The organism is Staphylococcus cohnii subsp. cohnii, assembly GCF_002902365.1.
Classification (GTDB): domain Bacteria; phylum Bacillota; class Bacilli; order Staphylococcales; family Staphylococcaceae; genus Staphylococcus; species Staphylococcus cohnii.
The window spans coordinates 1-56664 of sequence record NZ_PPQC01000039.1 but is presented as its reverse complement, the minus strand read 5'-3'; the positions used below and the strand labels follow the sequence as shown (position 1 = coordinate 56664).

Annotated in this window: 52 protein-coding genes, 2 pseudogenes and 1 riboswitch; of the genes and pseudogenes, 34 read left to right on the top strand and 20 right to left on the bottom strand. The window is 31.6% G+C overall.

Features of this window, described 5'->3' with window-relative positions; translation table 11 throughout:
• Window positions 1-386 precede the first annotated feature (386 nt).
• The 5 genes from CD032_RS07230 to CD032_RS07210 are packed head-to-tail and all read left to right on the top strand — an operon-like array spanning window position 387 to window position 5194.
• Window positions 387-1394, top strand: a complete 1008-nt coding sequence (locus CD032_RS07230) for a LacI family DNA-binding transcriptional regulator (protein ID WP_019468742.1) — start codon at window positions 387-389, stop codon at window positions 1392-1394.
• 46 nt (window positions 1395-1440) lie between these two features.
• Window positions 1441-1830, top strand: a complete 390-nt coding sequence (gene rbsD / locus CD032_RS07225; protein WP_019468743.1) for a D-ribose pyranase — start codon at window positions 1441-1443, stop codon at window positions 1828-1830.
• Between the two features lie 12 nt (window positions 1831-1842).
• Window positions 1843-3333 (top strand): sugar ABC transporter ATP-binding protein, encoded by a 1491-nt coding sequence (locus CD032_RS07220; RefSeq protein WP_019468744.1) that lies wholly within the window; start codon window positions 1843-1845, stop codon window positions 3331-3333.
• The gene (locus tag CD032_RS07215; protein ID WP_019468745.1) at window positions 3320-4267 is read left to right on the top strand and encodes an ABC transporter permease subunit; all 948 of its coding nucleotides are present in this window, start codon (window positions 3320-3322) and stop codon (window positions 4265-4267) included. Before CD032_RS07220 ends, CD032_RS07215 begins: the two co-directional genes overlap by 14 nt.
• A 15-nt stretch (window positions 4268-4282) precedes the next feature.
• Window positions 4283-5194, top strand: coding sequence for a D-ribose ABC transporter substrate-binding protein (locus CD032_RS07210; RefSeq protein ID WP_019468746.1), 912 nt, complete (start codon window positions 4283-4285; stop codon window positions 5192-5194).
• 65 nt (window positions 5195-5259) lie between these two features.
• Here the strand turns inward: CD032_RS07210 and msrA are convergent, their stop codons facing one another.
• Window positions 5260-5760 (bottom strand): peptide-methionine (S)-S-oxide reductase MsrA, encoded by a 501-nt coding sequence (msrA, locus tag CD032_RS07205; protein ID WP_026034773.1) that lies wholly within the window; start codon window positions 5758-5760, stop codon window positions 5260-5262.
• Between the two features lie 140 nt (window positions 5761-5900).
• Here msrA and CD032_RS07200 point away from each other — a divergent pair, with 140 nt between their 5' ends.
• Window positions 5901-6878: an LCP family protein gene (locus CD032_RS07200; protein WP_019468748.1), complete on the top strand. Its 978-nt coding sequence runs from the start codon at window positions 5901-5903 to the stop codon at window positions 6876-6878.
• A 645-nt stretch (window positions 6879-7523) separates the two neighbouring features.
• Here the strand turns inward: CD032_RS07200 and thmT are convergent.
• Window positions 7524-7712 (bottom strand): 2-hydroxymuconate tautomerase, encoded by a 189-nt coding sequence (gene thmT / locus CD032_RS07195; RefSeq protein WP_040029848.1) that lies wholly within the window; start codon window positions 7710-7712, stop codon window positions 7524-7526.
• 148 nt (window positions 7713-7860) lie between these two features.
• On the opposite strand from thmT, the gene CD032_RS07190 reads away from it, so the two are divergent.
• Entirely contained in the window at window positions 7861-9132 is a 1272-nt protein-coding gene (locus tag CD032_RS07190) for a Y-family DNA polymerase (RefSeq protein WP_019468750.1), read from the top strand.
• A 288-nt stretch (window positions 9133-9420) separates the two neighbouring features.
• On the opposite strand, the gene CD032_RS07185 is transcribed toward CD032_RS07190, so the two are convergent.
• The gene (locus CD032_RS07185; RefSeq protein ID WP_019468751.1) at window positions 9421-10293 is read right to left on the bottom strand and encodes an oxidoreductase; all 873 of its coding nucleotides are present in this window, start codon (window positions 10291-10293) and stop codon (window positions 9421-9423) included.
• A 125-nt stretch (window positions 10294-10418) separates the two neighbouring features.
• Between CD032_RS07185 and panD the strand changes: the two genes are divergently transcribed.
• Window positions 10419-10802, top strand: coding sequence for an aspartate 1-decarboxylase (panD, locus tag CD032_RS07180; protein WP_019468752.1), 384 nt, complete (start codon window positions 10419-10421; stop codon window positions 10800-10802).
• Between the two features lie 291 nt (window positions 10803-11093).
• Here the strand turns inward: panD and CD032_RS07175 are convergent, their stop codons facing one another.
• On the bottom strand, window positions 11094-12185 hold the full coding sequence (locus CD032_RS07175) for a prephenate dehydrogenase (RefSeq protein WP_103211339.1): 1092 nt from the start codon (window positions 12183-12185) through the stop codon (window positions 11094-11096).
• A gap of 688 nt (window positions 12186-12873) precedes the next feature.
• On the opposite strand from CD032_RS07175, the gene CD032_RS07170 reads away from it, so the two are divergent.
• From CD032_RS07170 to CD032_RS07125, 10 genes are all read left to right on the top strand, one after another.
• A complete protein-coding gene (locus CD032_RS07170; protein ID WP_019468754.1) occupies window positions 12874-14283 on the top strand; it encodes an anthranilate synthase component I in 1410 nt (469 codons plus the stop codon).
• On the top strand, window positions 14280-14876 hold the full coding sequence (locus tag CD032_RS07165; protein WP_040029849.1) for an anthranilate synthase component II: 597 nt from the start codon (window positions 14280-14282) through the stop codon (window positions 14874-14876). The genes CD032_RS07170 and CD032_RS07165 overlap by 4 nt, the downstream gene beginning before the upstream one ends.
• Window positions 14845-15861 (top strand): anthranilate phosphoribosyltransferase, encoded by a 1017-nt coding sequence (trpD, locus tag CD032_RS07160; RefSeq protein WP_019468756.1) that lies wholly within the window; start codon window positions 14845-14847, stop codon window positions 15859-15861. Before CD032_RS07165 ends, trpD begins: the two co-directional genes overlap by 32 nt.
• On the top strand, window positions 15845-16627 hold the full coding sequence (gene trpC, locus CD032_RS07155) for an indole-3-glycerol phosphate synthase TrpC (RefSeq protein WP_040029850.1): 783 nt from the start codon (window positions 15845-15847) through the stop codon (window positions 16625-16627). Before trpD ends, trpC begins: the two co-directional genes overlap by 17 nt.
• On the top strand, window positions 16624-17253 hold the full coding sequence (locus tag CD032_RS07150) for a phosphoribosylanthranilate isomerase (RefSeq protein ID WP_019468758.1): 630 nt from the start codon (window positions 16624-16626) through the stop codon (window positions 17251-17253). Before trpC ends, CD032_RS07150 begins: the two co-directional genes overlap by 4 nt.
• Window positions 17254-17255: 2 nt before the next feature.
• On the top strand, window positions 17256-18470 hold the full coding sequence (gene trpB, locus CD032_RS07145; protein ID WP_019468759.1) for a tryptophan synthase subunit beta: 1215 nt from the start codon (window positions 17256-17258) through the stop codon (window positions 18468-18470).
• Entirely contained in the window at window positions 18463-19206 is a 744-nt protein-coding gene (gene trpA, locus CD032_RS07140) for a tryptophan synthase subunit alpha (protein WP_019468760.1), read from the top strand. Before trpB ends, trpA begins: the two co-directional genes overlap by 8 nt.
• 120 nt (window positions 19207-19326) lie before the next feature.
• A complete protein-coding gene (locus tag CD032_RS07135) occupies window positions 19327-19986 on the top strand; it encodes a type 1 glutamine amidotransferase domain-containing protein (RefSeq protein WP_040029852.1) in 660 nt (219 codons plus the stop codon).
• Between the two features lie 292 nt (window positions 19987-20278).
• On the top strand, window positions 20279-21538 hold the full coding sequence (locus tag CD032_RS07130) for an aminoacyltransferase (RefSeq protein ID WP_019468762.1): 1260 nt from the start codon (window positions 20279-20281) through the stop codon (window positions 21536-21538).
• Window positions 21539-21570: 32 nt separating this feature from the next.
• Window positions 21571-22830 (top strand): aminoacyltransferase, encoded by a 1260-nt coding sequence (locus CD032_RS07125; protein WP_019468763.1) that lies wholly within the window; start codon window positions 21571-21573, stop codon window positions 22828-22830.
• Window positions 22831-23156: 326 nt separating this feature from the next.
• Here CD032_RS07125 and CD032_RS07120 read toward each other — a convergent pair whose 3' ends face one another.
• On the bottom strand, window positions 23157-23678 hold the full coding sequence (locus CD032_RS07120) for a DUF308 domain-containing protein (protein WP_019468764.1): 522 nt from the start codon (window positions 23676-23678) through the stop codon (window positions 23157-23159).
• Between the two features lie 204 nt (window positions 23679-23882).
• Here CD032_RS07120 and CD032_RS07115 point away from each other — a divergent pair.
• A pseudogene (locus CD032_RS07115) lies at window positions 23883-25083 on the top strand (class I SAM-dependent methyltransferase).
• Window positions 25084-26018: 935 nt separating this feature from the next.
• Here the strand turns inward: CD032_RS07115 and CD032_RS07110 are convergent.
• Window positions 26019-26774 carry a MerR family transcriptional regulator gene (locus CD032_RS07110; protein WP_019468767.1) on the bottom strand — a complete coding sequence of 252 codons (756 nt, stop codon included), beginning with the start codon at window positions 26772-26774 and terminating at the stop codon, window positions 26019-26021.
• 182 nt (window positions 26775-26956) lie between these two features.
• On the bottom strand, window positions 26957-27307 hold the full coding sequence (locus tag CD032_RS07105) for a hypothetical protein (RefSeq protein ID WP_019468768.1): 351 nt from the start codon (window positions 27305-27307) through the stop codon (window positions 26957-26959).
• A 258-nt stretch (window positions 27308-27565) separates the two neighbouring features.
• Between CD032_RS07105 and pepF the strand changes: the two genes are divergently transcribed.
• Window positions 27566-29386 carry an oligoendopeptidase F gene (gene pepF / locus CD032_RS07100; protein WP_040029854.1) on the top strand — a complete coding sequence of 607 codons (1821 nt, stop codon included), beginning with the start codon at window positions 27566-27568 and terminating at the stop codon, window positions 29384-29386.
• 108 nt (window positions 29387-29494) lie between these two features.
• On the opposite strand, the gene phoU is transcribed toward pepF, so the two are convergent.
• The 6 genes from phoU to CD032_RS07070 form a co-directional block, all read right to left on the bottom strand.
• Window positions 29495-30139, bottom strand: coding sequence for a phosphate signaling complex protein PhoU (phoU, locus tag CD032_RS07095; RefSeq protein ID WP_019468770.1), 645 nt, complete (start codon window positions 30137-30139; stop codon window positions 29495-29497).
• Between the two features lie 3 nt (window positions 30140-30142).
• Window positions 30143-31024: a phosphate ABC transporter ATP-binding protein PstB gene (pstB, locus tag CD032_RS07090; protein ID WP_019468771.1), complete on the bottom strand. Its 882-nt coding sequence runs from the start codon at window positions 31022-31024 to the stop codon at window positions 30143-30145.
• Window positions 31025-31116: 92 nt separating this feature from the next.
• The gene (gene pstA, locus CD032_RS07085) at window positions 31117-32028 is read right to left on the bottom strand and encodes a phosphate ABC transporter permease PstA (RefSeq protein WP_019468772.1); all 912 of its coding nucleotides are present in this window, start codon (window positions 32026-32028) and stop codon (window positions 31117-31119) included.
• Between the two features lies 1 nt (window position 32029).
• Window positions 32030-32959 (bottom strand): phosphate ABC transporter permease subunit PstC, encoded by a 930-nt coding sequence (gene pstC, locus CD032_RS07080; RefSeq protein ID WP_103211337.1) that lies wholly within the window; start codon window positions 32957-32959, stop codon window positions 32030-32032.
• Window positions 32960-33159: 200 nt separating this feature from the next.
• The gene (locus tag CD032_RS07075; protein WP_019468774.1) at window positions 33160-34119 is read right to left on the bottom strand and encodes a PstS family phosphate ABC transporter substrate-binding protein; all 960 of its coding nucleotides are present in this window, start codon (window positions 34117-34119) and stop codon (window positions 33160-33162) included.
• Between the two features lie 327 nt (window positions 34120-34446).
• A complete protein-coding gene (locus CD032_RS07070) occupies window positions 34447-35346 on the bottom strand; it encodes a CvfB family protein (RefSeq protein ID WP_019468775.1) in 900 nt (299 codons plus the stop codon).
• Window positions 35347-35489: 143 nt separating this feature from the next.
• Here CD032_RS07070 and CD032_RS07065 point away from each other — a divergent pair, with 143 nt between their 5' ends.
• The 10 genes and pseudogenes from CD032_RS07065 to lysA all read left to right on the top strand — a co-directional run bounded on the left by CD032_RS07065 (window position 35490) and on the right by lysA (window position 47234).
• Window positions 35490-37094 (top strand): ABC-F family ATP-binding cassette domain-containing protein, encoded by a 1605-nt coding sequence (locus tag CD032_RS07065; RefSeq protein WP_019468776.1) that lies wholly within the window; start codon window positions 35490-35492, stop codon window positions 37092-37094.
• 529 nt (window positions 37095-37623) lie between these two features.
• A pseudogene (locus CD032_RS07060) lies at window positions 37624-38464 on the top strand (aldo/keto reductase).
• 180 nt (window positions 38465-38644) lie between these two features.
• Window positions 38645-38823: riboswitch (Lysine riboswitch) on the top strand.
• 82 nt (window positions 38824-38905) lie between these two features.
• On the top strand, window positions 38906-40114 hold the full coding sequence (locus CD032_RS07055; RefSeq protein WP_172459300.1) for an aspartate kinase: 1209 nt from the start codon (window positions 38906-38908) through the stop codon (window positions 40112-40114).
• Window positions 40115-40174: 60 nt separating this feature from the next.
• Window positions 40175-41164: an aspartate-semialdehyde dehydrogenase gene (locus CD032_RS07050; protein ID WP_019468779.1), complete on the top strand. Its 990-nt coding sequence runs from the start codon at window positions 40175-40177 to the stop codon at window positions 41162-41164.
• 1 nt (window position 41165) lies between these two features.
• A complete protein-coding gene (gene dapA, locus CD032_RS07045; protein ID WP_103211336.1) occupies window positions 41166-42053 on the top strand; it encodes a 4-hydroxy-tetrahydrodipicolinate synthase in 888 nt (295 codons plus the stop codon).
• Window positions 42050-42772 carry a 4-hydroxy-tetrahydrodipicolinate reductase gene (gene dapB / locus CD032_RS07040; protein WP_019468781.1) on the top strand — a complete coding sequence of 241 codons (723 nt, stop codon included), beginning with the start codon at window positions 42050-42052 and terminating at the stop codon, window positions 42770-42772. The genes dapA and dapB overlap by 4 nt, the downstream gene beginning before the upstream one ends.
• A 22-nt stretch (window positions 42773-42794) precedes the next feature.
• Window positions 42795-43514: a 2,3,4,5-tetrahydropyridine-2,6-dicarboxylate N-acetyltransferase gene (gene dapD / locus CD032_RS07035; protein ID WP_019468782.1), complete on the top strand. Its 720-nt coding sequence runs from the start codon at window positions 42795-42797 to the stop codon at window positions 43512-43514.
• Window positions 43515-43737: 223 nt separating this feature from the next.
• A complete protein-coding gene (locus CD032_RS07030; RefSeq protein WP_019468783.1) occupies window positions 43738-44895 on the top strand; it encodes an amidohydrolase in 1158 nt (385 codons plus the stop codon).
• Window positions 44892-45965, top strand: a complete 1074-nt coding sequence (locus tag CD032_RS07025; RefSeq protein ID WP_019468784.1) for an alanine racemase — start codon at window positions 44892-44894, stop codon at window positions 45963-45965. Before CD032_RS07030 ends, CD032_RS07025 begins: the two co-directional genes overlap by 4 nt.
• A 3-nt stretch (window positions 45966-45968) precedes the next feature.
• Window positions 45969-47234 (top strand): diaminopimelate decarboxylase, encoded by a 1266-nt coding sequence (gene lysA / locus CD032_RS07020; protein ID WP_019468785.1) that lies wholly within the window; start codon window positions 45969-45971, stop codon window positions 47232-47234.
• 166 nt (window positions 47235-47400) lie between these two features.
• On the opposite strand, the gene cspA is transcribed toward lysA, so the two are convergent.
• Together cspA and msaA are read right to left on the bottom strand one after the other, a co-directional pair.
• Window positions 47401-47601, bottom strand: coding sequence for a cold shock protein CspA (gene cspA / locus CD032_RS07015; RefSeq protein WP_001831260.1), 201 nt, complete (start codon window positions 47599-47601; stop codon window positions 47401-47403).
• 184 nt (window positions 47602-47785) lie between these two features.
• Complete coding sequence (gene msaA, locus CD032_RS07010; protein WP_019468786.1) at window positions 47786-48091, bottom strand: regulatory protein MsaA; 306 nt, start codon at window positions 48089-48091, stop codon at window positions 47786-47788.
• A gap of 331 nt (window positions 48092-48422) precedes the next feature.
• Between msaA and CD032_RS07005 the strand changes: the two genes are divergently transcribed.
• From CD032_RS07005 to CD032_RS06995, 3 genes are read left to right on the top strand one after another with little or no spacing between them, the layout of a single operon-like run.
• On the top strand, window positions 48423-48692 hold the full coding sequence (locus CD032_RS07005) for an acylphosphatase (RefSeq protein ID WP_019468787.1): 270 nt from the start codon (window positions 48423-48425) through the stop codon (window positions 48690-48692).
• A gap of 13 nt (window positions 48693-48705) precedes the next feature.
• Window positions 48706-49326, top strand: coding sequence for a 5-bromo-4-chloroindolyl phosphate hydrolysis family protein (locus tag CD032_RS07000; protein WP_019468788.1), 621 nt, complete (start codon window positions 48706-48708; stop codon window positions 49324-49326).
• Window positions 49327-49354: 28 nt separating this feature from the next.
• Window positions 49355-50488, top strand: a complete 1134-nt coding sequence (locus tag CD032_RS06995) for a toxic anion resistance protein (RefSeq protein WP_019468789.1) — start codon at window positions 49355-49357, stop codon at window positions 50486-50488.
• Between the two features lie 268 nt (window positions 50489-50756).
• Here CD032_RS06995 and brnQ3 read toward each other — a convergent pair whose 3' ends face one another.
• The 5 genes from brnQ3 to CD032_RS06970 all read right to left on the bottom strand — a co-directional run bounded on the left by brnQ3 (window position 50757) and on the right by CD032_RS06970 (window position 56111).
• Window positions 50757-52100, bottom strand: a complete 1344-nt coding sequence (gene brnQ3, locus CD032_RS06990) for a branched-chain amino acid-like transporter carrier protein BrnQ3 (RefSeq protein ID WP_019468790.1) — start codon at window positions 52098-52100, stop codon at window positions 50757-50759.
• A 121-nt stretch (window positions 52101-52221) separates the two neighbouring features.
• Window positions 52222-54111, bottom strand: a complete 1890-nt coding sequence (locus tag CD032_RS06985) for a vWA domain-containing protein (protein WP_019468791.1) — start codon at window positions 54109-54111, stop codon at window positions 52222-52224.
• Window positions 54112-54123: 12 nt separating this feature from the next.
• Window positions 54124-54915, bottom strand: coding sequence for an ATP-binding protein (locus CD032_RS06980; RefSeq protein ID WP_019468792.1), 792 nt, complete (start codon window positions 54913-54915; stop codon window positions 54124-54126).
• A 159-nt stretch (window positions 54916-55074) separates the two neighbouring features.
• On the bottom strand, window positions 55075-55278 hold the full coding sequence (locus CD032_RS06975; protein ID WP_019468793.1) for a DUF6501 family protein: 204 nt from the start codon (window positions 55276-55278) through the stop codon (window positions 55075-55077).
• Between the two features lie 23 nt (window positions 55279-55301).
• Complete coding sequence (locus tag CD032_RS06970) at window positions 55302-56111, bottom strand: VOC family protein (protein ID WP_019468794.1); 810 nt, start codon at window positions 56109-56111, stop codon at window positions 55302-55304.
• Between the two features lie 213 nt (window positions 56112-56324).
• Here CD032_RS06970 and CD032_RS06965 point away from each other — a divergent pair, with 213 nt between their 5' ends.
• The gene (locus CD032_RS06965) at window positions 56325-56525 is read left to right on the top strand and encodes a hypothetical protein (protein WP_019468795.1); all 201 of its coding nucleotides are present in this window, start codon (window positions 56325-56327) and stop codon (window positions 56523-56525) included.
• Window positions 56526-56664 lie beyond the last annotated feature (139 nt).

Genomic DNA, 56664 nt, shown 5'->3' with positions numbered 1-56664 from the left:
CCATAAACATTTTGTTTTTTTCACTGTCTACTTGACAGGGTGCAGTTCATTAACAGGATGAGTCTTTTTTATTTATATTTATATGTGGTGAAAGAAATGTGGTTTTCAAGAAAATGATGAAATTATAACTTAATAAAAGTAAATGAAAATTTGAATATATTTTTATTTAGTATAACTATTAGCGCAATAGTTTATAAAATACGTTTAAAGTAAGCAATACGTCAGTTTTTTAGTAATAAAATGGTAAGATATTTATATTTTTGGTCCGATTAGTATAAACCAACGTTTTTGAGCTATATAAATAAATTAATAAAAACATGGAATATAAAGTAATATAAAAATTAAAATTTCAAATAAACTACCAAAAGAGAAATTATTATGATATTATGAAAACGGTTACAAAAATAGAGGTGATTTTTATAGTAACAATAAAAGAGGTAGCTAAGTTAGCTGGTTGTTCTGTAGCAACGGTATCTAGAGTTATAAATAATAATGGATATGTAAAAGCTCAAACAAAAATACAAATTGAACGTGCGATTCATGAGCTTAACTATCAACCTAATGAAGCAGCACGTACATTATATAAACGAAAGTCAAAAATGATTGGTTTATTATTGCCAGATATCAGTAATCCTTTTTTTACATTGATAGCGAGAGGTGTTGAAGATATAGCGCTTGCGCATGGTTTTCAAGTTTTAATTGGAAATAGTGACAACGATGTTGATAAGGCTAAAGATTATCTTTCTACTTTCAATGCTTATAATTGTGTAGGCGCGATTACTACAGCATTTGCTGATGATCAAATCGAAAAGTTATTAGTATCGCAAGGTATTCATTATGTATTTGTAGATCGTGTTAAAGATGAAGGTAATGGTATTTCTATGAATCATTTTGAAGGCGGACAATTACAAGCTCGACTTGTGTTAGAAGGTAAACCAAAAAATATTTTAATCCTTCATTTAGATTTGAATATTGAGGCATTTAAATTGAGAATAGATGGCATTAAACAAGCATTGAACAATTATGATGTAAGTTATTACGATTGTTCAGCAGAGACTTTAAAAAATAAAAGTGCATTTATTTCATTAGTTAAAGATTTACATATTGATAGCATTATATGTAGCAACGATGTACTTGCAATTGAAACAATGGGACTTATTCAGCAATTTCAATTGAGAGTTCCTGAAGAGATTCAAATTGTGGGTTATGACAATATACCTTTCTCTACAATGACATTTCCTCAAATTGCAACTATTGATCAGTCCGCATATTTTTTAGGACAACAAGCGGTATCAATTTTATTAAAATTAAATAAAAACTGTGTAGTAAATCAACAAGAAAATACGCTAAAGTTATCTACTAAACGTAGAGGTAGTGTTAGATTTGAGCAATAATATGTAACGGGTTACATAAAATATGATTTAACGAAAGGGGAATTAAATGTATAAAACAGGTATTTTGAACAGTGAAATTTCTAAGGTATTAAGTGATTTAGGGCATACAGATACAATTATCATTGCTGATTGTGGATTACCAATACCAGATGGTGTTAAAAAAATTGATTTAGCATTAACTTTTGGGCACCCTTCATTTGAAGAAGTATTTAATTTAGTTAAAGCACATATGAAAATTGAACAGCTTACCATTGCAAATGAAATGATAAAACAAAATAGTGCGTTATATGTGAAATTATTAGCTGAAAATATTGATATGGTCACGGAATCCCATGAAAAATTAAAAATGTATAGTAAGGATGTTAAAGCAATTATAAGAACAGGTGAAGCGACACCTTACGCAAATGCAATTTTATCAAGCGGTGTTTTATTTTAAGGGGTGAAAAATATGATAACGATGAATCAAATTCATAAATCATTTGGTCAAAATGATGTCTTAAGAGGTGTTGATTTTGAAATCAATGATGCAGAAATACATGCATTAATGGGTGAAAATGGTGCAGGTAAGAGTACACTCATGAAAATATTAACAGGTGTATATAACGCTGATAGCGGTAATGTTTTAGAAGATGGTCAACCTATTCATTTTAAAAATACGATGGATGCTGAACAAAACGGTGTGTCATTTATACAACAAGAATTAAATATTTGGCCAAACCTTACAGTGCTTGAAAATTTATTTTTAGGAAAAGAAGAAACAAAAATTTTTGGCATTGTTGATAATAAAAAAATGAAACAACGTGCTTTGGCTATTTTTAAAAAATTAAATATTGATATCGATTTAAATCGCATGGCAGGTACTTTATCAGTCGGCATGCAACAGATGCTCGAGATCAGTAAAGCATTAATGGAAAAATCGAAAATCATTATTATGGACGAGCCTACTGCTGCTCTGACAAATAATGAAATAAATACATTGTTTGAACAAATCAAAAATTTAAAAAAAGAAGGCGTTTCTTTTATATATATATCACATAGAATGGAAGAAATTTTTGCAATCTCAGATCGTATTACAGTAATGAGGGATGGTCGTTCGATATTAACTAAAGAAACTCAAAATACTACGCATGCTGAGATAGTAAAATCTATGATTGGTAGAGATTTAGATAATCAATACCCTGTTAGACAATATCATCAAGGTGATGTTGTGCTCTCTGTTGAAAATTTAGATTCGGCTGAACATCATTTAAAACATATTAATTTTGATTTACATAAAGGTGAAATACTTGGTTTTAGTGGTTTGATGGGGGCCGGTCGTTCAGAAATTATGAGAGTACTTTTTGGCTTAGATAAAGGGAATAAATCAGTGAAACTTAACAATCAGCAATTACAGATTCAAAATCCCAATCAATCCATTTCACAAGGCCTGGCTTTTATCACTGAAAATAGAAAAGAAGAAGGCTTAGTTTTACAAGATTCAATTTTAGAAAATATTACACTACCTGCTTTGAAAAGTTTTTCTAGTTCTGGTTTTTTAACGCAACATGCTATGGAACAATATTCAGAACAAATGGTTCAGCGTTTAAATATTAAAGGCAAAATAGGAGATACTTGTGGCAACTTATCAGGTGGTAATCAACAGAAAGTAGTTTTAGCTAAATGGATTGCGACCGCACCGCACGTGTTAATACTAGATGAACCAACACGAGGCATTGATGTAGGTGCTAAACGTGAGATATACCAATTGATGCATGAATTAACTGACCGAGGTATGTCTATTATTATGATTTCATCAGAACTACCAGAGATTATAGGTATGAGTGATAGAGTTGCGGTTGTACATGAAGGATCCATTGTAGGAACATTAGAGGGTTCAGCTATCACAGAAGAACGTATTATGACTTTGGCTACAGGGGGAAAAATAAATGAAACAGTCTAAATTATCATTTTCTTATTCGTATTTGGAAAAAATTATACCTTTTATTGGGTTAATACTATTAGTTGTTATTATTAGTGTCTTAAATAGTGCTTTTTTAGAACCTTCTAACTTATTTAATTTATTAAGACAAGTTTCTATTAATGGTTTGATTGCATTTGGCATGACTTTCGTAATATTGACTGGAGGCATTGATTTATCAGTAGGTTCAACGTTAGCGTTATCTAGTGCTTTTGTAGCGATTTTAATGGTTTCAGGTATGGATTCTATTGTAGCTCTATTCATGGGGTGTATATTTGGTGCGATTTTGGGAGCTGCGAACGGCTTACTCATCACAATAGGTAAAATGGCACCTTTCATTGCAACGCTAGCTACAATGACTGTGTTTAGAGGATTAACACTTGTCATTACAGATGGAAATCCTATTACAAATTTAAATGGCAGTTACGCATTTCAATTATTTGGTAGGGGTTATTTTTTAGGGATTCCAGTACCAGCTGTCACAATGTTTATTACATTTATCATATTATATATTGTGCTACATAAAACCGTATTTGGTAGACAAACCTATGCTATGGGTGGTAATGAAAAAGCAGCATTTATTTCAGGAATTAAAGTTAATAAAATTAAAATAATGATTTATAGTTTAGCCGGCTTAATGTCAGCTATGGCAGGATCAATTTTAACTTCACGTTTAAATTCAGCACAACCAACAGCAGGGATGTCCTATGAATTGGATGCCATTGCAGCAGTTGTACTAGGAGGAACTTCTTTAACTGGTGGTAAAGGTCGTATAGTTGGAACATTAATTGGTGTGTTAATTATTGGTGTTTTGAACAATGGTTTGAATTTACTAGGTGTATCTTCATTTTACCAACAAGTGGTTAAAGGTGTCGTTATTATTATTGCAGTACTGATAGACAGAAAAAATAAATAATTGGAGGTGTTGATATTGAAAAAACTTTTTATAACTACAATAGCTATTTTATTATTTTTAACAGGTTGTTCCCTAGAATCACCCATAGAAAAAAATGATAATGGTAAAGTAGATAAGAAAAAATCTGATGTTGTTATTGGTGTGAGTATTTCTACTTTAAATAACCCTTTCTTTGTGAAAATTAAAGATGGTATTGAGAAAGAGGCAAAGAAACAAGGTGTCAAAGTTAAGTTTGCAGATGCTCAAGATGATGCAGCGAAACAAGCTAACGATATTGATGATTTAATCCAACAAAAAGTGGATTATCTGATTGTAAATCCAACAGATTCTGATGCGATATCAGGTAGTATCCAAATCGCGAATGATGAGGCAATACCAGTTATTACGTTAGACCGAGATGTAGCTAAAGGGGATGTTGCTTCATTTATTGCTTCCGATAATATCAAAGGCGGTGAAATGGGTGGTGAACTCATTGTCGATGAATTGGGTGAAGATGCGAAAGTAGCGGAACTTGAGGGCGTTCCTGGTGCCAGTGCTACACGTGAACGTGGTAAAGGTTTTCATAACGTCGCAGATAAATCACTTGATGTAGTTTCCAAACAAAGTGCTAAGTTTAATAGAACAGAAGGTTTAAATGTAACGCAAAATATTATTCAAGCTCATCCTGACATCAAAGCTATTTTTTCTCAAAATGATGAAATGGCTTTAGGAGCAGTAGAAGCGATAGGAAATAAGGATATTAAAGTCATTGGTTTTGATGGTAATGAAGATGCGATAAAATCTGTTGAAAAGGGTAAGTTGTTTGCTACAGTTGCGCAACAACCTAATTTGATGGGAGAAGAAAGTATTAAAACAATAATGAATTTATATAATGGTAAAAAGGTTGAGAAAAAGAATAAAATACCTTTAGAAATGAAACGACAATAAATCATTTTGAAGCTTGAGTAATAAATAAAAAACCGGATGCATAAGGCACCGGTTTTTTTATGTGTTTACTTAAATTTTTGTCGTTCTTGTTGTTCTTGAGCATATCGTTCAGGGTTTTTCTTATAAAAATTTTGATGCTCCGCTTCAGCTTCATAAAATGTAGAAGCGGGTAATATTTTTGTAGCAATAGCTTTTTCTTTATCTATACTTTGTTTTAATTGTTCTACATAATCTTCAGCTACCGCTTTTTGGTCTTCATTTGTATAAAAAATTGCTGTTTTATATTGTGACCCTCTGTCTTGGAATTGTCCACCTTCATCAGTTGGATCTATTACAGAAAAGAATATTTCTAATAATTTATTGTAGGAAAATAGAGCGACATCATACTCTATTTCAACTGTTTCGTAATGCCCGGTGTCACCCGTTTTAACTTCTTCATACGACGGATTATCTGTATGACCTCCCATGTAACCAGAAGTCACTTTCTCAATCCCTTCAAATGTGTCGAAAGGCTTGACCATACACCAAAAGCAACCTCCAGCGAAGTATGCCTTGTTTATATTCATGTTTAACATCCTTTCCATATTAGACCTTAGTACCATATATTAAGATATCACTTGATTTTTATTCAGTTTTTATATAACTTTAATATATGTTAATTATAGTACATAGCAGTGCAATTTTGAAGATATAAGGTTGATTACATATGAATGAACACAAACACAGTAGTAAAGAAAGTGCAAACACAGAAGAACAACCGACGATGCGTAGGACAAAAAAGAAGAAATTAAAAAAATTTCCGATTGTCATATTAATCATTGTAATTATTTTAGCCATTATTGTTGGTTATTCTGTTCATGGTTATAAATCAGGTATTGAATACGCAAAAGATCATGGCAAAACGCTCAAGCAACATAAATTTAATGGTGCTAAAAAAAATGATGGAAAAATTACGATTATGGTCTTAGGTGCAGATAAAGAGCAAGGCGGTATTTCTAGAACCGACTCGATTATGATTGCACAATATGATTATATTCATAAAAAGATGAAGATGATGTCTGTAATGCGGGATATTTATGCAGATATACCAGGCAATGGGCAACATAAAATTAATTCAGCTTATTCTATCGGTGGACCTGAATTATTACGACAAACATTAAAGAAAAACTTAGGTATAGACCCTGAGTATTATGCAATACTTGATTTTACCGGTTTTGAAAAAATGATTGATGAACTGGAACCTAACGGTGTACCGATTGATGTTGAAAAAGATATGTCTAAAAATATAGGTGTATCGCTTAAAAAAGGTCACCATCGATTAAATGGTAAAGAATTATTGGGTTATGCTAGATTTAGACATGACGAGGAAGGCGATTTTGGACGTGTAAGACGTCAACAACAAGTCATGCAATCACTTAAACAAGAATTGGCTAGTTTAGATACGCTACCTAAATTGCCTAGAGTTGCAGGTATTTTAAGAGGTTATTTAAATACGAATATGCCAGATTCTGCGCTCATTCAAACTGGTTTGAATTTTGGAATACGTGGTGATAAAAAAGTAGACTCTATCACTTTACCTGTACCAAACACTTATCAAGATATTCAGTCACCAATGGATGGTAGCGCGCTAGAAATCGATAAAGCAAAAAACAAAGAAGAAGTACAGAAATTTTTGAATGAATGATGAATAAAAGCATTCATTTAAATGTGAATGAAATATAAATCTCATACTTAAAAAGGGCTAATCCTTTTTGATATGCTCCCTTCAAAGTAGACACTTAAAAATGTAAACTTTGAAGGGAGCTTTTTTTATTTGAAAATTTACGATTTTGATCGTGCATGCTTGCCTGGGGATATGGTTCGAGCCTGTAGTCTCTCACTCATATCATTACCCCGGGCGTCCGCACGATTGCAAAATCGCTATAAGTGTTGTGTTTTAATGCAAAAGAAATAGCTTCGTATTATTTAACTTATACAACTAATAGCAAGTCATATTTTTAATTAACCAAAAGATATAACTTAATATGAGTACACATGATGGAAGCGTCCATTTTATATAAAAAACTTACGATTTTGATCGTGCATGCTTGTCTAGGGATATGGCTTGAGCCTGTAGTCTCTCACTCATATCATTACCCCGGGCGTCCGCACGATTGCAAAATCGCTATAAGTGATGTTGTTGAAAATAGTTTGATATGTCTATACGCATCATTCGTTTCTTTGGTCATATCATTGATCAATGAATAAACCTTTGAAAAGTAAAAAACATCAATCTCTATATGTTTATAATAGAAATTGATGCTTATGTTCTAGTTTTTTGATGTGTAATTTATTGTTGATCTGATTTTCTAATTCCAGCAACACCATAATGAGAAGCTTTCATTTCTTCTATTACAACTTGTATAGCGTTTTTGTTAGCACCTGTTGTTTTCTCTACTGCATTAGTAACTTCTGTGACTAAATTTTTTAGTTGTTCATCAGAACGACCTTCTAACAGTTTTACATTTACTATTGGCATTTAAATTCCTCCTAAAGCTATTTTTATACATTATAGCATGAAAATTCACAAAATTATAAAAAATACAAAAAAGAACATTTGTTCTTATTTGTATTGAAATAGAACGTATGTTCTTATATAATGTAAGTGATTAAGGGAGGAATGTTATATGTATGAATTTTATGATTACAATCTGTTAGAGGAAAGAGATATATTATGTATTGATCAAAAAAGTTTTTTTGCAAGTGTCTCTTGTATACAAAAAGGATTAGACCCAATGAAAGAAAAGTTAGCAGTTGTTGCGGATACTAAGAGACAGGGATCGGTTGTATTGGCTGCTACGGGTCCACTAAAAGCTATAGGCATTAAAACAGGGTCAAGATTATTCGAAATCCCTCATAGAAATGATATATATATTATCAATCCAAGCATGAGAAAATATTTGGAAGTTTCAGTAGCAATCTCTAAAATCGCTTTACGTTATGTTGCTCCAGAAGATTTACACCAATATAGTATTGATGAATTTTTTATGGATGTAACAAATAGTTATCACAGATTTAGTAGTACAATTCAATCTTTTTGTAAAAAATTACAATATGAAATTCTAGAAGAAACAGGTATACAGTGTTCAATAGGTATTGGATCAAATATGTTATTGAGTAAAGTTGCAATGGATATAGAAGCAAAACATACTGATGATTTCATTGCTGAATGGAGATATCAAGATGTGTCGCACAAACTTTGGCCTATTTCACCATTGAGTAAATTTTGGGGTATTAGTAGAAAAACAGAAGCAAAAATGAATAAAAGAGGTATCTTTACTATAGGTGATTTGGCTCATTATCCATATCAATATTTAAAAAGGGATTTTGGTACTGTAGGTGTGGACTTACATTTGCATGCAAATGGTATTGACCAAAGTAGAATAAGAGACAAATATAGTGTAGTTAATCCTTCAATTTGTAAGAGTCAAATATTGATGCGTGATTACCATTATGATGAAGCTAAAATAGTGATGCAGGAATTAATTGAAGACGTCGCGAGTCGTGTTAGAGCAAGAAATAAATTAGCTAAGACGATACACTTTTCATTTGGTTATAGTGACCAAGGAGGGGTGCAGAAACAATACACATTAGAAGACCCAACAAATTTAGATGGTACTATTTTTAAGGTGGTTGAATATTTAGCAGATAAATTATGTGATCCAACAATGTTGTACAGAACGGTGAGCATTTCACTCACGCAGTTTATAGATGAGCGAAATACACAGTTGAATTTATTTATAGATGAATACGAAAGAAAAAGGAATGAAAAATTGGCCAAAACGATTGATGCACTACATCAAAAATTTGGTAAAGGTATCGTATCTAAAGCAATTTCCTATACAGATGCAGGAACAAAACATGGGCGTTTAGGACTTATGGCAGGGCATAAAATGTAAAAATTAAAATGATAAACTGAACGTTTAATATAGTCATAAATCAATTTCATTAGTAATATATGGAACGGGGATAATTTTAAGTAAGTTTATACGGTGTAGCCCGTCCCTAAAGTAGCTGTTGAATCAAACTTAGTTAGCTTTTTAACAAATACAATTTATATAACGTATCTATAACAAATAGATGATTTGTCTATGCTAGGTAAGTAAAAAAACTAACGCACATCTATTAAATATTTAAATATAATATTGGCATGATAAGAAGAATATATCATAGACTTTACATTACTATTATGAGTTATTTAAAAAAGTATGATGTCTAGATAGTAATAAAGCGTAAATTGTATCTAGATGAGGTGTTGTTAATTTACACTTTCGAGCTTGTCGATATAGAAAACCTTGTATTCCATCGATTTCTAATGGGGTATTTGAAAGTACATCATAATACATGCTTGTTCCCATATCATCTGGATAACCTTGATAAATTGTCATTATTTCTTCAATAACGTTATCAGAAAGGTTGATACCAGAATGTTTAGCTATCATATAACCCTCATTTAATAACGATATGCATAATGATTTAATATGGGGTTGCTTAAGAATAGATGCAGGCTGTATTCCAAGAGCTGTAACTGTATTGATTGCTAAATTAACTAATAGTTTATACCAGATTTCCACTTCAATATTTTTATGTAACACAAGTGAAAGTCCACTTGAAGCTAATAATTTTTTCAATGATATAGTGTTATCATCTTGTTGTAAATGCAGTATTTCATCTCTAAAATGAATCACATGTTGAGCGGTTTTTTGACCACTAATATAAGTTACAGCTTGATATATGTGTGGGAAAGGAAGTTTTAAGTGTTGTCCATATCCATTTTGAGCTAGTATAACAATAGTAGTATCTTGTGATAAATGCTTGATTTGTTCATATAACCCCTCTAAATGTGGAATTTTAACAGCGATGAATATAATATCTAATGGTTCAGTAATATCTGATGCTTTAACAACATTAAGTACTATATTTACATTATTCGAAGCATCTTGATAGGTAATGTGCTCATTACGTCGACCAATTAAATAGACTTTATGTTCTGTTGCTAAAAGTTGAACTGTGATGCAGCTACCAACAGCACCAGGACCAATAATACCTATCTTTTTCATTTATAGTTGACCTCCGTTTATTTAGAAAATAAAATTATAATAGATATGTTTATGTTGGTAATCAATAATGAAGTGTTAATCAACTAAAAATGTAAAAATATATTTTGAACAGGAGCATAAATCAAATGATAAAAACTATGATGAATGGAAAAATACATCGTGCACGTGTAACAGAAGCTAACCTTGATTATGTTGGTAGTATCACGATAGATCGTAATATTTTAGATGCAGTAGATATATTACCTAATGAGAAAGTTGCAATTGTTAATAATAACAATGGAGAAAGGTTAGAAACCTATGTGATTGAAGGGGAACGTAATAGTGGAAAGATATGCCTGAATGGTGCAGCTGCTAGGCTTGTTCAAGTAAATGATATTATTATTATTATGTCTTATGTACAAGTTACTGCAGAAGAAGCATTAAATCACAAACCAAAAGTCGCGCTTATGAATGAAAAAAATGAAATTATAGAGATGATACAAGAAGAAGAAGGAAAATTGCTAAACTAATTATGTAAAATAACATTTGAAATATAAACAGTCCCATCCAAATTATATCGAAATACGAGAATGAAACGATATGAGCCTAGCGTAGCTTTCTAACAAAAGAAAACTGCGCTAGGCTCATATTTATATTTGGTAATATATTGAAAATACTTTCAAATTTAGCGTTGTAAACAACAACAATTATTACTACAGAAATGAGTGATTGGCTTAAATATGTTCTTTACGATTTATGCAAACAAAAACTAAATAAAGCAATAACAATTAAGTAATTAAACTTTTAAAAAAAGAAAAAATCTATTCAATATAAGTATCAAAATCACTTAATGCTTCAGCACCTTTTTTACGGTCTTCTGGATTTTTAAAGCTAATACGTAGCGCACCATAGATATCCTCACGGACTTCTAATATTCTTAAGTTGCTTATAGAAATATTATGTAAACTAATGATGTGTGTTACTTGGCTAATCATACCCGGTTTATCCGGAATATCTACATAAAGATCATACTCTATAGATAGTGCACCTTGTGATTTAAGGGGGAGTTCATCTCTATATACTTTTGCATCATTATAAAAATGATATAACGCATCGGGTTTATTTTCTTCAACGAGTGTAATGACATCCTCCATTTGTGATTTCCATTCTTTTAATATATCAACAATAGTATTTTTATTTTCAATAGTAATATCACGCCACATAATTGGACTGCCACTTGCAATTCTTGTAATGTCTCTAAAGCCTCCAGCTGCAAGTGTTTTAACTAATGAAGAGTGAGATGCGTGGTGTGCATTTAAATGCACAAGACTCGACGCAATGATATGAGGCACATGACTAACAATGCCTGTCACAAAATCATGTTCTTTTGGATTAGTAGCAATAAATTTTGCATTTGTTGTACTAAGTAATGATCGTATTTCATCAAAAGCTTTATCATTTGCAGGTTCGTCGTGAACCAAAACGTAAAAAGCATTTTCAAATAAATGTTTCTTTGCATTGAGTACGCCAGATTTATGACTACCTGCCATCGGGTGACCACCAATCAGATGAATATTGTGATTTAAAAGGTATTGTTCATATTGCAAAATAGTCAATTTAGTACTGCCAGTGTCGGTAACAATGACGTCAGACTTTGTTTGATAGTTTGGTAGTTCTTGTAAGTATTTGATTGTTTGTTGTACAGGTGTGGCATAAATAATGATATCTGCATTTTCCACACAGGTTTTATAATCAGTAGATTGATAATCAATAATTCCTATAGATAAAGCTTTTTCTAATTGGGAGCAATCTGCATCATAAGCAGTAATTTCAATGTCATTATGATAATATCTTAGATTACTTGCCAGGCTACCACCAATTAAGCCTAAACCTACGAAAAGTATTTGTTTCATTTTGCTGACCACCTCTATCAAAATTTTCAGAATAGTAACATTGTATAGTAGGAGTAGTTAATTCGCAATACATGTTTTATTTTCTATTTCAAAAGCAGAACGCATTTATAAGGTCATTAGCTTAAACAATTTCAATATAATTAAAAACTATGTCACCAGATTACTTTAAGTAAGTAGAAAAATTTAAAAATAAAAGTTGACAAAAAAGAATGAAGATTGTATTATACTAATTAATTCATTTTGCAACGACAGTTGCCGTTTGAAAGGTAAAGTAACGTATATGATTTGTAGCAAGTAGAAAGCTAATGGTAGATGGAAATTAGCACAACATATATTGTGAATTGGGCTTTTAAACGTAAGCATAATATAATAATTTTTAAAGTGAACAATGAAATTGTTAACTAAGGTGGCACCACGGTAACGCGTCCTTACAGCATGCGTTAGTGTGGTGTTTTTTTATATAAAAAAACAAAATGTAGTAAGTTGTGAATGGTAGCAAGCAGAAAGTTAGTGGTAGATGAAAACTAACACCTACACATACTGAAATTGGGTTTTGTTGGGTTAAAATCGTATAGTTAAATGAGTGAGTAGATGAGACTGATATGATCTACTAATTTAGGTGGTACCGCGCATCAGCGTCCTTAATCAATATTTAAGGATGCTGATTTTTTTATAAGGAGGAGTAAAAATGAAGGTGCAATATCAAAAGATAAACGCTGAAGTAACACCAGAAGCATTGGCAAGATTGAAAAAACAAAAAATAGTATTGGAAAGTACAGAACAATCTAAAGTGAAAGGGCGTTATTCAATTGTAATATTTGATGTATACGGCTCAGTGACTTTAGATAATGAAAATTTGGTCATTCAATATAATGATAAGCAGACAGAGATAGAAAACGAAGCACCATATGAAAAACTGAAAGCTTTTATAGATCAATATAAAGTAGAAATAGAAGACGAAGATTTAGCACAATTACCATTTATCTCAGGATTTGTTGGATCATGCAGTTTTGATTTGGTAAGACATGAATTTCCTGTATTAAAGCAAATCGACTTAGCTGACCATAAACAACACGATGCTAAATTTCACATGGTAGAAGATGTATACGTGTTTGACCATTACAAAGAGCATCTCTATGTTATATCCACAAACTTGTTTTCAAATGAAAATGAAGAGCAATTAGCATTACGTGTCAAACGACATGTTGATGAGTTGCAAAATATAAGTATATATCCTTCGCCTATAAAAAATGACATAAAAGACAAAGCAATTGAATCGAACATTACACCAGATCAATTTAAAAAAACTGTAAGTGAAATGAAATCATTGATACAACAAGGAGACATGTTTCAAGTTGTACCCTCAATTATATATAAGTATAAACATGATTTTGGAATGAATTTACAACAATTATCGTATCAGCTTTATCAGAATTTAAAGAGACAAAACCCAAGTCCTTACATGTATTATTTGAATTTTGATGAACCGATTATTGTAGGTAGTTCACCTGAAAGTTTTGTCAAAGTGAAAGGGCAAACTGTAGTCACAAATCCTATAGCTGGAACAATTAAACGAGGCGCGACTGACAAGGAAGATCTTGAAAATGAACAACAGCTAATCAATGATGAAAAAGAGATAAGTGAACATAGTATGCTTGTTGATTTAGGTAGAAATGATATTCATAGAGTGAGTGAAATTGCTAGTTCTAAAATTGAAAAGTTAATGTCAATTGAGCGTTATGAACATGTTATGCATATTGTTAGTGAGGTAACGGGAAAACTGAAATCAAATTATTCACCAATGACTGTAATTGCAAGTTTATTACCTACAGGTACCGTGTCAGGAGCACCTAAATTAAGAGCAATACAAAGAATTTATGAAGCCCAACCTCAAAAACGAGGTGTATACAGTGGAGGGATAGGATATATCAACTGTAATCATGACCTAGATTTTGCCTTAGCGATTCGTACAATGATGATTGATGATACATACATCAATGTAGAAGCAGGATGTGGTGTCGTTTATGATTCAATACCTGAAAAAGAATTAGAAGAAACAAAATTAAAAGCCAAAAGTTTATTGGAGGTTTCACCATGATTTTAGTAGTGGACAATTACGATTCTTTTACGTATAACTTAGTCAATATTGTAGGAAAGACTTCTGATGTAATTATTAAGTATCCAGATGATCCTGAAATATTTGATTTAAAAATAGATGGTTTGATTATATCGCCAGGACCTGGACATCCGTTAGATACTAGCTATTTACTCAATATTATTGAACATTATAAACATAAACCAATATTAGGTGTATGTCTGGGCTCACAAGCATTGACATGTTACCACGGTGGTGATGTTATCCAAGGTGAAAAAATATGTCACGGTAAAAAAGATACGATGCAGATTGTAAATGAATCCAAACTATACCGAAATATTACAGAATATTCTGAAATAATGCGCTATCATTCTTTAATTAGTGACCCAAAAACGTTGCCAGATACATTAAAAATAACTGCTCAAACAAAAGATAGTATTCAATCATTTGAGCATATTAATGATTTACATTTTGGCATACAATATCACCCAGAATCTTTTGCTACTGAATACGGTGAAGCAATCATCAATAACTTTTTAAATATAGTAGAGGAGGTCAATTATAATGAGTCTACAAAATCATATAAAACAGTATAAGCCACTTAATCAAACACAAATGAACGAATTTATAGAATTATTAATCACAGATCAACTAGAAGATGATACAAAACGAGAACTGTTAGAAGCCTTTTCGGAAAGAGAACCTAGTCAAGCGGAATTAACATATATTTCAAAAAGCTTAATAGGGTCTATGTATCCTACACAACCAACTTTTCCTAATAGCATGTGTGTTTGTGGTACTGGTGGAGATAAATCTAATAGTTTTAATATTTCAACAACAGTTTCTTTTGTATTGGCAAGTGCAGGTGTACCAGTTATTAAACATGGTAATAGAAGCGTTACATCAGCATCAGGGAGTACCGATTTATTAAATGCAATGTGTATTCCAACACGAAGTGTTGAGGAAACATCAACACATTTAAAAACACAGGGGCTTGTTTTTTTAAATGCAACTGAAACATATCCAATTATGAAGCATATTCAACCGTTAAGAAAAGCCATTAGTAATCCAACTATTTTTAATGTTACTGGACCATTAATTAATCCATTCAAATTAGATTATCAAGTTATGGGTGTCTATGAACCGTCCCAATTAAATAAAATTGCGCAAACGTTAGCAGATTTAGGTAGAAAAAGAGCTATTGTCTTACATGGTGCAAATGGTATGGACGAGGCTACTTTATCTGGAAATAACACACTATATGAAGTGACGGAAGACAAACACATTAAATCTTATTCTATAAATGCAACAGAATTAGGATTAGATTATGCACCAAATACGGATTTAAAAGGTGGCACACCTCAGGAAAATTTAGAAATTACAAAACAAATATTAAATGTTAAAGATCAAAGCGCTAAAAGAGATGTGGTGTTATTGAATGCAGGCATTGCCTTATATGTTGCTGAAAAAACAGCCACTATTCAAGAAGGTGTTTATAAAGCAAAAATATTAATTGAAAATGGAGATGCACTCAAACAATATAACAAAATGGGAGGCAAAACGTATGACTATATTGGATGAAATCGTAGCTTATAAAAAGGAATTATTGAAGGATGGCTATTATACAAAAAAATTATCAGACCTTGATGAGGTAGACATTACGCATAAACAAACGTTTGAGTCACAGTTAGCACAAGCTGATCAATTATCGGTTATCGCTGAAATTAAATCGAAAAGTCCGACATTATCTGAACTTCCAGGTAGAGATTTGAAACAACAGGTTAAGGCGTATGAAACGTATGGTGCAAACGCAGTTTCAATCTTAACAGATGAACATTATTTTGGAGGAAGTTACGAACGATTACAAACTTTGACACAAGTAACTGATTTACCAGTATTGTGTAAAGATTTTGTAATTGATCCTATTCAAATTGATGTTGCTAAAAAGGCAGGAGCGTCTATTATCTTACTTATTGTAAATGTATTGACTGATCAACAGTTGAAAGACTTATATGATTATGCGATATCAAAAAATTTAGAAGTATTAGTAGAAGTACATGATAAAGAAGAGTTGGAACGTGCTTACAAGTTAGATCCTAAAATTATTGGTGTGAACAATAGAGATTTAAAACGATTTGTAACAGATGTTTTGCATACAAATGAAATATTAGAAAATAAAAAAGCAGGTTATTATTATATTTCTGAAAGTGGTATTCGCAACAAACAGGATGTTGCAAGTATTATAAAAGCAGGTATTGATGGTTTGCTTATCGGTGAATCGTTAATGAAATGTGATGATTTAAGTCAATTTTTACCAAGTCTAAAGTTAGATAAGGTGAAGGTATGAAATTGAAATTTTGTGGTTTTAAAACAATTGAAGATGTATATAAAGCAAAAGATTTAGATATTGATGCAATTGGTTTTATTCATTACCCCAAAAGCAAACGTTATGTGGATATCGATAAGATAGAAGCATTTGCTAACATAATACCAGAAGATAAAGATAAAGTAGTAATTGTAGTAAATCCAGATTATCAAACGCTCAGTAATCTCATAGATAATACAAATATAACTACTATCCAATTACACGGATCGGAAAATTTAGAGACCATTCATTTTATACGTCAAAAAAAAGACAATATAAAAATTATTAAAGCATTACCTGCAAAAAACGCTAATACATTAGCGAAGTACATTCAATATTATAAAGGTTTTGTAGATCGATTTATTATTGATACACCATCAATTTCTTATGGTGGTACTGGCCAATCCTATGATTGGGAAATATTAAAAGATATAGCAGATGTGGATTTTTTAATAGCTGGCGGTATGGATTATAAAAATATTCAAAGTGTAAGTAAACTTAGTTTAAACCACAATGGTTATGATATTGCAAGTGGTATCGAAACAAATGGTGTGAAAGATAGCGAAAAAATGCAAGCAATCATAGAACTTGTAAAAGGAGTTAATTAAATATGGTTAAAAACATACAAACAGAAGCAGATGAATTTGGATTTTTCGGCAATTTTGGTGGTCAATATGTCCCAGAAACATTAATGCCAGCAATTCAAGAACTTAAACAAGCTTATGAAAAAGCTAAAATAGATCCTAAGTTTCAAAATGAACTGAATAATTATTTAAAAGATTATGTAGGAAGAGAGACACCATTAACATATGCGGCATCATATACAGAAGCGCTAGGCGGGGCAAAAATATATTTAAAAAGAGAAGATTTAAATCATACTGGAGCCCACAAAATTAATAATGCGCTGGGTCAAGCGCTTTTAGCTAAAAGAATGGGTAAAAATAAGCTAGTTGCAGAAACAGGCGCAGGACAACATGGAGTTGCTAGCGCGACAGCAGCAGCATTATTTGATATGGAGCTCGTAGTGTTTATGGGTGAAGAAGATATCAAACGACAAGAGTTAAATGTATTTAGAATGGAATTACTTGGTGCAAAGGTTGAACCTGTGACTGAAGGACAGGGTACGTTATCTGATGCAGTAAATAAGGCGTTACAATATTGGGTAAGTCATGTAGACGATACACATTATTTATTAGGGTCTGCTTTAGGACCAGATCCATTCCCGACTATAGTGAGAGATTTCCAAAAAGTTATAGGTACTGAAATTAAAGATCAAATCAAAGAGAAAGAAGCGTGTTTACCAGATGCGATAGTTGCATGCGTAAGTGGAGGATCAAATGCTATTGGTACATTTTATCCATTTATTCAAGATGATGTTGCACTATATGGTGTTGAAGCAGCAGGAGAGGGCATTGACAGTGATAAACATGCACTCGCAATAAATAAAGGGCATGAAGGTATTTTACATGGTACAAAAATGTATTTAATACAAGATGAAAACGGACAGATAGAATTAGCACATTCAATCTCAGCTGGGTTAGATTATCCGGGGGTAGGACCTGAGCATTCATATTATCATGATATTGGTAGAGTTAAATATGCAACTGCTAGTGATAGACAAGCTATGGATGCATTGGTGAAATTCACTCAGGCAGAAGGTATTATACCTGCGATAGAAAGTGCGCATGCATTAAGTTTTGTTGAAGAGCTAGCACCATCTATGGATAAAGATCAAATCATTGTCGTAACTGTGTCAGGGCGCGGTGATAAAGATATGGAAACGATTAGAAACTACATGAGACAAGGTGGCGAAAGTAATGCATAAATTATTTATTCCCTATATCATGGGAAACAAAAATTTTATTGAAAATATGAAAATATTAAGTGAATCAGGCGCGGATATTATTGAAGTAGGCGTTCCATTTTCAGATCCAGTAGCTGATGGTCCAGTGATTATGGAAGCTGGAAATAAAGCAATACAACAAGGCGTGAATATCGCATACATTTTTGATGAACTGACTACACATCGTGATTCTATAAACAGTCAATATGTACTCATGACATATATCAATATTATTAATCATTATGGAGAAGATGCATTTTTTGATGCATGTGAGAAAGCTGGCGTATATGGATTAATTATACCTGATTTGCCACATGAACTTGTCCAACAATTAAAAGATAGACATCCTCATCGTAAAGTTAATATTATTTCATTAATTGCTATGACAACATCTGATGAACGTATCAATCAAATTGCTGAAAATGCGGAAGGGTTTATCTATACAGTTACAATGAATGCAACAACTGGAGAAAATGGAAAATTTCACCCAGAACTAAAACGAAAAATTGAAAAAATTAAAAACAAAGCGCATGTACCTGTAGTGGCTGGTTTTGGTATTCGTACTAAAGCACATGTTAATGACATTAGCGAAGTTGCTGATGGCGTAGTCATCGGTAGTGAAATTGTTAAACGGTTTGAACATGATCAAAAAGAACAGACAATCGCGTATCTAAATTCGATTAGAACAACCCTAGATGATGTACAAATTAATGAATAATGTGTAATGTTTATTTTAGGTGGGTATTATTTGAAATAGATAGTCAAAATTGAAACATCGAAATGAATTCGATGTAATTTCAAGTAGATAATAACCTAAATAAATGAAGAGGTGACAACCGTGAATAAAAAAGTTTTATTCATTATAACAAGTAGAGCACAATATGAAGATGGCACACCAACTGGATTATGGTTGGAAGAAGCAAGTGAACCTTATCATATTTTAACAGAATCAGGTATCGACGTAGATATCGTTTCAATTGAAGGTGGAGAAATTCCTTTAGATCCAAATTCAACTCAAAATGACGAATTAACGAAATATGCACAATTTGTAGAAAAAATAAGTGATGTGCCAAGTATAGATAACATTAATGTTTCAGATTATGATGCAGTTTATCTACCAGGTGGTCACGGTACAGTATTTGATTTTGCTCACAATCAAAAATTAGCTACTATCTTGGCTGATTTTAAAGATGAAGGCAAGTTTATAAGTTCTGTATGTCATGGACCAAGTGCATTTGTCGGTGCAAAAGATAAAAATGGTAAATATCTCGTAGAAGGTGTTACTTTAACATCATTTACAGATGATGAAGAGCGTACGATGGGACTAGAAAATAAAGTACCATTCTTAACACAAACAGAATTAGAGCAACAGGGCGCTAAATTCGTTACCAAAGATAACTTTACCGAACATGTTGAAACAGATAGTCAATTCATCACTGGTCAAAATCCTCAATCAAGTGTAGCAATCGGTGAAGCATTAAAAGATGCTTTGATATAGGTGGGATTTTAAAAATAAGTTATATTGGGTAACACGAACTACTAACAAGTTAAAAACTTGTTAGTAGTTTTTATATTTACATAAATAAATTAAGATTTGTGTTTAAATAGTTATTCTTTGTTAGAATAAAAGTAATGCTATAATAAAACAATACATAAATAATAAGTAAATTGTAGCATTTAGTAATTCTAACTAGGGTATCGATTTAGTTTTATAATTGAATATTGTATAATAATTAAGATTAAAGTTTAAACTCGAAATAAAGTACTATAGACAAATAGGAGTATATAAAATGAAATTTACGAATTTAACTGCAAAAGAGTTTGGTGCATTTGTTGATCATATGCCCAACAGTCATTTCACACAGATGGTAGGGAATTATGAATTAAAAATTGCAGAAGGCACAGAAACACATTTAGTAGGCGTTAAAAATAATGAAAATGAAGTTATAGCAGCATGTTTATTAACGGCTGTACCAGTTATGAAAATATTTAAATATTTTTATACAAATCGTGGACCAGTAATTGATTTTGAAAATAAAGAACTCGTCCATTATTTTTTCAATGAATTAGCTAAATATGTAAAAAAACATAATGCATTATATTTAAGAGTAGATCCATACTTAGCATACCAATATCGAAATCACGATGGAGATGTATTAGAAAATGCAGGTCATGATTGGATCTTCGATAAAATGAAACAACTTGGTTATAAACATCAAGGATTTTTAACTGGCTTTGATCCAATTATTCAAATAAGATTCCATTCCGTATTAGATTTAAAAGATAAAACAGCAAAAGATGTACTAAATGATATGGATAGTTTACGTAAACGTAATACGAAAAAAGTTCAAAAAAATGGCGTGAAGGTCAGATTCCTAGGCGAAGATGAATTACCTATTTTCCGTTCGTTTATGGAAGATACTTCAGAAACTAAAGATTTCGATGATAGAGAAGACAGTTTCTATTACAATAGATTAAAGTATTATAAGAATCGTGTATTGGTGCCATTAGCTTATATGGATTTTGAAGCATATATCGATGAACTGAAGTCAGAGCGTGAAGTGTTAAGTAAAGATATCAACAAAGCGCTTAAAGATATAGAAAAACGTCCTGAAAATAAAAAAGCATATAATAAAAAAGAAAATTTAGAAAAACAACTTATTGCAAATCAACAAAAAATTGATGAAGCTAAGTCATTACAAGAACAACACGGTAATGAATTACCGATTTCAGCAGCATTCTTTATTGTTAATCCGTACGAAGTAGTGTATTACGCTGGAGGAACATCTAACGAATTTAGACATTTTGCGGGAAGTTATGCAATACAATGGAAAATGATAAATTATGCAATCGATAATAATATTGATAGATATAACTTCTATGGCATAAGTGGTGATTTTTCAGAAGATGCAGAAGATGCAGGTGTTGTTAAATTTAAAAAAGGCTTTAACGCTAATGTAGTTGAATATGTTGGTGATTTTATAAAACCAATAAATAAACCAATGTACAAAGTTTATACAATGTTAAAGAGATTAAAAGATAAAAAGTAACACGTATTATATTTAGAAAGGAACTAGCTATAATGAAATTTACAGAGTTAACTGTCAAAGAATATGACAATTTTGTACAAAATCCAGCATTAGAGAGTCATTACTTTCAAGTAAAGGAAAATATAGCTACTAGAGAAGAAGATGGTTTTCAAGTTGTTTTATTAGGCTTAAAAGATGATGATAATCAAGTTATCGCAGCTAGTCTTTTCTCTAAAATCCCAACTATGGGTAGCTATGTATATTATTCAAACCGAGGTCCAGTCATGGATTATAATGATTTAGGTTTAGTTGATTTCTATTTACGTGAGTTAGATACTTACCTTCAAAAACAAAATTGTTTATATGTGAAAATGGATCCTTATTGGATATACCAAATTTATGATAAAGATATTAATCCAATGCCTGATTATCAAGAAAATGATGCGCTTGTTAATTTATTTAAATCACATGGATATACACATCATGGTTTTACAACAGAATATGATACATCAAGTCAAGTTAGATGGATGGGTGTACTTAATTTAGATGGTAAATCACCAACATCATTAAAAAAACAATTTGATAGCCAAAGAAAACGAAATATTAATAAAGCAATTAATTTTGGTGTGAAGGTAAGATTTTTAGAAAGAGATGAATTTGACATCTTTTTATCACTTTATCGTGAAACTGAAAAACGAGCTGGTTTTGTATCAAAAACTGATGAATATTTCTATAATTTTATCGATAATTATGGTGATAAAGCTTTAATTCCTCTAGCTTATATTGATCTAGATGAATATATTACGAATACGCAAGAAAGTATAAATGAAAAAGAAGCGCGTAGAGATCAAATGATGCAAAATGAAAATAAATCTGATAAGCAATTGAAAAAAATTGCTGAAATCGATAAACAAATTGAACATGACAAAAAAGAATTATTACATGCGAGTGAATTAAGACAGACAGATGGCTCAATCTTAAACCTTGCAGCAGGCGTATATTTTGCTAATGCGTATGAAGTGAATTATTTCTCAGGTGGGTCATCTGAAAAATACAATCAATATATGGGACCTTATATGATGCATTGGTTTATGATTAACTATTGTTTTGATCATGGATATGGCCGTTATAATTTCTATGGCTTATCTGGTGACTTCACTGAAAATAGTGAAGATTATGGTGTATATCGATTTAAACGAGGTTTCGGCGTACAAATTGAAGAATTAATTGGTGATTTTTATAAACCAATCAAAAAAACGAAGTATAAGTTATTCAATACGCTTAACAATATTAGAAAAAAAATTAAAAAATAAAAAGAAAGCATACTGGTATATAAGCCCTAAGCCAGTATGCTTTCTTATGTTCAAAAGAGGCTGAGACATGATGGATTCCTGCAGCCTCATTTCATGTAGGACGAAATCTAATTTTATTAAAAAGATTTCGTCCCACTCCCTTTGTGTGGATTATCATGCGATGTCAACTCTGGTTGTTTTCCACATTTTTAGTATATATCTCACTAATCAGAAGTGCAATATCATTTTATTATATAAACAGAATAGTAAATTAATAAATAATATTATTCAAAAATTTTAGGTTAAAAAAGTATTTCTAATATATTAGAAATACTTTTTTAAAATAATTAACGTAAAGCATCTATGAGATAAGTTATTCCAATAATAAAGAAAACTGCGCTCATAAATACAGCGATAACAACGGCAGCTATCAATGGATTAAACAATAAAATGATACCAAATATAATTTCTATAATGTTTAATATAATAGATACTATATGAAATCGTTTGTTTGCTCCTTCTGCTGGCGTAATCGTAAACATATTCAAAAGTGCATTAATAATAAACCATATAGCAAATAAATAAACAATAAATGTTGTACTTGTTACTACATTAAATAGTATAAGTATACCAATAATAATGTTGATAATACCTAAGATAATCAATAAATTTGAACCATTATGCGTGGCTTGTTTCATAATACGTCTTACAAAAATTTCAATAAAGCCATTAATTATAAATAAAATACCTATTAACCAAGTAATGGCAAATAAATTTTCTTCAGGAAAACTAATGATAAAAACGCCTATAATCAAAAAAAAGACACCTATTAATAAACTGGACCATTTAATACCTGATTTTTGTTGCATGTTTTTCACTCCAATCTCAATAATATTTACCCAAAATGAAAGTATTCAACACTTTAGTAAATAATAATATTATTATGTTAACAAAATTGAATAACAAAGTAACCTGTTTTGTTTGATTTAATAAATATTTAGGTTCAATCTATAATATGTATGGTTTTAAAATTAAGTATTCGTTTTAGGAGTGTATGATCAGTGGGAATTTCGATTCAAAAATCAATTTATAAAAAACTATTAAAAAATTTGGCGACTGAGCCGTTTAGTGTAACATTTTGGGATGGTTCAACCGTACATTATAACGATGGAATTGCTAAATTTCATTTAACTTTCAATAAGCCTAACTTTCAATAAGCCATTAAATAAAAAATTGTTAAAAGCAAATCCGATGATTGCATTAGCAGAAGGCTATATGGATAAGTATATTGAAGTCAGTGGTGATTTAGAATTTATTATGGAGTCCATCTTTTCACAACAAAAAAGTTTTATTAATAAACCTAAGCAAAAATATGTGCACTCTCGTAAAAAATATAAAAACAATAAAAAAACTGCGAAAGAAAATGCTTCATTTCATTATGATTTAGGCAACGATTTTTATCGCTTATGGTTAGATGAAACAATGAATTATTCTTGTGCATATTTTAAAACGAAAGAAGATTCGTTATATACAGCTCAAGTTAACAAGATTAACCATATATTAAAAAAGCTTAATTTACAATCTGGACAAAATTTATTAGATATTGGATCTGGATGGGGGCATCTTATTATTGAAGCTGCAAAACAATATAATGTCCAAACGTTAGGCATTACATTAAGTGAAGAACAATATATTAAAACAAAAGAGCGCATTAAAGCTGAAGGTTTGATCGGTCAAGTGGATGTTAAGTTAATGGATTATAGAGAACTTATTAATGAAAAGAGAACGTTTGATCGCATTGTAAGCGTAGGCATGTTAGAACATGTTGGCCATGATCATATTCCTATGTTCATGGAAAATACACATAAGCTATTGAACGATGGCGGTGTGGCTTTATTGCATTGTATTACTGGACTTGTAGAAGTAGAAGGTAACGACTTTCTCACTAAATATATTTTTCCTGGAGGTGCAATTCCTTCTATAAGAGAGTTAGTTGATAACATGTCACAAAATAACTTAAAAATTGTAGATGTAGAAAGTTTAAGAAGGCATTACACGTTAACTTTACGCAACTGGGCAGAAAATTTTGAAGCAAATATAGATAAAGTACGAGAACAATTTGATGAGAGGTTTATAAGAATGTGGCGTTTGTATTTGAATGCATGTGCAGCAAATTTCACATGTTGTGTTTCCGATTTGCACCAATTTTTAATCACAAAAGGCATCAATAACGAACTGACAATGACAAGAGATTATTTATACAAAGATAATTAAAATAAAATTTTTGATCAATAGTGTGGAGATTTTACTTTTTATCTCAACACTATTGATTTTTTTGTTATATAAGACAATCATTTAGTTAACGTTATTTATGTTATGTAAACCTATAATTATATATGTTTATTTTTAAACCATAAGTTAAGTAAGGATTGTTATAAATATTATCTGATAGCAATAGCAATACTCTTATAATTAATAGAAATTATAATTACTTTTTAAAGAAACATTTCATATGAAACGCTGAGAAGTTGATTTCTGAACGTTGAAATTTGTTTTTGTGTATCTATGTAAACGTGATTGCAACTGAAGAAAAAAATCATTTATGTTAATGTTATTGGCAATTACTGTAAATACACATTGAGGATGGTTAAGAAAAAGTAGAATTCATATAGTGATGTTCACCTGAATGCATTAAGATGTGATTGTCAGTTTTAAGTTAATTTTGTATTTGTAGCTTAAGTTTTTGTTAAATTAATTAAGGATTTATCATACGATGAACTTTATAGTTTTACAAATTAATAGATAAATCAGCATACATATATAAATTAATATTTTAGTTTACATAATATATATTATAGGAAGTTATATATTTTGATATAAGGTACCTATCTTATAATCATTATGCTATTTACCTTTGTTCTAATTTATTTCCGTTAGCTTTTTGAATAACCAATTTCATACTCTAGTCGTAGTTTAAATTAAATTATTCGTTATCTACTTTAATAACTACAATTATTAAGTCACTATGTATTCATTGTATATAGTTATTTGTATTGCATTTTAAATATGTAGGAATACGTATTAATCTATTAAACACTATACGAACGCTACAGTTTTAATTATTGACATTGAAAATATAGTTGATAATTTTACATAAAATATATGCCTTTATCAAATCGTAATTTTTTTGATTTAATAAAGGCATAGCATTATTGTTTGTTTTTTACATAAACATCTATTGCATCTTTAATAAATTGAGCAGTGCCTGTTCCAAATTTATCAATATTTACTTTGAATCTTTCGTCTTCAACATACATATTACCTAAGGACTCAAAAATATCTAATGTGTAATTAAAATCTAAGTTTGAATTTAAATAATCATACCATTTTTGTACGTTTGACTGGACTTCAACAGATTCTGGTGGCTGACTTTTTAAATTGGCGAAAGTTGAAAAGATATCATTCATTTCTTTTGTTTTTACATCTTTTTCTTTATCTGACCATGAGTTAATAGGTTGGTTAGCTTTTATAATCATGCTATCGCCCCACTTTTTACGTGCTTCTTCATCATAGCTTTGAGGTGAATTATCAAAATTAAAACCTTCGAATTTTTCTTTATTGGTCATTGTTATTTCTCCTTTCATATGACGTAATGTTTGATCGATTGTTTGAATCATTTGATCGGTACGATTTTTTCTTTCAATAAGTAATTGCTTGTGCATCTTTAATGCTTCTTGTCTGTCGAAAGACGGGCTATCAATGATTGATTTAATTTTTTTAAGAGAAAAGTCGAGTTCTCTAAAAAATAAAATTTGCTGTAATTTATCTAGGTCTGTTTCTGAATATAGCCGGTATCCTGACTTGGACAGTTTTGTTGGATTTAATAAATTAATTTCATCATAGTAATGTAACGTACGCACACTAATACCTACTAAATTGGCTATTTCTTTAACCGTCATTTGCATTTATCTTACCTCCTCATATAATGACTATAATGCTTAACGGAACGTTAGGGTCAATAATAAGTTTTTACATATTTTATAGCAGTATAAAAAAAAGTCCCTGAGACAAAATATGTCAGGGACTTTTAATCATATTAGTTGACGCAATTATTATGGAGTTAATTTTCTATGTTACATTTAAATAATTATTTTCTTCTTTTAAATTCATGTGCTTCGTCTTCAGGCGAGATACCACGTTTTTTCATTTCTTTTAATGCCTTTTTTTCTCGACGTTTACGTCTGAAGTCACGCGTAAAGTACCAAATTAAAAAGCTCATGATTAAACTTAATACCGCCATAAATGCAGCAAAACCTAGTAAAGGTTCGTAAGTAATATTTTCAAAATTAGGTATTAAGAATGCAGCAATAGCTAATATAACAAATGTTAAAATAGCAGGTGCAAACCATTTATTTAAAACAAGTGTACAGAATAATGTAACTACTATAACAGCCACTACTGTAATCCATAAAAAATTAGGTAAATCAAAAATAGTCATTTATAGCGCTCCTTATAAAAATCGACATATTAGTCATTATAACAATTATACTAAATAAAATTATATATCATATACATCTTGAGTAGTATAATAACATATTAAAATATTGCTTTAATCACGTCAAATTAACATTCTTTATATAATTAGACAACCTATTTTCTTACGCGTATTTGGTCTATAAACGCACTATTGTATCTTACTAGGTAATTTCATGTATAATTAAACATGAAATTAATATACATGATTAGGAGTGATTAGATGGCAGATACTTTACCACTTAGAAATGAAGTTCCAGCTGAAACAACTTGGGATATTTCAGCTTTATTTTCATCAGATGAAGCATTTTATCAAACTTTAGATAACACCACAGCAGCTGCTAAAACATTTAATGAAAATTATGTTCATCAATTAGATAATCCTACTATTATTGAAAAGGCATTAGCTATATATTCTGATATCTTGGTCCAATTAGATAAAATGGCAAATTATGCAGAATTGAGATTAAGTGTAGATACGGCGAATGAGCAAGCACAAACATTAAGTGCTAAATTTTCAAATACTTATGGAAAAATTGCGAGTGAGCTATCATTTGTTGAATCAGAAATATTGGAACTTTCTGATGATGTATTAAATCATTTTATTTCAACATCTAAATACCCACATTTTTTAAAGAAATTAAAAGAAAGTAAACCGTATCAACTTAGTCCTGAAGTCGAAAAAACATTAGCAAGTTTATCATCAGTGTTTGAACGCCCTTTTGAATTATATGGAATAACGAAGATGTTAGATATAGATTTTGATTCATTTGAATATAACGGTAAAACATACCCTTTAGATTATGCTACCTTTGAAAATGAATATGAAGATCATCCAGAAGAAGCATTTAGAAGGATTAGTTTCAAGAAATTTACTGATGCATTAAATAAGTATCAACATACAACTGCTGCTACATATAATATGCAAGTACAACAAGAAAAAATTGAAGCAGATTTACGTGGTTATGATTCTGTAATTGATTACCTGTTACAAGATCAAGAAATTACTCGAGATATGTTTGACCGTCAAATTGATGTTATTATGAGCAATTTAGCGCCTATTATGCAAAAATATGCGAAATTGATTAAACGTGTTCATGGCTTAGAAGTCATGCATTTTGAAGATTTAAAGATATCTATAGATCCTAATTACGAACCAGATATCTCTATTGAAGATTCTAAAAAATATATTTATGGCGCATTAAATGTATTAGGTGAAAATTATTTGAATATGGTTGAAACAGCTTATCAAGATAGATGGATAGATTTTGCTCAAAACAAAGGCAAAGATACAGGAGCGTATTGTGCAAGTCCATATGCTACACATTCATATATATTTATTTCTTGGACTGGTAAAATGACTGAGACATTTGTTTTAGCACATGAGTTAGGACACGCTGGCCATTTTACGTTAGCACAAAGTCATCAAAATTATTTGGAATCAGAACCATCCATGTATTTTGTAGAGGCACCATCGACAATGAATGAGATGTTAATGGCGAATTATTTATTCGAAAATAGTAGCGATGCTCAATTTAAGCGTTGGGTTATTGGTTCTATCATTTCTAGAACATATTATCACAATATGGTAACGCATTTACTGGAAGCAGCGTATCAACGCGAAGTATATAAAAAAGTTGATAATGGTGAATCACTAACTGCGCCAGTATTAAATCGAATTATGCTGGATGTGTACACTCAATTCTTTGGAGAAAGTGTTAAATTTACTAAAGGTTCAGAGCTTACATGGATGAGACAACCACATTATTATATGGGATTATATTCGTATACGTATTCTGCTGGCTTAACAATAGGTACAGTTATGTCACAACGTATTCAACAAGAAGGACAGCCTGCTGTGAATGATTGGTTAAAAACATTGCAAGCAGGTGGCAGTCAATCACCTACTGAATTGGCTCAATTGGCTGGTATTGATATTCGTACTGATCAGCCATTAAAATCTACAATTGCATATATAGGTAAATTGGTAGATGAGTTGGAGCAACTTACTGATGAAATTGAAGCAGGCAAGCATCAACACTAATAAATATAAATAAAGACATATTATTAAAAAAGCACGATGTCGATAAAATAAGCAAGTCCTGTTTTACAACTGGATGTAGCTTATCTTCAACATCGTGCTTTTTGCTTATTAGTCATATGATTCGTAACGTTCACCTGTGACAAAGTAAAAAATACTTTCTGCAACATTACTGATGTGGTCACCGATGCGTTCCAAATGTCTGGCTGCTAGATGCGCTTGTCCTGCAACAAAAGGGTCATTATCTATTAAATAAGTAGTATTAACAATATTTTTATATAAATCATCAATATCTTCGTCACGTTCAATAATTTCCTTAATCAAGGTAACATCGTCTCTTTTTACCGCATCATCTAAATCTTTTAACATTAATAATGCAAGTTTACCCATTGTGTTTAATCTTGTAAGCACGTATTCATCGGTGATTTTGGCTCGTAATCTAATTTCTGCAATATTAGCAGCATTATCACCAATTCTTTCAAAATCAGAAGCGATTTTTAATGCAGCCATCATCAACCTTAAATCAGTAGCGATGGGCTGTTGTTTAGTAATTAACATAATTACTTTTTCATTTATTTCTGTTTCTAAGGCATTGATGTCTTTATCGTTCGCAATTGTTTCCCGTGCATAATTTCTATCCTCTTCACTTAACGATTTTAATCCATATTCAATATTATAATATACGTGAAGGCCAAGTCGACGTAAATCTTTCATTAATGCGTCTAATTGGCCTTCATATTTCTCTCTAATAACCATATATTAACCGAAACGACCAGAGATATAATCTTCTGTTTGTTTATCAGATGGATTAGAGAAGATTTTATCCGTGTCGTCGTATTCATTTACATAACCGTTAAGGAAAAATGCTGTTTTATCAGATACACGCGCAGCTTGTTGCATATTATGTGTAACGATAATGATTGAATATTTTTCTTTTAGTTCTTGTACGAGCTCTTCTACTTTTAATGTTGAAATTGGATCTAGCGCAGATGTTGGTTCATCCATTAAAATAACATCTGGTTCAATTGCTAATGTACGTGCAATACAAACACGCTGTTGTTGGCCACCTGATAAGCTATACGCGTTTGTATCTAAGCGGTCTTTTAATTCATCCCATATTGCAGCGCCACGTAAAGATTTTTCTACAATTTCATCAAGAATCTTTTTGTTTTTAATACCATGTATTTTAGGTCCGTATGTGATATTATCATATATTGATTTTGGGAATGGGTTGGGTTGTTGGAACACCATTCCGACATTTGTTCTTAATTTTTCAACTGAATATTTTTCGTTGAAAATATTTTGATCACGGTAAATGATTTTACCTGCTGTTTTAACAGATGGTACAAGTTCTACCATTCTATTTAATGCTTTGATATAAGTAGATTTACCACAACCCGATGGTCCTATAATAGCAGTGACATTATTTTCTAAGATATCAAGATTTATGTTTTTTAAGGCATGATTATCGCCGTACCATAAATCTAGATTTTTTGTAGAATAGACAATTTTTTTCTCACTATCAGGAATTTTATGTTCTTTGTTATCTGTGTCTCTATCAATCGATGCAATTGGTACTGAATTTTGATTCGTATGTTCCGCTATTTTTGTTTTCTCTTCTTTAATTGTATCTTTAGCCATAATTAAAACTCCTTTTACGGTTACTTTCAAACTATAAAATTATAATTTCTCCCCAAAATAACCGTTTAATTAAATTTGATTTTGAAATAACATTAATATTTTTTACTGTATTTGTTTCTCAAGAATATCGCAATTGCGTTCATTAGCAGTAAAATGACTAGCAAGACAATGATACCGGCAGACGCAACATTTTGGAATTCATCTTGAGGTAGTTTTGCCCAATTGTAAATTGACATAGGTAATGCTTGAAATTGGTCGAATACACTTGAAGGTAAACTTAATAATACAGTCGGTATACCGATTAGTATGAGTGGTGCAGTTTCGCCTAATGCACGTGATAATGCTAGAATGAAACCTGTTAGTATACCTGGAATAGCTGCTGGTAAGACAACTCGACGTATTGTTTGCCATTTATTTCCACCTAAGCCATATGAAGCTTCTCTAACCGAGCTTGGCACCGATCTGATGGCTTCTTGGCTCGCAACGATAATGACTGGTAAGATAAGTAACGACATAGTTAAAGCCGCAGCAAGTACAGAGTTACTTAAAGCAAGCGCTTCTATACCCATACCTCTTACAAAAATAGTGAGACCAAGTAAACCAAAAACAACTGAAGGTACACCAGCTAAGTTTGAAATACTAACTTTAATAAAACTTGTTAATGCATTATCTTTAGCATATTCTTCTAAATAAATTGCTGTACCTACACCCAATATAATTGAAATTGGAATAATAGTAATCATTAACCAAATTGTACCGATTAAACCACCTTTCACACCGGCCATTGAAGGCGTAGAAGATGAGAAATTGGTGAAGAACGACGGTGTTAAATGCCCCGCGCCTTTAATGAGTGTATCTATAATTAAAGCAGCTAAAAAAAGTAAGGCTACTAAAGTACATGTGAAAAATGCCCATTTATTGAATTTATTTGTTGCTAACCTACTGGAAAGTTTTTTCTCAACTTTTTGTTGATTAACAAGCGCTTTAGTATTTGTCTCTGCCATATTAATACTCCTCTCTAAAGCGTTTCGTAATCCATTGTGAAATTAAATTCATCACAAGTGTGAATAAGAATAATGTGAAACCAACAGCATAGATACTGTAATAGATATCAGAGCCAAATGTCGCATCTCCTGTTGCTACTTGTACAATATATCCTGTCATTGTTTGGATTGACCCAGTTAAATCTAATGATGAACTAGGTGTACTACCTGCAGCGAGTGATACAATCATTGTTTCCCCGATTGCACGTGAAATAGCTAATACAATAGATGCCATGATACCTGAAGTAGCGGCTGGTAATATTACTTTTGTTGCAACTTCAAATTTTGTTGCGCCTAAACCAAGTGCACCTTCACGTATTTTGTTTGGTACTGATGACATAGCATCTTCACTCATACTTGAGATCAACGGAATAATCATAACGCCTACGACAATACCAGGACTAATTGAGTTAAAGCTGCCTAACTCAGGAAATATTGAACGGAGTACAGGTGTAACAAATGTTAAAGCGAAAAAGCCGAAAACAATAGTTGGTATCCCAGACAATATTTCTAATATAGGTTTTATTATTTTTCTTACTCTTGTTGAAGCATATTCACGTAAATATAAAGCAGCTCCTAACCCAAGAGGAACAGCAACGATTGTTGCAATAGCTGTAATTTTAAGCGTACCTAAAATTAATGCCCAAATACCATATTGTGGTGTTGATGAGAATGGATTCCAATCTTTAGAAAATAAAAATTCAGTTATTGGAACACGTGTGAAAAATGTAATGGTTTCTGTTAATAATGTAACGATAATCCCTACTGTTGCTAGAATTGAGCAAATTGCAATGATTCCCAGAATGATTGGTACAATTTTATCGCTAATGCCTTTTTTCTTAGCGTTATTGTTAGCAATCATTTCACTAATAGAAGTATTCTGATTAGCCATGTAAATACCCTTCTTTCGTATAGACTCCCAATATTTAAAATAAAGTTGGGACTGTTCTTCATCTAGCGTTTAGCAACATAGCGATTTTCACTATATTGTTAAACGCTAGATAAATTGAACTTGGAAGTAGATAGATCATTTTAATAATGTGTTTTGTCTATCTACTCCCGGAATCCCAACTTTAAAAATTGCTATTATGTTTATTTATCTTCTTTTTTGCTGTCTTCTTTGTCGCTATCTTTACCAATGATGTCTTTTAATTTACTTTGTTGTTCTGTGTAATCTTTTTCAGGTAAAGCAACAAATCCTGCTTCTTCAGCTGATTTTCCTTTATCCTTCATGACAAATTTCATGAAGTCTTGGAATCCTTCATTATCTTTTAATTTTTTCTCGTTAGTGTAGATATAAAGTGGTCTGCTTAATGCATAAGAACCATCTTGGATTGTTTTCTTAGTTGGTTCTGTTAATTGACCATTTTCATCTTTGATTTTAACTTCTTTTAATTTGTCTTTATTTTGTTTATAGAAGTTATAACCAAAGTAACCGACACTGTCTTTGTTTTTCTCTACTGATTGGACAATTGTATTTGTGTCAGCATTTTTCTCTGCTTTGATATCTTTTTTGTCCATAATTTCTTCAGAGAAGAAATCGTAAGTACCGTGTGATTGGTCAGGAGAGAATGCTTTAATTTCTTTATCTGGCCATTTTGAATTAACGTCTTTCCATGTTTTTGCTTTGCCTGAGTAGATTTCGCTTAATTGCTCTTTCGTAAGTTCATCTACAAAGTCATTTTCTTTATTCACTGTAATTGTTACACCATCTTGTGCAACTTTAAATTCATCATATTTAATACCTTTATCATCTAATTTTTTCTTTTCTTCATCTTTTATAGGTCTAGATGCATTTGAGAAATCAGTGCTGCCTGAAATGAATTTTTCGAATCCACCACCAGTTCCCGATGTACCATTTGATACAGTTACATCTGAATTATCTTTAGCAAATTTTTCATTTAATTTTTCAATGATTGGACCTACAGTAGATGAACCATCACCTTTAACTTCTCCACTTCCTTTACCAGAATCGCTATTTCCGCCGCCACAAGCTCCTAATAAAAGTGAAGCACCGATTACAGTAGTACCAAATAATTGCCATTTTTTCATTGAAACATCCTCCTAATAAGTGAATAACCCAAAAGTTATATGTATTTCTTACAGTTCCTATACTACACACCTTTTATTAAATACAAATATAGTTAATGTAAATGTTTTGTTAAGTATTTATTGACCTTGTTTACAAAATTCACAATGGTAGGATCTATGGCGTATGTTTTTAATTAAACCTTGATATGACAACATTTGTAAAAATATGAATATTACAAAAAGCGCATGATTTGTAACATAAAAACAAAAAAATCCTGTGCTACATGTTGATTTATGTAGTACAGGATAAAATTATAAATATTTAAACACTATTTAATATAGAAAGAACTAGTCTTCAACTCTGCTCCAACCTTTATTAGTTAGCGCGATTTTACCAGTTTCAATTGTTATAATTTTGTTTTTATATAAATGACCAATCGCACGTTTAAATGCGCCTTTACTCATATTAAATACTTCCTTAATAGCTTCGGGGCTTGATTTGTCCCAAAACGGAAGTTCGCCATCATATTCAACAAGTAAATTAAAAATATGTTGACCATCTTCGTCAAGTCTTTCATGAGCAAATGGTAAAAAAGAACCGTTGAGTTCCCCTTTTTCATTATGCCCGATAATTCGAACTTCTAGCTTTTCACCTAAGCGAGGTTCAGATTTACGTTCAGACTCATGTACGAATATTTTGTGACCATCTTTGGATAACATGAAGCTTCCGATTCTCAATACTCTGTATGGTCTTGCTTCGATAACTTTATTTTGTAATGTATCATCGTTTACTGGTGTGTACATTGAATCAACAATTGTTTCAGTTGCTAGACGAGCAAACATGTTGTTTTCGCTATCAATACGTAAAGTAACTAATAATTCATCACCTTGTATTGGCCATACATCTTTTACTTTTGGTAAATCAATCCACGGAATTAAAACTTCCCTTGGAAGAGCTACGTCAACGTGTGCACCATCTCGATCGGTTTTTAAAACTTTCACAAAATCATATTTGCTAGTAGTAATGTCTGGCATATTTTGTGTAGCAAACAATGCGCCAGATCTATTAGGATAAATGAAAAAGCTATATTCCTCGCCTATGATTAAATCATCTTCTTCATTTACTTCTGATTGATTGAGTTTAACTTCTTCTCCGTTTGGTCCTTGTAACTTGTAAGTAGATCCTTCTAATCCAACAACTTCAAGAAATTCAATGGAACCTACAATATTTTTCTCTTCTTGGGCCATACTGTTCTCCTTCGTACTTTAATTTATTCTTATCTATTATAACATGCTATAAAGAAACAAGCATCAACTCATTGTGAATGGTCGAAACTCCCTCTTAAGTGTGTTATAATTTGTCCGGTAGATTAACGTAAAGGAGCAAATGCATGTTACAAGTTACTGATGTGAGTTTACGATTTGGCGATCGTAAATTATTCGAGGATGTAAATATTAAATTTACAGAAGGAAATTGTTATGGTTTGATTGGAGCAAATGGTGCTGGGAAATCGACATTTTTAAAGATTTTATCTGGTGAGTTGGATGCGCAATCAGGTCATGTATCTATGGGAAAAGACGAACGTTTAGCAATCTTAAAACAGGATCACTTTGCATATGAAGAAGAACGCGTGATTGATGTTGTAATTAAAGGACATGAACGTCTATATGAAGTGATGAAAGAAAAAGATGAAATTTATATGAAACCGGATTTCAGTGATGAAGACGGTATCAGAGCTGCAGAATTAGAAGGTGAATTTGCTGAAATGGACGGCTGGAATGCCGAAGCAGATGCAGGTTCTTTATTATCTGGATTAGGTATATCTGCAGATTTACAAGATAAAAAAATGGCTGAATTAGAAAATAACCAAAAAGTAAAAGTATTATTAGCCCAAAGTTTGTTTGGTAAACCTGATGTACTACTACTTGATGAACCGACCAATGGTTTGGACATCCCTGCAATAAGTTGGTTAGAAGATTTCTTAATCAATTTTGAAAATACAGTGATTGTGGTATCACATGACCGACACTTTTTAAATAATGTATGTACACATATTGCAGACTTAGATTATGGAAAAATAAAAGTATACGTAGGTAACTATGATTTTTGGTATCAATCAAGTCAATTAGCAATGAAAATGGCACAAGAACAAAACAAGAAAAAAGAAGAAAAGATTAAAGAATTACAAGATTTCGTTGCACGTTTCTCTGCAAATGCATCTAAATCTAAACAAGCAACAAGTCGTAAAAAACAACTAGAAAAAATTGAACTAGATGATATTCAACCTTCTTCACGTCGTTATCCATATGTGAAATTCACGCCAGAACGTGAAATCGGTAATGATTTACTATTTGTAGAAAATGTATCAAAAACGATAGATGGTAATAAAGTATTAGATAATATTTCTTTTACAATGAATCCTAATGATAAAGCAGTTTTAATTGGAGATAGTGAAATTGCGAAAACGACATTACTCAAAATATTAGCTGGTGAAATGACGCCAGACGAAGGAACTGTAAAATGGGGTGTTACGACTTCACGTAGTTACTTCCCTAAAGATAACTCTGAATACTTCGAAGGTGTAAATATGAACCTTGTTGATTGGTTGCGTCAATATGCACCTGAAGACGAACAAACTGAAACATTCTTAAGAGGTTTCTTAGGCCGCATGTTATTTAGTGGTGAAGAAGTTAAGAAAAAAGCGAGTGTTTTATCTGGTGGAGAAAAAGTGCGCTGTATGTTAAGTAAAATGATGTTATCTAGTGCGAATGTTTTATTACTAGATGAACCAACGAACCACTTAGACTTAGAAAGTATTACTGCAGTAAACGATGGTTTGAAAAATTTCAAAGGTTCAATGATTTTCACATCGTATGATTTTGAATTTATCAACACAATTGCGAACCGAGTAATTGACTTAAATCCTACAGGTGGTTTATCAAAAGAAATATCTTATGAAGCTTATTTACAAGAAACTGGCGTATTAAATAAATAAAACCATTAAAATACAGAAGTATATTAGTCAACATAGAGATTAAAAGTATTGCATATTTCGATGGTAAATTATATAGCAAATAGCGTCATTAAGCATATATGAAATATACTATTAATAGATGAAATTATATGTTGAAGCTGAAATATTAATATGTCTCAGCTCAGACTGTCGACAAAGTCTCTGACTTTGTTGGCAGTTTTTTTGTGCACGCTTTCCGTGGGCACTGCCTTAGCCTGTAGTCTTCGGCTATTGCACTTCCCACAGGAGTCGACCCAAATCACTGCCAATATCTCACTAAAAACACTATTAATTCAGAGAATTAGCAGCCTAGTACCATTGTGTTTTTAGTGAGTTCTCATTCTAAGGGTTCAGCGCTTTAATGCTAAGGGTTTGTCTAAGTTATGAAGCTAAGATATTGATTTATCTCGGTTTTTTGTTTATAGTTTTCTCCCCAATGAAGTCTAAATATTAGTCATAAATGGTTATGCATTATATAATCAAAAGCATATATCGTTATGGAGGTATGTAAATGGAACAGTTAAATATGTTAGATGGACAAGTGATTCCTCAAATTGGGTTTGGTTCATATAAGTTAAATGGTGCTCATGGTGCACATGCGATTGTGAATGCATTAGAACAAGGTTATCGTTTATTAGATACAGCTTATAATTATGAAAATGAAGGAACAGTTGGTAAAGCAATCGAGATGAGCAGTGTTTCAAGAGATCAAATTATGATTACTTCAAAATTGCCTGGACGTTATCAATCTTACGATGATGCACTGACTGCAATACAGGAATCAATTTATCGCTTAGGTGTTGATTATCTTGATTTATATTTAATCCACTGGCCTAATCCTAAACAAGGTAAATATGTTGAAGCTTGGCAAGCAATGATTGCTGCACAAAAAGCAGGCTTAATAAAATCAATTGGTGTGTGTAATTTTTTACCAGAACATATCGAAACATTACAACAAGAAACAGGTGTTTTACCAGTTGTAAACCAAATTGAATTACACCCGTATTTCAATCAAGAAGCATTGGTTCAGTACAACACATCCAAAGGAATTGTTACTCAAGCATGGAGTCCATTAGGTCGTGCTTCTAGTGTTATTGATGATGAAAATCTTGTCGAAATTGCTACAAAACATAATAAAACCATTCCTAACCATTCCTCAAGTTATATTAAAATGGCATATTCAAAATGGTGTTGTACCTATTCCAAAGTCTACAACTGTATCAAGACAACTGCAAAATATGGATATTTTTGACTTTTATCTTGATAGTAATGATATTGAGAAAATCAATGCATTAACACGTACAGATGGCAGACGTAAAGATCAAGATCCTGCCACTTATGAAGAATTTTAAATTAATAGTTCATACATTTGGATATATTAATATTTGAAATTTGAAATATATACATTTACACTTATTTAGTAAAATACTAATAAAATAGTTTAATTTTTCAGTAAATTTAAAAAACTTTGTAAAAGCGGTTTACAGTATATATAAGCATATGTATAATATGAATCATAAACAAAATTAAATAAGTTTTGATGAGGCGCATCAATCATTAGTAAATTTTAGAAGAACCTGTCTGCTAGCAGCTAATTTTGAAAGGGTGAGATGCCGAAACAGTTATAATAGCAGCTTATAACAAGTTGGACTTTATGGTTAAGAGCTAAGAGTCTGTCATTATTTTAAAATAATGGAGTGCATCACTTGTATATAAATTATAGAACAGGTTCGCATTCCGGACTTGTTCTTTTTTTATATTACTGTGATTCTCCCCTATCAAATGAGGAGGATATGGAATTGGAAAGAAGTGTTTTGAAATTTGGAGGTTCTTCCGTAAGTGATTTTACTAAAATTAAAAATATAGCAGGCATGTTAAAAACAAGAGTTGATGAAGGCGAACAACTTATCGTTGTCGTTAGTGCAATGGGCAAAACAACAGATGAGCTGATGGCTAATGTTTCAACGCTTACTACGACACCCAAAGATCAAGAATTGGCCTTGCTATTAACAACCGGTGAACAACAGACCGTTTCCTATTTGTCGATGGTATTAAACGATATCGGTGTAAACGCAAAAGCGATGACTGGATATCAAGCAGGAATTAAAACAGTTGGTCATCATTTAAAAAGTAAAATTGCTGAAATCAATCCCAGTACATTTGAACAAGCTTTTGAAAACAATGATGTACTAGTGATAGCAGGGTTTCAAGGTATTAATGATGAATTAGAAATAACTACCTTAGGTCGTGGTGGCTCAGACACGACTGCTGTAGCTTTAGCTGCAAGTAATCAAACGACTTGTGAGATATATACTGATGTAGATGGTGTGTATGCGACAGATCCAAGGGTTTACAAAGAGGCAAAACGATTAGCATATGTATCTTATGAGGAAATGATGGAGATGAGTGCTTTAGGTGCAGGTGTACTTGAAACTAGAAGCGTGGAATTAGCAAATAATTATAACATCCCACTGTATTTAGGAAGAACTTTATCAAATGTGAAAGGAACATGGATTATGTCACAAGCAGAATTATTAGAAAAAAAAGCAGTTACTGGTGTAGCATTAGATACACACATGTTACATGTTACAATTAGTTATCCCCTACCGGACAATAGATTATTGACGGATTTATTCAATCATTTAGAAGAAGGATCAGTCAATGTGGATATGATTTCTCAAATTATTAATTTGGAAGGATTGCAAATGTCTTTTACAATCAAAGATACAGATGCTGTTCAAATAACAAACATCTTAGATGTGTTAAAAGAAAGGTTTAATGCATTAGACTTCAAGATTAACGAAGGATACGTTAAACTTTCATTAATCGGCTCTGGTATGCGAGATATGTCTGGTGTTGCTTCAAAGGCATTTATTACATTGATTGAAAATGATATTGCTTTTTATCAAACCACCACATCAGAAATTAGTATTTCATGTGTAATAGATTCCGAAAATAGTGAACGTGCAGTTCACGCCTTATATCAAACTTTTGATATCTGAATTTTCTAAATATAATTAATCTTAAAAAAATTATAAAAATGAAAATGGAGTGTATATTCTATGACAAAATTAGCAATAGCAGGCGCAACTGGTTTAGTAGGAAGAAAAATGTTAGAAACATTAGATCGTAAAAATGTACCGTTTGATGAATTAGTATTATTTTCTTCAGCGCGTTCAGCAGGAGAAGAAATTGAATTCCAAGGCAAAACGTATATTGTTAAAGAATTAACTGAAGAGGCTGCAAGTGAACATTATGATTATGTTTTAATGAGTGCCGGTGGAAGTACAAGTGCCCACTTCTCCCCTATTTTTGAACAAGCTGGTGCCATTGTTATTGATAATTCTAGTCAATGGAGAATGGCAGATGACATTGACTTAATAGTACCTGAAGTTAATGAACCTGTTTTAAACAGAAAAATTATCGCTAATCCAAATTGCTCTACTATTCAATCAGTTGTACCTTTAAAAGTGTTACAAGAAGCATTTGGCCTAGAGCGTGTAGCTTATACAACATATCAAGCAGTTTCAGGTTCTGGTGTAAAAGGTAGACAAGACTTATCTGAAGGTGCGAATGGTAAAGCACCGGAAGCATACCCTCACCCTATCTATAATAACGTGTTGCCACATATTGATAGTTTTTTAGAAAATGGGTATACAAAAGAAGAGCAAAAAATGATTGATGAGACTAGAAAAATTTTAAAAGATGATGATTTAAAAGTAACAGCAACTTGTGTACGTGTGCCTGTTCAAGATAGTCACAGTGTGCATATAAGCGTTACGCTTGAAAGTGAAAGTTCAGTTCAAGAGATTCAGCAACTCTTTGACAATGATCAACGCGTTGTACTTATTGATAATCCAGAACAAAATGAATATCCATTGGCGGTTAACGCTACTGGCAAAGATGAAATTTTTGTTGGTAGAATTCGTCGAGATGAATCATTAGATAATACTTTCCATGTTTGGTGTACTTCTGACAATTTACTAAAAGGTGCGGCTTTAAATGCAGTACAAGTTCTAGAACAAGTAATGAGTTTGAAAGGAGTAAAATAAAATGGGACATATTTTTGAAGGTGTAGGTGTTGCTCTAACAACACCGTTTACACACAATGAAGTTGATTTAAATGCGCTTAGAAGACATGTGAAATATTTATTAGAAAATAATGCGAAATGTATCGTGGTTAATGGTACAACAGCCGAAAATCCTACTTTAACAGATGAAGAAAAAGATCAAGTATTGGAGACAGTTGTGAATTATGTAGATAGTAAAGTACCAGTTATTGCTGGAACGGGTACAAATAATACTCAAAAATCAATACAAGCTTCAGTACGTGCAAGAGAAATTGGCGCAGATGGTATTATGTTGATTACGCCCTACTACAATAAAACAAATCAGCGTGGATTGATTGAACATTTTACAACGATAGCTAATGCAGTAAAATTACCTGTCATTTTGTATAATGTACCTTCACGTACGAATATAACTATTGATCCAGAAACAGTTGAAACATTAAGTGGTAATGAATATATTGTAGCGATAAAAGATGCTACTAATGACTTTGAATATATGGATGAATTGAAAAAACGTTTAGATTTAAATAACTTTGCTTTGTACAGCGGTAATGATGATAATGTGGTTGATTATTTTGAAAAAGGTGGTCACGGTGTCATTTCTGTTGCAGCAAATGTCATTCCTAATGCATTCCAGACTTTATTCGATGCAAAACAAAGTGGAAAAGATATCAATTCACAATTTCAACCAATTCAAACACTATTAGATGCATTAGCTGTTGATGTCAATCCTATTCCAATCAAAGCATTAACAGCGGTTGAAGGGTTTGGTAATTATGAAGTACGCCTTCCACTAGTGAAGCTTCAAGATGCAGAACGTCAAACATTAGAGCAAGCATACGAACAATTTAAAGCAGGTGACAATACATGAAGATTGTGTTAATAGGCTATGGAGCCATGAATCAACGAGTAGCAAGATTAGCTGAAGAAAAAGGACATCAAATTGAAGGTGTGATTGTACCTAACCCATCAAAATCATACCCTTATCCAACGTTCCAACGTATTTCAGACGTTAAAGATGCTGATGTCGCAATCGATTTTTCAAATCCAGAGTTATTGTTGCCTTTGTTAGATGATGAATTTAATTTGCCATTAGTTATCGCAACAACTGGGGAAAAAGAAAAAATTATTGCAAAATTAAAAGGATTAAGTAGTGAAATGCCAGTATTTTTCAGTGCAAATATGAGTTATGGGGTTCACGCATTAACTAAAATTTTGGAAGCTGCTGTTCCCCTACTTCAAGATTTTGACATTGAACTTACAGAAGCACATCATAATAAAAAAGTGGACGCACCTAGTGGTACATTAGTAAAACTTTATGATGTAATTGAGTCTTTACGTGAAAAGACAACACCAGTTTACGATAGACATGAAATAAATGAAAAGCGTTCCCAAGATGAAATTGGTATTCACTCAATTCGTGGTGGTACGATTGTTGGAGAACATGATGTTTTATTTGCAGGTACTGATGAAACAATAGAAATCACCCACCGTGCTCAATCAAAAGATATTTTTGCTAATGGAGCGATTGGTGCAGCAGAAAAATTAATTAATAAATCAAATGCATTTTATACATTTGATAATTTATAACTTTTAAGGAGCGAATTAAATTATGGTACAACATTTAACGGCAGAAGAAATTATTCAATATATAAGTGATGCAAAAAAATCTACACCACTTAAAGTTTATGTGAATGGGCAGTTTGACAAAGTAACGTTCCCTGACAGCTTTAAAGTGTTTGGTGGTTCTGATTCTAAAGTAATTTTTTGTGAAGCGGATGATTGGAAGCAATTTTATGAAAATCATCAATCAGTGATTGATGAATTAGAAGTTGAGATGGACCGTCGTAATTCAGCAATTCCATTAAAAGACTTAACCAATACGAATGCACGTATAGAACCTGGTGCATTTATTCGTGAACAAGCTACGATTGAAGATGGCGCAGTGATTATGATGGGTGCTACTATCAATATCGGTGCTGTTGTTGGTGAAGGAACTATGGTAGACATGAACGCAACACTTGGCGGTCGTGCTACTACAGGTAAAAACGTCCATGTTGGAGCTGGTGCAGTATTAGCTGGCGTGATTGAACCACCTAGTGCATCACCAGTGGTCATTGAAGATGACGTACTCATTGGTGCAAATGCAGTGATACTTGAAGGTGTTCGTGTTGGTGAAGGTTCTATTGTTGCAGCTGGTGCAATCGTTACACAAGATGTTCCTGCTGGTTCTGTAGTTGCTGGAACACCAGCAAAAGTGATTAAGCAAACAAGTGAAGTTGAAGATTCAAAAAGAGAAATTGTTTCAGCACTAAGAAAATTAAATGATTAATTTCAAAATTAATAGATAATTAATAAAAACTGAAATTTTAATATTTATAGGAGGTTTTTAGACGAAATAACATGTAATTATTGATATATACACATTTATTTTAATGTGAATATCAATATGTAACTAAGCAAATCGTCTAACCTCCTTTTTATACATAAATCGTCTTAATTGAGCATTATTTTATACCTATACATATTACAATAACTAAAAGGATTTGATTTTAATGAATGAGTTAGAATTTGTTACAACCCATAGACGTCACTTACATCAACATCCAGAATTAAGCCTCCATGAATTTGAAACGACTAAATATATTGCAGCATTTTTAGATGAACTTGGTATTGAATATCATCGTCCACTGGAAACGGGTTTGATTGCCTATCTTCCTGGTAATGGTAATCATACGATTGCTTATCGTGCGGACATAGATGCCTTACCTATTTATGAAGAGAATGACGTCCCGTATCGTAGTAAAACTGATAATGTTATGCATGCATGTGGGCATGATGGACATACAACTGCATTAATGCTATTTGTTAAACGATGTAAGGCTATGGCAGATCAAGGTACACTACCTCAAAATATTGTATTTATCTTTCAGCCAGCTGAAGAAACTGGAGGTGGCGCAAACCGTTTAATCCGTGCAGGCGCTTTTGATAAATACCCTATCGAAGCTATATTTGGTATTCACGTAATGCCTTTTGAAGATGAAGGTCGAGTTGTGATTCGTGATGAAGAAATTACAGCAAGTGCCACAGAATATCGCTTTTATTTAACTGGTCTATCAAGTCATGTTGCGGACAAAGAGCAAGGACATTCTGTAGGAGAAGCACTGCAGCATGTTTTAAGTCAAGTTGGTCAGATACAACAATTCCATTTAAATGGGTTGAAGAGAAATATTGTACATATGGGTCATTTTGAAGCTGGAGAAGCCATAAATACAGTTCCTAGCAATGGCTATTTAGAAGGTACAATTAGAACTTATGATGTCTATGATTTGGAAACTGTTAAACAGCAAATGAACAAAATTGCCGAAAGTGTAAAATTATTGTTCGATGTTGATTGTGAAGTGAAATTTGAAGAAGGCTATCCACCAACATATAATTCACCTGAATTACGTAAACATGTTGAAAATGGTCTGGATATTGCTGACTTAACAATAGTAGACAAGCCCACACCGTATTTATTTGGCGAAGATTTTAGCTTTTATAGTCAACTTGCACCTAGTTATTTTATTTTTGTGGGTGTACGAGACGAGACAAATGGTTTTGTAACAGGTTTGCATACTGCCCATTTAAATTTTAATGAACATATGTTAATTAAAATTGTAAATTATTATGAAGCGATTTTAAAATCCTATAGTGAGGTGGAAACACAATGACAGCAATCTGGTCTGTTGATGCTCAACGATTTTACAATAATGCGCTTAAAGTAATCCAAAATAATCAAATTATGGCAGTAGTTAAAAATAATGCTTATCATTATGGATTGGAATTTGCTGTACAGCAATTTTTAAAAGCAGGTATTAACACGTTTAGTACGACATCTTTAAGAGAAGCAGTTCGCATTAGACAATTAGCCCCCGATGCAACAATTTTCTTAATGAATGCGGTATATGAATTTGATAAAGTGCGAGATTATCAGATTCAAATGACCCTGCCCTCATTAAACTTCTATTATGAACATATTGAAGATTTACAAGGTATTCAAGTGCATTTAGAATTTGAAAATTTACTTCACCGCTCAGGTTTGAAAAATATTGATGAAATAAGAGAAGTGATACATCATCATATGAAAAATGCAAATAAAAATAAAATGCATATCACTGGTTTATGGACCCACTTCGGGTATGCTGATGAATTCGATGTGTCTGAATATAACGTAGAGCGTAAAGCTTGGTTAGATATTGTTAGCACATTAATAGACGAAGACTATCACTTTGAAATGATACATGCACAAAACAGTGCAAGTTATTATAGAGAAAACGGTGTGCTTGAAAATCATACACATGCGCGAGTCGGAATTGCGCTTTACGGCTCTAGACCTTATCAAACGATTGATGTAGATGCGATAGAACAATCATTGACTGTAAAAGGTAATGTCATCCAAATTCGTGAAGTAAATGAAGGTGATTACTGTGGCTATAGTTTTGCATTTGAAGCTAAACATGATCATACAAAATTAGCAGTAGTTGATATTGGCTATGGAGATGGTATTCTTAAATCAAGAGCAAAACATGAGGCACTTATCAATGGCAAGCGTTACCCTATTCGTGCGTTGATGATGAGTCATATGTTTGTTGAAGTTGATCACAACGTGCATGCACAAGACGAAGTAATATTATATAATAATGATATTCGTGTTGATGAGTTTACATTTAAAGGTGTTGGCGCGAATTCTGAACAATTAAGTGCAATGAATCATGACTCACTAATAAAGGAGTATAGATAAATTATGGTAGTAGAATATAATGATCGTGGCGAGTTAACAATGGGAGGTACAAGTCTTAAAACAATAGCACAAAGTTTCGGTACACCTACGATTGTTTATGATGAAGATCAAATCAGAACACAAATGCAACGATTTCACTCTGCTTTTCAGAAAAGTGGATTGAACTATAACATTTCATATGCTTCTAAAGCATTTACCTGTCTACAAATGGTGAAATTAGTACAAGAAGAAGGTCTTGAACTTGATGTAGTATCTGAAGGAGAACTGTATACAGCATTGGAGGCAGGTTTTGATCCGCAGCATATACATTTTCATGGTAACAACAAAACAAAACATGAGATACAGTATGCATTAGAAAGTAAAGTTGGTTACATCGTTATTGATGCATTAGAAGAAATAGAACTCATCGATAAGTATGCGAGTGAAACGGTTAATGTTGTATTACGTTTAAACCCTGGTGTTGAAGCACATACTCATGAATTTATTCAAACTGGTCAGGAAGATAGTAAATTTGGTCTGTCAATTAAACATGGGTTAGCAATACAAGCAGTTGAAAAAGTAAAAAACACTAAACATTTAAATTTAAAAGGCGTTCATTTTCATGTAGGGTCACAAATTGAAGGCACAGAAGCAATGATTGAAACTGCAAAAATAGTAATTCAATGGTTAAAAGAAAATGCTATAAGTGTTGAGTTGATTAACTTGGGTGGTGGATTCAGTATTAAATATGTTGAGGGTGATGTTAGTTTCCCTATCGAAACAGGTATTACTGAAATTACTGATGCAATTAAACAATTTTCAACTGAATTTGACTACCCTCTTCCTGAAATTGGAATAGAGCCTGGAAGATCCATAGTTGGAGAAGCTGGTATAACATTATATGAAGTTGGCACAATCAAAGAGATTCCCAATGTTAACAAATATGTATCGGTAGATGGTGGTATGAGTGATCATATCCGTACTGCGTTATATGATGCACAGTATGAAGCATTGTTAGTTAATAGAAATGAGCCTAAAGATGAGATTGTAACAATTGCAGGTAAACTTTGTGAGTCTGGGGATATAATAATTAAAGATGCCAAGTTACCTAGTACAGTTAAGCGTGGTGACTATCTAGCAGTATTATCAACTGGTGCCTATCATTATTCCATGGCTTCTAATTATAACCAAATGCAAAAACCATCAGTATTCTTTTTAAAAGATAGTAAAGCGAGAGAAGTTATAAAACGACAATCATTGCGACAATTAATCATAAATGATACAAAATAACTTGTTAGTGTTATAAAGAACCAATCATGTATAAAAGCTCTTTTTAAAGTACCCGATTTACGAGTATTCACTTTAAAAAGAGCTTTTTAAGTTACAATTTATTAATTTATATATTAAAAAAGAACCTTTAACAAGGTTCTTTTTATAGTCAATATTGCAATCTATATTATAGTTTTACAACGTTCGCAGCTTGAGGACCGCGGTCGCCTTCAACTACTTCAAATTCAACTGATTGACCTTCTTCTAATGATTTGTAACCTTCTTGGTTAATCGCTGAGAAGTGTACGAATACATCGTTTTCTCCTTCTACTTCGATAAAACCAAATCCTTTTTCAGCGTTAAACCATTTTACTGTACCTTGTTTCATAAATGTGAAACCTCCAAGACTAATATTCATTCAATATGCATTATTCGCATATTACAAAAAATACAATTTCACAGTGTAAATCTGTCTTACAATATTCTTTGCAATATGGAATAAAACAATTGCTTGACTCATATTATAAGCCATAATAGCTGAAAATGCAATGCAATTATGAAAAAACAATTTATTAAACAATCGGTAATTTATAATAAACTTCATTATTATTTAAAACAATATAACTATAAAAAATCTGTAAATCTTCATCACAATCTTCACAAAATCCTAATTCACAATTATTATAAAATGCATGAATATTGTATTTACCAACGAGGAAATTATCATAATGCTTTTTACTATTTTCAATGATTGATTGATAGTAATTTAGCATTTTCTCATAGTTTTCAAAATGATATTGTTCTACGATATGATCAGTCCAGTCACTAAATAACCACCAGCCTTCATAATCAGCTCGAATTTTTGCAACTGTCCACATGTAAATTACACCCTTTCACTTTCAACTTCATATTTTAACTTCGACAAATACATTTTTCGTTCATTATCAACATTATATTAAGTTTGATTTATTATGTTCATTTTGATTTATTTGCACGTATTAGCCATATGTAAGTAATGCATTAAAAAATACAGTTATTCAACGATACTCAAATGATATTGCAAAATAGCTATGTGTAATATTTTAACTGTATCATACACAAAATCAAGTTATCTGTTTCATACTTTTGACGGATAGACAATTGTTGTTCAGACAAAAATATTAGTTTTGTATGACAAAATTTCGTATAATGATAATAAGAGGTGTTTATATGCAATGCAAACATATTAAAGTATTCGGTATAGTTCAAGGCGTTGGTTTTCGCTATTATACCGAGAAGATAGCAAGAAAATATAATGTTGTGGGTACTGTTCAAAATATATCTGATTATGTAGAAATATACGCCCAAAGTGATGAGGCATCACTAACTTCATTTATTAACGCTATCATTGAGGGTGCTTCACCTGCTTCTCAAGTTGAAGATTATGAAATTGAAGAAATAGAAACGAACCCATCATGGAAAAAATTTAGTACATTATAAAGGAAGATGAAGTTTGAGATATAATATTTCGCGAATTTATGGGACCATTATTGCTTTTCCAATAGCAGTTATCGCGTGGATTTCTAGTATATTTGCATTAGAATTAAATTTTATTTTTGATTTCCTTATTTCTGCAGTAGCGTTTATAGCATTCTACTTCCCTACTCAGCGTTTAACTTCTAGAAAATATTTAAATGAAATTGGCTTAACACGAAGAGATTATCATTTTGTAAATAGTCAATTAAATAATGCTCAAGACAAGATAAGAAGAATTTTAAAATCTTTTGTTAATGTGAGATCAATCAAAGATTTTAGACAAGTAAATGAAATATATAGATTATCTCGAGCTATTTACTTTGCTGTTAAACAACAACCTAGAATGTTTTTTAAAGTAGAAAGTTTTTTCTACTCTCATATTGATAATGCATTGAATCTCATTGAAGCTTATACGAGATTGGCAAAATCTCCAAAAAAATCTAAAGAAGAAAAGCAAAAGTTAGCACAAACTCGCATCACATTAGATGAAGTTAAACGAACTTTAGTAGCGGACTTAAAGAGAATTAATGAAGAAGATTATAGTCAATTAGATATAGAAATGGAATTAAATAAAATTGAACAAAAAAGGCATAAGTAAATTACATGAAGAAATGGAGTGAAATTAAATGGTAAGAGAACAAGACTTTTTAAATTCGCATCCATTGGATAAATATATTGATGAACAATCAGCAAATGAATCAGAAATTATCAACAGCTCAAAACAATTTACTCAAGATGATCAACAAAAAATTGATGAATTGAGTAAACAAATAAAACCAATGGATAATGATAGCTTATTAAATTACGGTACTACTGCACAATCTGATATGTCCCAATTCTCACACCGTATTCTTAATGAGGTAAAAACTACAGATGTCGGTCCTGTTGGGGAATCATTAAATGGATTGATGAGCAAACTTAAATCTGTAAACCCAGATGAGTTAAACCCAGAAAATCAATCGAAATTAAAACGTATTTTTAGACGAACAAAAGCATCAGTAAATGAAATTTTTTCAAAAATGCAATCTGTTGGTTCTCAAATAGATCGTATTTCTATTGAATTAGACAAACATAAAAATAATTTAAATAAAGATATAGGAATGCTAGATGAATTGTATAATTTAAATAAAGCGTATTTTGATGAATTAACACTGTATATTGAAGCGGCTAAAAGAAAGCAACAAATGCTACAGCAGGAAGATGTACCTAAATTAAACGCGCAAGCTAAATCTACAGGTAATCAAATGGATGTTCAAGCTGTATCAGATATGGAACAGTTTATAGATAGATTAGATAAACGCATTTATGACTTACAACTATCTAGACAAATTGCTATACAAACAGCACCTCAAATTCGAATGATTCAAAATGTAAACCATGCATTAGCAGAAAAGATTCAAAGTTCCATTTTAACGAGTATTCCTTTATGGAAAAATCAAATGTCAATTGCTTTGACGTTAATGAGACAACGCAATGCAGTTTCTGCACAGAAAGCAGTAACAGATACAACAAATAATTTGTTACTCAAGAATTCAGAACTATTAAAACAAAATGCAGTTGCTACAGCTACTGAAAATGAACGTGGTGTCGTTGATATTGAAACCTTAAAAACAACACAACAAGATATTATTGATACGATTGAACAAACACTTCAAATTCAAGAACAAGGTCGAAATAAACGTAGACAAGCAGAAACTGAATTAAACCAATTAGAAACAGAAATGAAGAATCAATTATTAGGTATGAAACAGCAAAAGTAACAAGAATTTAAAATATAAGTCCATCATAATAAGCCTGTAAATGAATGATTTCCATGATTCATTTACAGGCTTTTTTCTTGAAAAGAATATTTTATTTTGTATGTTGTGGCATAGGCATAAATTGTAATCAATAAATCATATTTCTCACCAGTCATATGCTCAGTTTCGCATAATAAATCTACCCCAATATGCAGCAAACGTCAATTTCTATTGAAATTGACGTTTATTTATTAAAGAAGGATGTCTATATCTTAGCTATTTGATTATGCTATTCTTTTTCGTAAATAATAGTTTTTTGTTTTTTAAACAATGGCGCTACAATATATCCAATAATTGTAGTGATAACTGCAATCGGGAACCATTCTAATGAATAATCTTTCAATGGTAAATTATCAATAAGGCCTAATTTAATCCATCCTTGTGAATGTACCACACTAAGGATCGAAACAATAGAAACCACCGCTACAGGAATTTGTTGTGCAATTGGTTTTGTTGGAACAAAACGTGCAATTAATATGAGTAGTACTGAAGTGATAGCTACTGGATATACAATACTTAAAACTGGAACTGACATCGTAATCACTGAATTTAATCCTTGGTTTGCTAAAATAAAACTCACTAATGTAAAGATGATAACGTAAGCTTTGTATGAAATTTTTGGGAATATTCTATTGAAATACTCTGAAACAGATACAATCAATCCGCAAGCAGTAGTTAAACAAGCAAGTGCAACGATAATACCTAGCAAGTACTTCCCAAAAGCGCCAAATCCAGTGCTTGCCATTGTTGTTAGTAAATATGTGCCAATATTTTGATCATTAGCAATTAAACTTGCCACTTTCTCTTGCGGTACAGCCATGTGGTTACCTATAAATCCTAAAGAAATATAAATAAACATAAGTGCAACTGCAGCAATAATACCAGCCAATAGTGTTTGTCTGAAAATTTTATTAGCATGCGTGATACCAGTCGCTTTAACCGCGTTAACTACAATCATTGAAAAAGCAATGGCAGCAATAGCATCCATTGTTAAATAACCATTAGTAAATCCTTGAGAAAATCCTGCAAAATTAGAAGTGAAAGCTTCAGCTGCTTGACTATGTGAATTGCTACCATAATCAACAAACCCTTTGATAATCATCGCTAAAATAGTAATCAATAATAAAGGTGTTAACAATGAACCAATGCGATCTACCATTTTATTTGGATTGATACATAAATATAAAACTACTAAAAAGTAAATAATTGTAAATATAAACAATGCTAAACTGCTATTAGTATGGGCAATTGGTGTAATTGTCATTTCAAATGACGTTGATGCAGTACGTGGTATTGCAAAAAGTGGCCCTATTGTTAAATATATGATAATTAAGAATACAACAGAGAATTTTGGCGAAATTTTATTTAAAGAACCAATATAACCTTGTTTATCTAAAGCACCAACGACTACCCCTAATAATGGTAATCCTATACCTGTTAAAGCAAATGCTAATATAGAAGGCCAAAAGAATTGACCGCTATCTAAACCTAAATTTGGTGGAAATATAAGATTCCCTGCTCCGAAAAACATAGCGAACAGTGTAAACCCTATAATCCATGTATTTTTATTCATAAATCGTTCTCCTTCTTGCCTATAAAATAATATTTACTATTCTATCACGATTTATAAGAATGCGTCTATATAAATTTCTGAATATTTCAATTTATGTGTGATTTTATAAATAAATTACGTACTAAAAAGATTTTAATAATAATTTTTTAAGTAATGGTGCAAGGTGGCTTGGTAGATTTTCTACACCTTCAACGAAAATTGCATAGTTACCATAAATATTATGAATTGTTTCTTCAATGTCTTCTGTAATTGGATCTTGACTTAAAAATACATTAAAAACTTCAATACCCAATTTACGAGCTGTTTCCACTGCTTCATAAGTATCAAGAATACCATCTTGGCTATAATTATAAGCGGATGGCTCACCATCAGAGAATACAATTAGAAAACGCTGATTATGCGCTCTACGCATTAAACGTTCACTTCCAATTCTAATTGCCACACCGTCTCTATTATCATCTTGAGGTTCTAAGGCCATTATTCTAGGTCCTTCTCGTTTTATAGTTGATTGATCATAAGCTATAATTTCATCAATGATATTAGGTTGTTTTGTATCATCAGCATCAAATGCATCTTCATTAAATGCTAAAATTTCATGTTTTACGTTTAACGATTTTAACGTTTCATGAAATAAAACGACACCTTTGATTGTTTCAGACATTTTATCCTGCATACTTGCCGATGCATCCACTAACAATGTGAATGTTGCATCAAAAGTTTGGCTTAAATCTTGTTTTTTATAAAATAATTTATATTGATCATCAATAAACCAATTTAATAAATTTTTTTGTAATCGACCTTTGGTTAGATTTCGACGTTCATCTTGGTATTCTCTATCTATTGTTTTTTTGATAATTTGTATCAAATCTTTTGTTTCAAATTGTACTTCGTTTTCAACTTCGTGATATTCATTTTGATATTCAGGTCGTATTTCAGGTACGTTCCATTTAACATCAACGTTTGCATTTATGCCTTTTAATGCAAAAGCAGAATTATTGCCGATTGATCCGCCCTCATCACTTTCTATTTGGTTTGTGGAACCTTTACCTTTTTTTGTTTGCATATCTGTCATATCATCACCACTGTCACCTTCTCTAGCAGTGTCATTATCGCCAATAACATCACTATTTTCACCTTCATGAAGTTCCATTTCTAAATATGCACCACCTTGTGAAGCACTATCTTGATGATTGGATTCAATATCCTCGCTGACACTCTCTTCATCATGATCATTGTTTGAAGCATTATCAGTATTACTTGCATCTGTTCGTTTTAAATCTTCAAAATTAAGTTCATGAATTGCTTCATATACTTTTTTAGGTAAATGATAATATTCATTTAGCATATCTTCGTTTAAGATATCATCAATTTGAAACATGATCCGTTCAGCTAAGTACATATTATCCTCAGAAGAATCATTATAGAAAAAATTAGGCAGGTATTGATACATATTTAACAGAATATCATCAATTTGTGGACCAATTTGAGGTACGTCGTAAAAGTTTTCAGTTAAAAACGAAGATTCCAAATATAAAAAGAGCAAATCTGTAAATGTTTTTTTTGTTTTATATACATTAATTTGAGTACGTGTATAGCTTAATCTAATTTCATTACGCATGTGAATTGCATCTTTGGTAGATGGTCGTTGCTTAACAATTTCGTTTAATATTCTTTTATCTTCTAGTAATTTAAACAGCTGTTGGAAAAATTTTGGATGCTTAAACGTATCATTGTGAATGACTTTGTTGATTACTGTTTCATCCATCAATTGGTAGCCATAAGCTGCGAGCATAACATCTGTTTTAAGCCCTGTTGTTTCAATATCTTTTTTTCTATGTGACCAAAAAGAACTCGTTATTAACATATTATTGATTGGATCGTAATATGGGAATTTTTGAATTTTAACTTGTGTTTGTTCATTTTTAAGTAATAATCGAGCTAAATCTTGCAGCATCATCACTTGCTTTGCATCCAGCTGTTCATCATTAAATAATATAAAACGATCGCTCATAAATATCCCTCACTAAAAATTTAATTCTACCGCATTTAATATCGCTTGTTGCTCACGTTCGTCCTCTAATTTATCAATAATTGTACGTTTGATGGCACGTTCTATAGGCATCACGGTAGCCAAATCACTTAAATCGATTAAAGCACGTATGCTCGCTGCTTCTTCAGATATTTGACCTTGTTTTGTCATTGTTCGTAAATCTTCATTAAAATTGATGATTTTTTGTATTGTCGTATCATCTGCTAATTGGCTTTGATCTTTAATCACATCACTTAATATATCCCCATCAATATAATCTACTTGAATGACTATAAAACGGTTTTTTAGTGCTTCGTTCATCGGTAATGTTCCAATATAGCCCTCATTTATTGCAGCGATAACATTAAATCCTGGAGCAGCATTAATCACTTCGCCAGTGAATGGATTTGTTAATTTTCTGCGGTAATCTAATACACCGTTTAAAATTGGTAATGTTTCTGGTTTTGCCATGTTGATTTCGTCGATATAAAGAATATGGCCTTCTTTCATCGCTTTGATTACTGGTCCATCAATAAATACAATTTCTTGAGTACCGTTTTCATTTGTCTGTATAGTTTTAAAACCTAATAAACTTTCAGCATCTAAATCTACTGAACAATTGACTTGATGCATTGGTCGCTGTATTGTTTCACTTAAAGTCTCAGCTAGCTTTGTTTTTCCTGAGCCCGTTGGTCCTTTTAATAAAATGTTTTTATTTAATGCCATCAATGATTTTGCATCATCAAATACTGTTTCATCTTTATTAATATATTGTGATTTCGCCATTGTTTCTTACTCCTTTAAAATTAAAATAAGTTATAAAAAATCCATATCATTAAAAATAGACCGGGGCTTGAATAATGTTTGATATTATAGCCCTAGTCTTATTAATTTAAGCAATATTTAAAGTGCACATTTTCAATAGTGCATGTGTCATACTGTAAATTATACCTCTTTAAAGTAGGTTTTAAAGTAGCCACCAACAAGTCCAGAGTTGTCGATGATTTGATAATATTCTTCAGTTTCATTTATTACATCATATTGTTGTCCCACAGTTAACATATCAGAGACTGTGAACTTTTGTGCATCTGTATGTGTAACTTCTACTTTTTTAATGGGTGTATGATCTTTCCAAGTTTCGTGTAACATTTCTAAAAATCCTCTCTTTTTTATTATGAAGTTTCTAAGGTTAAAATGAATGTAATACCACTTTTTTCAGTGATTCTTAATGATCTTTCGCCTTCTTGATCTAACGTTTGATAAGGTATTCCTATGGATTCAAGTTCTTCAATAGTCTTTTGAAATTGTGATTTAGATTCTATTCCGAATTCAATTTGTTCTAATATACCATGTTCTGGCATTAAAATTTCCTCGTTTGAAGCGTAAACATGTAGCTCACCACCCAAACCACCATCACCTATACGAAAAACTTGTATTTTAAAATCAGCATGTTCACTAGGCGTATATTCTGCAAAATGTTCTAGGCCAAATACTCTAGTTAAAATAGATTGTGTGAGTACAATATCATTAACTTTTAAGATTACAGGTCCTAGCCCTTGAATCTGATGTAATGGGTTTACATTACTTTCGAATGTAGGTATACCTAATGGGGTGCCAGAGTTATGTTCATTGGAATAAATATTAAATGTTTGACCATTTTGATCTTGGAAATTGAAGTATTTATGGCCATTTAAATCTGTAGGTGAACTGAAAGAAATTTGATGTTGTTTTAAAATAGATTGATATTCTTCAATTCCTTCATCACTTGGAACCCTCAATCCGATATTTTCAATATGGTTGTTATTGTTAATATAGTTTGGTACTTCTACAAAATGTATACGTGTACCTGAATTTAATTCAGCATCACCAAAACGTAAAGCTTGTCCTTTATCTGCCACATTTAATCCAAGTATGTTTGAGAATAACTCTTTGGTTTTACTTAAATCATTTGTCCCTGTAGTAACACTTCTAAGACCATTCATTATATTAACCCCTCTATTCATATCTTTTCAATACATTATAACTTATTTTTCATGTTATTTGTATGATGAAGTATCTGATTGTGATTGTATTTACAAAATTGTAATTTTTAAACATTGGAGGATTAGCAGAAATGTATTAATATAGGTATATAATAGGAATAATTATTTTATATGTTCAAATATTTATTTTAGTTACTAGAGGAGGTTGTATATATGATTGGTACATGGATTTTATTTGGTGTCACAGTACTTATTGCAGTTTATTCAGGTATTACTTTCTTTTCCAATATAAATAACAAAGCAAAACAGCAAAAAGCAAGCAAAGAAAGTATAAAGAAAAATAATATTTACGGCATTGTTTTTCTAGTGTTTTTAATTCTTGCAATTATTGAACTGTTTGTATTTATTGCTTAAATAAAACGTTTTAAAATAGTCAAGAATATAAATGACAATAACGGTTGAAATCGTAAATTTCAAATAAATAAAGGACGCATCCATTTACTGATATGCTCCCTTCAAAGTAGACACTTAAAAATGTAAACTTTGAAGGGAG

Coding starts and splice junctions, on each gene's coding strand:
- CD032_RS07230 (WP_019468742.1), top strand. CDS start 387: ATGAAAACGGTTACAAAAATAGAGGTGATTTTTATAGTAACAATAAAA.
- rbsD (WP_019468743.1), top strand. CDS start 1,441: ATGTATAAAACAGGTATTTTGAACAGTGAAATTTCTAAGGTATTAAGT.
- CD032_RS07220 (WP_019468744.1), top strand. CDS start 1,843: ATGATAACGATGAATCAAATTCATAAATCATTTGGTCAAAATGATGTC.
- CD032_RS07215 (WP_019468745.1), top strand. CDS start 3,320: ATGAAACAGTCTAAATTATCATTTTCTTATTCGTATTTGGAAAAAATT.
- msrA (WP_026034773.1), bottom strand. CDS start 5,760: ATGAATATAAACAAGGCATACTTCGCTGGAGGTTGCTTTTGGTGTATG.
- CD032_RS07200 (WP_019468748.1), top strand. CDS start 5,901: ATGAATGAACACAAACACAGTAGTAAAGAAAGTGCAAACACAGAAGAA.
- thmT (WP_040029848.1), bottom strand. CDS start 7,712: ATGCCAATAGTAAATGTAAAACTGTTAGAAGGTCGTTCTGATGAACAA.
- CD032_RS07190 (WP_019468750.1), top strand. CDS start 7,861: ATGTATGAATTTTATGATTACAATCTGTTAGAGGAAAGAGATATATTA.
- CD032_RS07185 (WP_019468751.1), bottom strand. CDS start 10,293: ATGAAAAAGATAGGTATTATTGGTCCTGGTGCTGTTGGTAGCTGCATC.
- panD (WP_019468752.1), top strand. CDS start 10,419: ATGATAAAAACTATGATGAATGGAAAAATACATCGTGCACGTGTAACA.
- CD032_RS07175 (WP_103211339.1), bottom strand. CDS start 12,185: ATGAAACAAATACTTTTCGTAGGTTTAGGCTTAATTGGTGGTAGCCTG.
- CD032_RS07170 (WP_019468754.1), top strand. CDS start 12,874: ATGAAGGTGCAATATCAAAAGATAAACGCTGAAGTAACACCAGAAGCA.
- CD032_RS07165 (WP_040029849.1), top strand. CDS start 14,280: ATGATTTTAGTAGTGGACAATTACGATTCTTTTACGTATAACTTAGTC.
- trpD (WP_019468756.1), top strand. CDS start 14,845: ATGAGTCTACAAAATCATATAAAACAGTATAAGCCACTTAATCAAACA.
- trpC (WP_040029850.1), top strand. CDS start 15,845: ATGACTATATTGGATGAAATCGTAGCTTATAAAAAGGAATTATTGAAG.
- CD032_RS07150 (WP_019468758.1), top strand. CDS start 16,624: ATGAAATTGAAATTTTGTGGTTTTAAAACAATTGAAGATGTATATAAA.
- trpB (WP_019468759.1), top strand. CDS start 17,256: ATGGTTAAAAACATACAAACAGAAGCAGATGAATTTGGATTTTTCGGC.
- trpA (WP_019468760.1), top strand. CDS start 18,463: ATGCATAAATTATTTATTCCCTATATCATGGGAAACAAAAATTTTATT.
- CD032_RS07130 (WP_019468762.1), top strand. CDS start 20,279: ATGAAATTTACGAATTTAACTGCAAAAGAGTTTGGTGCATTTGTTGAT.
- CD032_RS07125 (WP_019468763.1), top strand. CDS start 21,571: ATGAAATTTACAGAGTTAACTGTCAAAGAATATGACAATTTTGTACAA.
- CD032_RS07120 (WP_019468764.1), bottom strand. CDS start 23,678: ATGCAACAAAAATCAGGTATTAAATGGTCCAGTTTATTAATAGGTGTC.
- CD032_RS07110 (WP_019468767.1), bottom strand. CDS start 26,774: ATGCAAATGACGGTTAAAGAAATAGCCAATTTAGTAGGTATTAGTGTG.
- CD032_RS07105 (WP_019468768.1), bottom strand. CDS start 27,307: ATGACTATTTTTGATTTACCTAATTTTTTATGGATTACAGTAGTGGCT.
- pepF (WP_040029854.1), top strand. CDS start 27,566: ATGGCAGATACTTTACCACTTAGAAATGAAGTTCCAGCTGAAACAACT.
- phoU (WP_019468770.1), bottom strand. CDS start 30,139: ATGGTTATTAGAGAGAAATATGAAGGCCAATTAGACGCATTAATGAAA.
- pstB (WP_019468771.1), bottom strand. CDS start 31,024: ATGGCTAAAGATACAATTAAAGAAGAGAAAACAAAAATAGCGGAACAT.
- pstA (WP_019468772.1), bottom strand. CDS start 32,028: ATGGCAGAGACAAATACTAAAGCGCTTGTTAATCAACAAAAAGTTGAG.
- pstC (WP_103211337.1), bottom strand. CDS start 32,959: ATGGCTAATCAGAATACTTCTATTAGTGAAATGATTGCTAACAATAAC.
- CD032_RS07075 (WP_019468774.1), bottom strand. CDS start 34,119: ATGAAAAAATGGCAATTATTTGGTACTACTGTAATCGGTGCTTCACTT.
- CD032_RS07070 (WP_019468775.1), bottom strand. CDS start 35,346: ATGGCCCAAGAAGAGAAAAATATTGTAGGTTCCATTGAATTTCTTGAA.
- CD032_RS07065 (WP_019468776.1), top strand. CDS start 35,490: ATGTTACAAGTTACTGATGTGAGTTTACGATTTGGCGATCGTAAATTA.
- CD032_RS07055 (WP_172459300.1), top strand. CDS start 38,906: ATGGAATTGGAAAGAAGTGTTTTGAAATTTGGAGGTTCTTCCGTAAGT.
- CD032_RS07050 (WP_019468779.1), top strand. CDS start 40,175: ATGACAAAATTAGCAATAGCAGGCGCAACTGGTTTAGTAGGAAGAAAA.
- dapA (WP_103211336.1), top strand. CDS start 41,166: ATGGGACATATTTTTGAAGGTGTAGGTGTTGCTCTAACAACACCGTTT.
- dapB (WP_019468781.1), top strand. CDS start 42,050: ATGAAGATTGTGTTAATAGGCTATGGAGCCATGAATCAACGAGTAGCA.
- dapD (WP_019468782.1), top strand. CDS start 42,795: ATGGTACAACATTTAACGGCAGAAGAAATTATTCAATATATAAGTGAT.
- CD032_RS07030 (WP_019468783.1), top strand. CDS start 43,738: ATGAATGAGTTAGAATTTGTTACAACCCATAGACGTCACTTACATCAA.
- CD032_RS07025 (WP_019468784.1), top strand. CDS start 44,892: ATGACAGCAATCTGGTCTGTTGATGCTCAACGATTTTACAATAATGCG.
- lysA (WP_019468785.1), top strand. CDS start 45,969: ATGGTAGTAGAATATAATGATCGTGGCGAGTTAACAATGGGAGGTACA.
- cspA (WP_001831260.1), bottom strand. CDS start 47,601: ATGAAACAAGGTACAGTAAAATGGTTTAACGCTGAAAAAGGATTTGGT.
- msaA (WP_019468786.1), bottom strand. CDS start 48,091: ATGTGGACAGTTGCAAAAATTCGAGCTGATTATGAAGGCTGGTGGTTA.
- CD032_RS07005 (WP_019468787.1), top strand. CDS start 48,423: ATGCAATGCAAACATATTAAAGTATTCGGTATAGTTCAAGGCGTTGGT.
- CD032_RS06995 (WP_019468789.1), top strand. CDS start 49,355: ATGGTAAGAGAACAAGACTTTTTAAATTCGCATCCATTGGATAAATAT.
- brnQ3 (WP_019468790.1), bottom strand. CDS start 52,100: ATGAATAAAAATACATGGATTATAGGGTTTACACTGTTCGCTATGTTT.
- CD032_RS06985 (WP_019468791.1), bottom strand. CDS start 54,111: ATGAGCGATCGTTTTATATTATTTAATGATGAACAGCTGGATGCAAAG.
- CD032_RS06980 (WP_019468792.1), bottom strand. CDS start 54,915: ATGGCGAAATCACAATATATTAATAAAGATGAAACAGTATTTGATGAT.
- CD032_RS06975 (WP_019468793.1), bottom strand. CDS start 55,278: ATGTTACACGAAACTTGGAAAGATCATACACCCATTAAAAAAGTAGAA.
- CD032_RS06970 (WP_019468794.1), bottom strand. CDS start 56,111: ATGAATGGTCTTAGAAGTGTTACTACAGGGACAAATGATTTAAGTAAA.
- CD032_RS06965 (WP_019468795.1), top strand. CDS start 56,325: ATGATTGGTACATGGATTTTATTTGGTGTCACAGTACTTATTGCAGTT.